This is a genomic window from Nonomuraea sp. NPDC059023, assembly GCF_042740095.1.
In the GTDB taxonomy this organism is placed as follows: domain Bacteria; phylum Actinomycetota; class Actinomycetes; order Streptosporangiales; family Streptosporangiaceae; genus Nonomuraea.
In genome coordinates, this window is record NZ_JBHYIO010000016.1 from 56673 (window position 1) to 110650 (window position 53978).

Genomic DNA, 53978 nt, shown 5'->3' on the forward strand with positions numbered 1-53978 from the left:
CGGAGCCATCGTCCGCGGCTACGACGCGACGCTGGTCAGCGACGCGCACACCACCGAAGACCAGTCCGCCTGGGGCGCGCCCGCGCCGGAGCAGGTCATCGCCCACACCAACCTCTACTGGCGCTTCCAGACCGCGCCGGGGCGCAAGGGCGGCATCGTGGAGACCAAGGACGTGGCCTTCGGCTGATCAGGACTGGGGAACCCGGGCCACGCAGAAGACCGTCTGGCCGAACGGGGGCCGGATGAACCGCTCGATGAAGCGGGTCGTCGGCACCACCGTGCGGTCGTAGATCTTGACCAGCCGGGGGTCCGGGTACCCCACGCCGCCCCGGCGGACCGCGGCCCACCAGGCGATGCCGCCCAGGAAGTTGATCGGCTTGCACACGTCGATGTCCAGCCCGGCGCGCATGACCGTCTGGGTCAGCGTCTTGGGCGTGTAGCGCTGGACGTGGCCGACCTTGCGGTCGAAGTCTCCGTAGAGCTGCATGTAGCCGGGCACCCAGATGATGATCCGGCCGCCGGGCGCCGTGACCTTGGCCAGCGAGCGCAGGGCCTCGGAGTCCTCCTCGATGTGCTCCAGGACGTTCATGAGGACGACCGTGTCGACCTGGCCCTCCATCGGGACCGCGTCGGGGAGCGCGAAGTGCAGGACCTCGATGTCGGAGTTGTCGGCGAAGCGCTTGTTGAGCTGGTCGCAGCAGTAGGGGTCGAAGTCGCTGACCACCAGCCGGTCCAGCCGCGGCAGGAACTGCTCGGCGAAGTGCCCCAGCCCGGAGCCGATCTCCAGCATCGAGCGGCCGACGTGCGGTGCGACCATGTCGAACTCGTACTGCCGGTAGTTCTTGGCCTCGTCGCCACCTAGGTGGTTCTCCAGGGCCTCGTCACCGGCCGCCGGTTGTACTACACGGTCATACCCAGAAGACATGAGTCCTTGTTTCCTTCAAGGGGCTACGGATCTGCCAGAGTCTAGTGCCCGCTTAACGATGAGGCTCACCTCTTCCGCTGCGGGGCCGCGATGCGGTGGAATCTGTCTCGTCCATGGACGACGACGAGGCGATCACCCGCGCGCTGTCCGGCGACCTGTCCGCCTACGAGGCGCTGGTCGCCCGCTACAGCGCGCTCGCGCACCGCACCGCGGCCATGCTGGGCGCCGGTGACGAGGCCGAGGACGTCGTGCAGGAGGCGTTCGTCAAGGCCTACCGCCACCTCGCCTCCTTCCGCCGCGACGCGCCCTTCCGGCCGTGGCTGCTGCGGATCGTCGCCAACGAGACGCACAACCTCACCCGCTCGCGCGGCCGCCGCACCGAGCTGACGTTGCGGGCGAGCATGAGCGCCGACGCGGCCGCCCCCGACGACCCAGAGGGTACGGCTGTCGCCGCCGACCGCAGGGCCCGGCTCCTGGAAGCGGTACGGCGGCTGCCTGATCGGGAACGTCAGGCCGTGGTCTGCCGGTACTTCTTACAGCTGTCGGAAGCGGAGACCGCCCAGGTGCTCGACTGGCCGCTGGGCACCGTCAAGTCCAGCACCCATCGCGGGCTGGCCAGGCTGAGGGAGGAGGTGGGCCGTGACCTCGCATGAGCCGTTCGACGACCTGGAAGCCGAACTTCTCGCGCTCGGCGACGCCGTCGACGTGCCCGCGCCGCCTCCCTCCGACGTGGCGGCAGCCGTACGCGCCCGGCTGGAGACCGAGGACGGCGCCAGCCTCGCGGACGGCGAGGACACCACCGCCCCCGAGCAGGCCCCGCCACCCGACGAACCCATCACGCCCATCACGCCCGAGGGTGACGCCGGGTCGGCTCCGCCCGGTGATGCCGTATCGGGTTCGCCCGCGACGGACGGGCGGGGTGCTCGGCGGGCCGGTGGGCTCTTCCGGCGGCCGCGTGGGCGGGAGGATGTGTCGCGGCGGCCCGCCAGGCGGCGGCGGTGGGTGGTCACGGCGGTCGTGGTCGCGGTCGTGGTGGCGATCACGGCGGGTACTCCGCAGGGCAGGGCGGCGGTCGCGCACATCCTGCGGCTGGCCGGCATCGAGCTGCGCATCAGCGACGCCCCGCCGGTGGCCGTGACGCCGACGCCGCTGCCGGGCGAGCGCACGGTCACCCCGGACCAACTCTCCGATCTGGTGAAATTTCCGGTCAACCGCCCCAGCGTCCTGGGCGAGCCCGGCGAGGTGAGGATCAGCGACAAGGGCCGCGTGGTGTCGATGTTCTGGGACGGCATCAGGCTGGACCAGTTCGACGGCGGCTTCAGCCCGGTCTTCCTCAAGGAGATGGGCGAGCCCTGGCCCGACAACGTCCCGCTCCGCTACGGCGAGGCGTGGTGGATCACCGGCACCCATCGGCTCAGCTACCTCAAGCGCGGCGACAACACCCCGCTCCCGCTGCGGCTGGCCGAGGAGACCCTGCTGTGGGAGCGCCACGGCGTCGGCTTCCGCCTCGAAGGCGTCAAGGACAAGGACCGGGCAGCGGAGATCGCGAACTCACTCCGCTGACGGCGCCGCCAGCCAGTCGTCCACGCCCTTGAGCATCTCCTTGCTCACCGACTCGGGGGCGGCCGACGACCTGATCGACTGCCTGGCCACCTCGGCGATCTCGGCGTCGCGGAAGCCGTACACCTCGCGAAGAAGCTCGTACTGGCGCAGCAGGCGCGCGCCGAACAGCAGCGGGTCGTCGGCGCCCAGCGCGATCGGCACCCCCGCCTCGAACAACCGCCGCACCGGCACGTCGGCCGCCCGCTCCGCCACCCCGAGGCCGACGTTGGAGGTCGGGCAGACCTCGCAGCAGATCTGCCGGTCGGCCAGCCGTTCCATGAGCCGCTCCGACTCCGCCGCGCGCACGCCGTGGCCGACGCGGTCGGCGTGGAGGTCGTTGACGCACTGCTCGATGCTGCGGGGGCCGAGCAGTTCGCCGCCGTGGGGCAGGGACAGCAGGCCCGCGCGCTTGGCGATGCGGAAGGCGCGCTCGAACTCCCTGGCCTCGCCGCGCCGTTCGTCGTTGGACAGGCCGAAGCCGACGACCCCGCGGCCGGCGTACTGCACGGCGAGCCTGGCCAGCGTGTTCGCGTCGAGCGGGTGGCGGGTCCTGTTGGCCGCGACGATCACCGCGACACCGATCCCGGCATGCGCGGCGGCGCGCGCGGCCGCGTCGAGCATCAGCTCCAGCGTCGCGGTCAGCCCGCCGAAGCGCTGCTGAAAGCCCGACGGGTCGACCTGGATCTCCAGCCAGCGCGAACCCTCGGCGGCCTCGTCCTCGGCGGCCTCGCGCAGCAGCCGGTAGACGTGCTCGGGCGTGGACAGCACGGACCTGGCGATGTCGTAGAGCCGCTGGAAGCGGAACCAGCCCCGCTCGTCGGTCGCGCGCAGCCGCGGCGGCCAGTCCTCCTCCAGCGCGTCCGGCAGGTGCAGGCCCTGCGACCTGGCCAGCTCGATCAGTGTCGAGTGGCGCATCGAGCCGGTGAAGTGCAGGTGCAGGTGGGCCTTGGGGAGCATGTGGAGCGGGCGGTGCATCTCCTTATTCTTCCACTCAACTTCCCGGCGGGTTCGCGTGTTGTGGAAGGCGAAAGGGGACCCCGCTGATGACGGATGAAGACGAGGCGGCCTTCGACGAGTTCGTGGCCGCCAGAAGCACCTCGCTGCTGCGGACCGCGGTACTGGTCTGCGGCGCGTCGGCGCACGACGCCGAAGACCTGGTCCAGGGCGCACTGGAGAAGGTCTACCGGCACTGGTCGAGGATCCGCCGCGACAACCCCGAGGCGTACGCGCGCAAGGTCGTCGTGAACGCGGCCATCAACAAGGCCAGGCGCCGCCGGGTGCTGCAGGAGATCACCTTCGCCCGGCCGCCCGAGACCGTGGCCGGCTCGCCCGACGTGGACCTGCGCGACAGCCTCATCGGGGAACTGCGCAGGCTGCCGCCCAGGATGCGGGCCGTCCTGGTCCTCCGCTACTGGGAGGACCAGTCGGAGAGCGCCACCGCGGCGCTGCTGGGCTGCTCGCTCGGCACCGTGAAGAGCCAGGCGGCCAGAGGACTGGCCAAGATGCGCGAGAGCGTCAAGGAAGGAGTGTTTCGATGAACGTCGAGGAAGAGCTCAGGGAGGCGATGGCCAGGCACGTCGCCGACGTCCACGCGCCGCCGACGCTGGGGCGCTCCGTGCGCCGCGCCCGCCGCCGCCACACCATCAGATTTCGTACGGCGGGCGCCGCCCTGGTCACCGCGGCGGTGGCGGTGACGGTGCCCGCGGTCCTCACCTCCAACGAACCCCAGCAGGTCAGGGGCAACGAGACCGCCTCGGCCGTGGTCACGACCAAGGTGACGGTGCCCGACGTGAACGGCCTCAAGCTGGATCAGGCGGTGAAGACGCTGAGAGCCGCCGGGCTCCAGGTCGACGACATTGGCGAAATCCCCCAGTTCGTCAACGGGCAGAAGCCCGCCGCGGGCGAGGAGGTCGAGCCCGGCACCAAGGTGACGCTGACCTCCGACCTGCAGGACCTCGGCGACCTGGGCGACGGCCGGGAGTTCGGCGGGATCCGGGTGGGATACGTCCCCGAGGGACTGTCCTGGGGCAAGTGGTCGGGCAAGAACGGCTTCGGGAAGACCTCCTACACCACCACCTTCGACGAGCCCAACAAGGACGGCGCCTACTCCATCCAGATCGTCGTCTACGAGGGTGAGGCGGCGTCGTTCGTCGAGAACCGGCTGGCGGAGTTCCCCGGCCAGGGCGCCGAAACGGTCGAGATCAAGGGGAAGAAGGCCTACCTGGCCAACGTGTCGGAGGGCGGCGAGGTGGCCAAGGTGGGCGCGTACACCGAGCCGGAGGGCGGCACCCACACCATCGGCTGGAAGCTGCGTGACGGCCTCGCGGTCGAGGTCATGATGAGCCAGTTCCGCGTCAAGAACATCGGCAAGGACAAGATCAAGGACGAGCTCGTCAAAATCGCGGAAGGAATTCATCCGATCTCCGAGTAAAGTCCGCCCGAAACTGGGGATCTACCGGGTATGCATTCAGGGCAATGGTGGCGTGCCGCGTTCTCGGTCCTGGCCCTGGTGTCGTCGGTGGTGGCGCTCTCCCTGGTGTTCTCCGCAGATTTCGGACAACAACCCCGGCCCGCGCCGCCGCCTCCCGCCCCCGCGATGATCAAGCCCACCACGATCGCCGTCGTCTCCGACAACTTCTGGCTCACCTATCTCCCCGCGGGCCTGGAACGGACCGGCGGCGGGGTGATCGCCCAGGACAAGGGCGCCGACGGCGGCTGGGCCCGCTTCGGAACCGGCGAACGCACGGTCGAGGCGCAGGTCGAACACGGTACTGTCGCTGCTGACTGGGAGACCTACCGCAAGCGGGCCGACCTTGAGCGCGCCCGCGAGACCACCGTGCGCGGCAAGCCCGCCGTGGTCGGCGCCCATCCGGAAGGCGGCAAGATGATCGTCTGGCTGGAACGCGTCGGCACCGGCGCGTGGATCCGCGTCAGCGAGCCGCTGGCCAAGGAGCTGCTCGCCATCGCGGCCTCGGTGAAGGCCCCGGTGGGAGACTAGGGACCTTTTCCGGAAGGCGGACGATGCGGCGGTTGGCAACGTTGGCGCTCGTGTTCGCTCTGGGCGGGTGCGGCACCGCCGTACCGGAGAGCCGGGTCGTCCCCAGCCCCAGTCCGGAGCCCGCGCGGGCGACGGTGCTGGGGTGCGGCGAGCAGCGGATCACCTACACCGTTCCCGCCGGGCTCAAGCGCGGCGACACGACCAGCCGCATCCCCGGGCTGCCCAGCCGGTACGAGGCGCAGAGCGTCGCCTTCGGCAGCGCGGACGACACCCTGTGGATCGGGGTGGTGTGCGGCGTGCACTCGGCCCAGCGGTTCGTCACGCTGATCGGCGACTCGCGGCTGAGCACGCACGAAGGGCGGCCGGCGCTGCGCTGGAACACCCGGGGCAGCGTCCGGCACTTCATGTGGCTCGACCGGCCGGGCCTCGCCGTGTACATCGCGGCGACGCCCGACCTGGCCGACCAGATCGCCACGGTCGCGTCCTCGATCGGCGCCGGGTAGCCCGACCACTGGTACGGACCGCCCTGGTGACCCGCTCTGGTGGCCCGCCTTGGCGGTTAGCGGGCCTCTGACAGCAGCTTGGCGATGCGGCCCACGCCCTCGGCGAGGTCCTGGTCGCCCAGCGCGTAGGACAGGCGGAAGTACCCGGGGGTGCCGAAGGCCTCGCCCGGGACCACCGCGACCTCGGCCTCCTCCAGGATCAGCTCCGCCAGCTCCGCCGAGGTCTGGGGGCGGCGGCCGCGGATCTCCTTGCCGAGCACCTCCTTGACCGACGGGTAGGCGTAGAAGGCGCCCTTCGGCTCCGGGCAGAACACGCCCGGGATGTCGTTGAGCATGCGCACCATCGTCTGGCGGCGGCGGTCGAACGCCTCGCGCATCTCGGACACGGCCGACAGATCACCCTTGACCGCGGCCAGCGCGGCGACCTGGGCCACGTTGGAGACATTCGAGGTGGCGTGCGACTGGAGGTTGGTGGCCGCCTTGACGACGTCCTTCGGGCCGATCATCCAGCCCACCCGCCAGCCGGTCATCGCGTAGGTCTTGGCGACGCCGTTGAGGATGACGACGTGGTCGGCCGGGACGTAGTGGGCGATGCTGGTGAACTCGGCGCCGCCGTACACCAGATGCTCGTAGATCTCGTCGGTGACGACCCACAGGCCGTGCTCGCTCGCCCAGCGGCCGATGGCCTCGACCTCGGCGCGGCTGTAGACCGCGCCGGTCGGGTTGGACGGCGAGACGAACAGCAGCACCTTCGTACGCTCGGTGCGCGCGGCCTCCAGTTGCTCCACCGAGGCCAGGTAGCCTGTGGACTCGTCGGTGACCACGTCGACCTGGACGCCCCCGGCCAGCTTGATCGCCTCGGGGTAGGTGGTCCAGTAGGGGGCGACGGCCAGGACCTCGTCACCCGGGTCCAGCAGGGTCGCGAACGCCTCGTAGACGGCCTGCTTGCCGCCGTTGGTGACCAGGACCTGGGCGGCCTCGACCTGGAAGCCCGAGTCGCGCGCCGTCTTCTCGGCGATGGCCTGCTTCAGCTCGGGCAGGCCGCCCGCCGGGGTGTACTTGTGGTTCTTGGGGTCGCGCGCGGCCTCGACGGCCGCCTCGACGATGTAGCCGGGCGTGGAGAAATCCGGCTCGCCGGCGCCGAAGCCGATGACCGGGCGGCCAGCGGCCTTCATCGCCTTGGCCTTGGCGTCTACGGCGAGGGTGGCGGACTCGGAGATCGCGGAGATTCGTGTGGAGATGCGGGGTCGGGTGGACATGGCTCCATGCTCCCACGATGCTGTTTCCCGGGTGCTGTGACCTGGGCGATCAGATTCGGTTCGACGTGGCGGGGTATTCACCCGTAGACTCTCGCCTGGTCCTGCCGCCGCATGTCGAGCCGCGGTTCGGTCCGGGCAGTGAGCCGGCCGGGGTAGTCTGGTTGGCGACATAGGGCACTAGCGCAATTGGTAGCGCACCGGTCTCCAAAACCGGCGGTTGGGGGTTCGAGTCCCTCGTGCCCTGCGAGTGCGGTCCGCGCAGCTTGGCGTGAAAGCGCGCCGCAATCTGCGTTGGACACGACGGATCAGGTGAGGACTGTGGCGATCGACACGCGCGGCGAGACCGCAGGCAAGCCTAGTGGCGAGAAGAAGACCCGCACATCTCCTGCCCTTTTCTACCGGCAGGTGGTCAACGAGCTGCGTAAGGTCATCTGGCCGACACGCAAGGATCTCATCACCTACACCACGGTCGTTCTGATATTCGTTCTGATCATGGTTGGGATCGTTTACGGCCTCGACGCCGCCCTGGGCTGGGGTGTCATCCGCGTCTTCGGCGGGGAATAACCCTTCGCCACGCGATTCGACGAAAGAGGAAATGTCACCGTGTCCGAGTCTTCATTCCCGGCCGACGAGCCCCGCGAAGAGTGGGACGCCGAGCCGGAAGAGGCCGCTGACGAGGCTGCCGAGCCCGCCGACGACGACGTCGTCGCCGAGGCTCCTGCCGCCGATGAGGTCGATGAGGCCGAGGACGACGACGCTGAGGTTCCCGCCGCCGTCGATGAGGTAGAGGGCGATGACGACGCCGAGGACGAGGACGTCCCGGAGGTCGACCCGGTCGAGGAGTTCAAGCAGTCGCTGCGTGGCCAGCTCGGCGAGTGGTACGTCATCCACTCCTACGCCGGCTACGAGAACCGGGTGAAGTCCAACATCGAGAGCCGCAACGTATCGCTCAACATGGAGGACTACATCTTCCAGGTCGAGGTGCCCACGCACACCGTCCAGGAGTTCAAGAGCGGCAAGAAGGTCCCGGTCAAGGAGCGCGTGCTGCCCGGCTACGTCCTGGTACGCATGGAGCTGACCGACGAGTCCTGGGCCGCCGTGCGTAACACGCCCGGTGTGACCGGCTTCGTCGGCCTGTCCAACAAGCCTTCCCCGCTCAGCCTCGACGAGGTCGCCAAGCTACTGGCCCCGGAGCCGAGCGAAGAGGCCAAGCAGACCAAGACCAAGGCGTCCGCCGGCCCCACGGTCGAGTTCGAGATCGGCGAGTCGGTCACCGTCATGGACGGTCCGTTCGCCACTCTGCCCGCCTCGGTGAGCGAGATCAGCCCCGAGTCGCAGAAGCTCAAGGTGCTGGTCTCCATCTTCGGCCGCGAGACCCCGGTCGAGCTGTCGTTTAACCAGGTCTCCAAGATCTGACATACACTGAGTCGTTCGGCTGGCCGTCTCTCGCGAAGGGCGGCCTTCCGACATGTTCGGCCAGGTACCCGGCCGAACACATCACCTATCAGGACCCGGAGTAGGAAAAATGCCTCCGAAGAAGAAGATCGCGGCCTTGGTCAAGGTCCAGCTCCCCGCTGGTCAGGCCACCCCGGCCCCGCCCGTCGGTACCGCCCTCGGTCCCCACGGCGTCAACATCATGGACTTCGTCAAGCAGTACAACGCTGCGACGGAGGCTCAGCGGGGCAACATCATCCCCGTTGAGATCACCATCTTCGAAGACCGTAGCTTCACCTTCATCACGAAGACGCCCCCGGCGCCTGAGCTGATCAAGAAGGCCCTGGGCCTCGACAAGGGCAGCGCGGTCCCGCACAAGGAGAAGGTCGGCAAGCTCAGCCGCGAGCAGCTCCGCAGCATCGCCGAGACCAAGATGCCGGACCTCAACGCCAACGACGTCGAAGCAGCGGAGAAGATCATCGCCGGCACCGCCCGGTCGATGGGCATCACCGTCGCCGACTAACCTTCCGACCACCGTGGAAGGGCCGCGCTGGCCCGCACCACAGACTCCACCACAGGAGATTGCCATGCAGCGCAGCAAGGCGCACAAGGACGCGGCGGCCAAGGTCGACCGCGACAAGCTCTACTCTCCGGCCGAAGCCGCCAAGCTGGCCAAGGAGACCACCACCACCAAGTTCGACGCGACCGTCGAGGTCGCGCTCCGACTGGGCGTCGACCCTCGCAAGGCCGACCAGATCGTGCGCGGCACGGTCAACCTCCCGCACGGCACCGGTAAGACCGCCCGGGTCCTGGTCTTCGCGACCGGTGACCGTGCCGAGGCAGCCCGCGAGGCCGGAGCCGACATCGTCGGCGCCGACGAGCTCATCGACGAGATCTCCAAGGGCAACCGCCTCAACGAGTTCGACGCCGTCGTGGCCACCCCCGACCTGATGGGCAAGGTCGGCCGCCTGGGCCGCGTGCTCGGTCCCCGTGGCCTCATGCCCAACCCGAAGACCGGCACCGTGACGCCCGACGTCGCCAAGGCCGTGACGGAGATCAAGGGCGGCAAGATCGAGTTCCGCACCGACCGGCAGGCGAACCTGCACTTCATCATCGGCAAGACGTCGTTCCCCGAGCGCCAGCTCATCGAGAACTACGCCGCCGCGCTGGACGAGGTGCTCCGTCTCAAGCCGTCGGCCGCCAAGGGCCGTTACGTGAAGAAGGTCACCTTCTCCACCACGATGGGCCCCGGCGTCCCGGTCGACCCCAACGCCACCCGCGGGCTCACCGCGGAGCTGGACGGCTAGCCGTACTGGCTGCATCCGCTCAAGGCCCTGCCGTTGTACGGCGGGGCCTTCTGCTTTACCGGCTCGGGCCCTGAGGGCTCGGGCCTTCGCGCTTTCGTGCGGGCGCTTCGCGCATGGGCGGCTCCGGCAGCGTCTGACCGGGGGGCAGAGCCCCCCGCGCCCCCACTCCAAAGGCACGGCCCTCGCTTCGCTCGGGCAGCCCTTTCTTGGGTGGGGCAAGCCCAGGTGTGGCGGGCTCCCCTGTAGTCCTGGGGCGGTGTCCAGTCTGCTTCGCTCCGTGGTGAGCCCGCTGGCACAGTCGGGGAGGTGTCGACCGTGGGTTGGGAGGGCGAGCGCTGTGCAGGCGGCCGGCTTGATGGATGATCACCGTGCGCGGCTTGAGCGGCTCTTCTAGGCCCTCCGCAGCGGTCGTGAGTAGGCGTCACGGCCCGAGTCCTTCAGGCAAGATCACTATTGCTCTATGCTCCTGAGCGGCAACACTGAGTGACCATCTCGTCTGGGGGAGTCATGCGCGTCAGGAACATCGCCACCGGTCTCGTCGTCGCGGCCCTGCTGTCCGGGGCGCACCCGGCGACGGCCGCCGTCACGGCGCCCGCGTGCACAGGGGCAGGATGCTTCAACAAGGACCCGCTCACCACCGGATGCGACAAGGATTCCAGGCCGATCGCGGAGGTGTGGTTCCGCGACCGCCTGCTGCAGGGGTACTACAGCCCCTCCTGCAAGGCGAAGTGGGCCACCGTGATCGGCGCGCCGCTGGACCGCAGGATCTACGTCAGGAACAACAACGGCACACCGCTGTTCGAGAACATGGTCCACCATGTCGCGTGGACGAAGATGGTCGACGGCACGCGTCCGGCGGAAGCCTGCATCGAGAACACCTCCGTCTGCGCGAGGCCGACGGTGGGCCAGGCCCTCTTCTAACCGCCGGCCCGTGCCTGCCACAGCGCGCTCACCGGTACGGCCAGCATCCGGTCTCCGAAGGAGAAGGTGCCGGTGCCGGTATGCAGGACCAGGCCGGCGATGAAGTCGGGGCCGACGCGCTCGGCGAGGTGACGCAGCCCCTTGAAGTCGTCCGGGCGTACGGTGGACGCCGCCTTGACCTCGATGCCCACCACCTGGCCCTGACGGGTCTCAAGGATGGCGTCCACCTCCACCTGATCCTTGGTTCGGTAGTGGTAGAGCTCGACCAGAGTTTCCGACCAGGTTGTCTGCCTGGCCAGCTCCATGAGGACGAAACCCTCCAGCAGCGGGCCGAACGCGGAGCCCGGCCGCAGCAGGCCGCGAGCGTCGGTGCCGAGCAGGTTCGCGGCCACCCCCGAGTCCACAAAGGCGATCTTGGGGGTGCGGACGGCCCGGCTGCTGATGTTCCTCGACCAGGCGGGTACCCGCTTCACCAGGAAGACTTCTTCGAGGAGCGCGAGGAACCGTGCGGTGGTGCTGCCGGGCAGGCCGAGATCACGGCTCAGGCTCTGGGTGACGAGGAGTTGGCCGGACCTGGCCGCCAGCAGCCTGATCAACGCACGCAGTTCCGCGGTGCGCTCGATCTCCGACAGTTGCATCACATCGCGGTTGATCAGGTCGCCGATGTAGGAGTCGAAGAAGCGTTGCCGGCGACGGGTGACCGCCTCGGGGTAGCCGCCGCGGATCAGGCGTTCGGCGTAGTCCGCTCGGGTTACCTGGGAGTTGTGCCTCAGCGTGGGGCCATGGGTGAAGATCGCATCGATGAAGCCGTCGGGCTGTCCGTCGATCTCGCCCTGCGCGAACGGCCAGAGCTCGATCGTCTCCATACGGCCGGGCAGAGTGTCCGGTAGCCCGCGAAGCGCGAGGAGGCGCGACGAGGCGGTGAGCAGGTATCTGCCGGGCCTCGGGTCTGCGTCTACCTGGCACTTGATGGCCAGGAGTAGTTCGGGGGCTCGCTGAATCTCGTCGATGACCATTCGCTCGGGAAAGTCGACGAACCCGCTGGGGTCGCTCAGTGCGGCCTGCCGGGTCACGGCGTCGTCCAGGTCACGCCACTCGGTGCCGTCTGACTTCGCCGGCAGTCGGACCAGTGTGCTCTTGCCCGACTGCCGGGCGCCGTTGACCAGGACGACGCGGGTGTCGGCCAGTGCGTCCTTGATCGCTTGCTCGGCGTGGCGTCGTACCAGCTGCCCGTGAGGTGTCGTGACCATGTGTTCAAGATGACAGCCGTGGCGAGATGGTCGCTCGGGTGGTCAGTCTGTGGGGGTGGTGTGGGGGAGGCTGAAGACGAGGATGCGGGTGCCGGTTCGGGTGCCGGGCTGGTGGACGGAGCCGGGGTGGTAGTGGAGGAAGGATCCGGCGGGGAAGGTGTGGCCGTTGTCGAGGAGTTCGCCCTCGGCCACGTAGATGAGTTCGTCGGTGACGTGGTGGTCGGGTTCCGGCCAGGTGGTGCCGGGGGCGAAGTCGAAGGCGCGGGCGGCCAGGGCGCCGCCGGGCAGGCCGCGGCGGACGATGCCGGGGGCGATGTCGCTGGTCTCCACGGTGTCGATGGCCACGTGGGTGAGCTTCGGGATTTCTGGCATGGGGCCCATCGTGGCGGGCGGCGTACCAGGGGAAAAGTGGCTGGAATGTCATCTCTGGGTATATTGCTGCCATGATCAGAGTGGTCGCGCTGGTACATCCTCCGCAGGCGCCGTTCGAGCTGGCGTGTGTCACGGAGGTGTTCGGGCTGCGGCGGCCGGGGATGCCCGCGCGCTATGACTTCGGCATCTGCGCCCTCGAACCCGGGCAGGTGCCCACGCTCGGCGGCTACACGATCGGAGTCGGCGACGGGCTGGAGGCGCTGGAGAGCGCGGACACCGTGGTGATTCCGGGCTGGCAGGCGGACGACGTTCCCGGGGAGATCATTGACGCGGTACGGCGGGCGCATCGCCGTGGGGCGCGGATCGTGTCCATCTGTTCGGCGGCGTTTCTGGTGGCCGAGGCCGGGCTGCTGAGTGGGCGGCGGGCCACCACGCATTGGCGGCGGACGGAGGAACTGGCGCTGCGGTATCCGGATGTGACGGTGGATCCTGACGTTCTCTATGTCGATCACGGCGATGTGGCGACGTCGGCGGGGACCGCCGCTGGACTGGATCTTTGCCTGCACATCGTCAGGAACGACCACGGCGCCGCCTACGCCACGGAGATCGCCCAGCACATGGTGATGCCGCCGCGCAGGGAGGGCGGGCAGGCGCAGTTCGTGCGGCCGGCGCCGGCGCGCGAACGTGACGGGTCGCTGGGTGCGGTGCTCGACTGGGCGGCGGGGCGGCTCGACCAGCCCCTCACGGTCGGGGATCTGGCGCGGCGGGCCCGCCTGTCGCCGCGTACGTTCGCGCGTCGCTTCGCCGCCGATCTGGGGGTCAGCCCTGGTCAGTGGCTGCTCGCCCAGCGGGTGGACGCCGCACGTGAGCTGCTGGAGCGCACGCCGTTGCCCGTCGAGACGATCGCCGCCAGGGTCGGGCTGTCGTCGGCGGTGAACCTGCGGCGCCACTTCCACGCCCGCCTCGGCACCACCCCGGCCGCGTACCGGCGGACTTTCGGCGGGTAGAAGGCGGGTAGGAGACGACGGGAGCGTGGACACGCGTGCCAGAGTGGAGGGCATGGACTACGTCGCTCATTTTCATCGCGAGGTCCAGGCGTTCGAGGCCGCGTGCCGGCGGGTGGCGGGGCGGGAGGCGCCGCCGGTTCCGTCGTGTGCGGGGTGGACGATGTCCGACCTGGTGATGCACCTGTCGGGCGTGCACCGGGTGGTGACGGCGGTCATCGAGGAACGGCTCGCGCAGCCGCCGGATCCCAGCGGGCTGGCGCACCTGCTGCCCGCCGATACCGAGGGGTGGCCGCTGTCGGGGCGGGCGCCGAGCCTCGGGGTGTTGCCGGTCGGCTTGGTCGACTGGTTCGCGGAGGGCGCGGCCGTACTGGGAAACGTGTTCGCCAGGACCGGCCCGGACGAGCGGGTGTGGACGTGGTCGGCGGAGCAGACGGCCGGGTTCTGGTCGCGGATGCAGACGATCGAGGCGGCCATCCACCGGTGGGACGCGGAGAACGCCCTCGGCGAGCCGGGGGACATGGACGCCGAGATGGCCGCGGACGCCGTGGCGCAGACGTTCGAGGTCATGGTCCCGGCTCGGCGGGCGTTGAAGAAGGCCCCGCCGGGGGCGGGGGAGACCTTCCGGTTCGTGTGCGACGAAGGCGCTTGGACGGTGCGGTTCGAGGGGGATGAGCTGCTTGACGCGGGTTCCCCCGACCTTGAGGTCGCGGGTACGGCTTCGCAGCTGATGTTGTTCCTGTGGCAGCGGATCCCCGCCCGACGGCTGGCCGTCTCCGGAGATCCCAAGCTGCTTGATCGCTACTTCGAGCTGGCGCCGCCCGTCTGACCGCGGGGAGATGTGGAGGTGCTGTGCAGATCTAGGGGATTCCCCCGAGGTTTCCCTGGGTTTGTGCGGGGAAGCCGCCAGATCGGTGATTAGCCACATAGGGTCGGAGGCATGGTGAAGCGTAGGTTTTCTCTCGCTGCCGCCGCGGCTGCTGCCGCACTGGTGGTGGCCGGGGTAGCAGGTTGTGGATCGACGGCGCAGCCCATCCAGGTCAACCTGGCCGCCTCGGAGGTGCTCACGCAGGCTGCGCAGAAGACCGAGCAGGTATCCAGCTACACCGTTGACGCGGTGGTCAACGCGACGGACCCCAACGGGCAGAGCGGAAAGCTCCAGGGCCGGATGCTCTACCAGGGCAAGCCGACGCTGGCGATCGATCTCACCGTTGACACGGCGGGATTCGGCGACCGCGAGCTGCCGGGCGGGGCCAGGGCGGTCCTGCAGGGCGACGTCGTCTACGTCAAGGTCGACGCCCTCAACAAGCTCGTCGGAGCCACCAAGCCGTGGATCAAGGTTTCGCTCAGCGAGGCCGACAGCCGCGGTGAGGTGCAGCAGTATCTGGCGCAGGTCCAGCAGTTCGACCTGGCGGCGGTCACGAAGATGGTCACCGCCTCGAAGGATGTCAAGCAGGTCGGCACCGAGAGCGTGAACGGCGTCGACACGACCCACTTCAGCGGCACGTTCCCGGTCGAGGCGGCGGTGCAACTGCTGCCGGCCGACGAGCAGCAGCGCGCCAAGGAGAACATGGCCGAGCTGAAGGACGTCAAGTTCGACATCTGGGTCGACGGCCAGGGCCTTCCGGCGAAGCTCCAGCTCAACGGTGAGAAGCAGGGCGGCAAGCTCGACGCCACCCTGTTCTTCAAGGGCTTCAACGAGCCCGTCAACATCCAGACTCCGCCCGCGGACCAGGTCGGCGAAATGCCGTCGAACGTCCCGCAGCCGAGCCCGTCGAACTCGTAGCGGCAACCCACAAGAGAACATCGATTTGGAAACTCGGCGACCAGCCCGTAGTCTGGTCGTTGCCGAAGACCGCCGGTTGTCACCTTGGCCAGTCCTGGTGACCGAAGGATCCGCTTCTTGCGGACGGCCCGCGCAGGTGTGATACGAGTTTCCCCACACGATGAGTGTGTGTGAAGCCCCGTGCGCCCTGCGCCCGGGGCTGTTCTCATTTCTGGGCCTTCTCCGGCGGAACATCCTGGAAGGAGGCCCATGGCGAGGCCGGATAAGGCGAGCGCGGTCGCCGAGCTCAAGAACGAGTTCGTTGGAAGCAGCGCAGCCGTTCTGACCGAGTACCGCGGTCTCACCGTCGCTCAGCTCAAGGAGCTGCGCGTTGCACTCGGTGGGAATGCGAAGTTCGCCGTGGCGAAGAACACCCTCACCAAGATCGCTGCCAACGAGGCCGGTCTGACGGGCCTCGACGGCCTGCTCAGCGGCCCGACCGCGATCGCCTTCGTCAGCGGCGACGTCGTCGAGGCTGCCAAGGGTCTGCGTGACTTCGCCAAGGCCAATCCCCTCCTGGTGATCAAGGGCGGTGTCCTCGACGGCAAGACGCTGGACGCCACGGAGATCACCAAGCTCGCCGACCTGGAGTCGCGCGAGGTTCTCCTCGCGAAGCTGGCCGGTGCGATGAAGGCGAAGCAGTCCGCTGCTGCCGCCATGTTCGCCGCGCTGCCCACCAACATGGCTCAGCTGGCCGAAGCCCTGCGCGCCAAGCGCGCGGAGGCCGGCGAGTAGCTGGGGGTTGCCGCACTTAACCGCGGTCCCGATCCACCTTTAAAGCACATCCCATACGGAGGAAAACATGGCGAAGCTCAGCACCGACGAGCTGCTCGGCGCGTTCAAGGAGATGACCCTTCTCGAGCTCTCCGAGTTCGTGAAGGTCTTCGAGGAGACGTTCGACGTCAAGGCTGCCGCCCCGGTCGCCGTCGCCGCCGCTGCCGCCCCGGCCGCCGGTGGTGGCGAGGCCGCCGCTGAGGAGCAGGACGAGTTCGACGTCATCCTCGAGGCCGCCGGCGACAAGAAGATCCAGGTCATCAAGGAGATCCGCGCGCTGACCTCCCTCGGCCTCAAGGAGGCCAAGGACCTGGTCGACGGCGCTCCGAAGTCCGTCTTCGAGAGCAAGGTCAACAAGGAGCAGGCGGAGAAGGCCAAGGCTGCCCTCGAGGGCGCCGGCGCCAGCGTCACCGTGAAGTAACTTTCACGCTTCCGAAAGAGGCGGCCACACCCAGGTGCCGGGTGTGCCGCCTCTTTTGCTTTTCACGCTGTCTCAACCCGCTTTTCGGTGCGTTCCGGGTTGCGGCTGTTTCGACCCCGCCCTTCCGTGCGTTTCGGGTTGCGGCTGTTTCAACCCCGCCCTTCCGTTACGGCTCCCGCCACCCCACCCGCCCCGCCGCCCTCAGCGGGCCTCCGTCGAGCGATGGTCGTGAGGGCTCACGGGGTCCTCGCCGCGACAACTCCGCTCTTGGCCACGTTCAGGCGATTCTCATGGCCGTCTCAGGCGGGGTGCCCAGCGTCGCGTACTACACGGTGGCGCCCGCGATCGCGGCGCTGGGCGGGACCGGCGGCGTACGCGATAGACACCGCGGCCCGCTGCACCTGGGTGGCCGCCACCGTGGGCTCCAACAACGCGGCCGGATACCAGCCGGGTTCAACGGCACCGACCCGGCCGTCGGGATCGCCGCCTGGGTCGAGCGGACCTACGACTCCGCGACGGTGGCCGGTACGACGGTGTTCGACCTGACCAGACCCCGATAACCGGCCAGTAACAAGTTATTAGAATCTGTTCCAATTCCGCGGAACACGGCTAACGTGATGGGAACTTGAAAGTAAAGTGTGCGTCACGTTACCCCATGCTCGCGGAAGGTGACCGGTGGGCGTCGAAGTCGTGGTCGAGGGGCTGACCAAATCGTTCGGTCGGCAGGTCATCTGGCAGGACGTCTCGCTGACGCTGCCCGCGGGCGAGATCTCGGTGCTGCTCGGCCCTTCCGGCACCGGCAAGTCCGTCTTCCTCAAGACGCTCGTCGGCCTGCTGCGTCCCGACCGCGGCCACATCTGGATCGACGGCTACGACCTGGCCAACTGCAGCGAGGACAAGCTCTACGAGCTGCGCCGGCTGTTCGGCGTGCTCTTCCAGGACGGCGCGCTGTTCGGCTCGCTGAGCCTGTTCGACAACATCGCCTTCCCGCTGCGCGAGCACACCAAGAAGAGCGAGACCCAGATCCGCCAGATCGTCATGGAGAAGATGGAACTCGTCGGCCTGCTCGGCGCGGAGTCCAAGCTGCCCGGGGAGATCTCCGGCGGCATGCGCAAGCGCGCGGGCCTGGCCAGGGCGCTGGTGCTCGATCCGGAGATCATCCTCGTCGACGAGCCGGACTCGGGGCTCGACCCGGTGCGCACCGCGTACCTCAACCAGCTCTTCGTCGATCTCAACACCGACTTCGAGGCCACGTTCCTCATCGTCACCCACGACATCAACACCGCCCGTACCGTGCCTGACGACATCGGGCTGCTGTTCCGCCGGGAGCTGGTGATGTTCGGGCCGCGCGAGATGCTGCTGTCGAGCGACGAGCCGGTCGTGCGCCAGTTCCTCAACGCGCGCCGCCACGGCCCGATCGGCATGTCGGAGGAGAAGGACGTCTCCGAACTGGAGGCCGAGGCCCAGATGGGCCACGACCCCGGCTCGTTGCCGCCGATCCCGCCGCAGCTCATGCCCACGGGCAACCGGGTGCGCCGCAGCCAGCAGCCGCCCGGCGCCTGGCTGGCCGCCCACGGGGTGATCCCGCCGCAGGGCTCGTTCGTCGACGACCGCGGGCGTAACTGGCTGGAGGAGTACCCTCGGCTGGTCAGCGCCCATCTCAACGGCGTCAGGTAACCCCCGCGCATGGACGGACCGGCCTTTTTCGCGGCCCAGAACGACTACTCTCCGCACTCGAAAGGACGCGACACGTGATCAGGGCGAGCGGCGCGTTCGTGGCGCTCACGCTCGACACCCTGCGTGCCGTGCCCAAGCGGCCCTTCCACTGGCGGGAGTTCCTGCAGCAGGCCTGGTTCATCGTCAGCGTCAGCGCCCTGCCCACGGCGCTGGTGTCCATCCCGTTCGGCGCCGTGCTCGCCCTTCAGGCGGGCAACCTGATCCGCCAGTTCGGCGCCCAGTCGTTCACCGGCGCCACCGCCGTGCTCGGCATCGTGCGCGAGGCCGGCCCGGTCGTGACCGCGCTGATGATCTCGGGCGCGGCGGGCAGCGCCATCTGCGCCGACCTGGGCGCGCGCAGGATCCGCGAGGAGATCGACGCGCTTGAGGTGCTCGGCATCGACCCTCTCCACCGCCTCGTGGTGCCCAGAGTGGCGGCGTGCGCGGTCGTCGCGCCCCTGCTCAACGGCCTGGTGACCACGGTCGGCCTGATCGCCAGTTATCTGTTCAACGTGATCGCCCAGGGCGGCTCGCCCGGCTCGTACCTGCAGTCGTTCAACGCGCTGGCGGAGCTGTCGGACCTGTGGATCTCCGAGGTCAAGGCGCTCGTCTTCGGCGCCACGGCCGGGATGATCGCCTGCTTCAAGGGGCTGAGCGCGGCCGGCGGGCCCAAGGGCGTCGGCGACGCCGTCAACCAGACGGTGGTCTTCGCGGCCATGGTCCTGTTCGCCGAGAACTTCCTCATCAGCGCGGCGGTGTGGTGATGTCACTCAACAGGCAGGGCGAGTTCTACACCAAGGCCTTCCTCCAACTGCCCCGCGCGCTCCGCTACCGCGCCGAGATCCTGCGGCTGCTGTCGGAGGTGAGCCTCGGCACCGGTGGCCTGGCCGTCATCGGCGGCACGATGGCGATCGTCGCGTTCATGACCTTCTTCGCCGGCACCGAGGTCGGCCTGCAGGGCTACACCGCACTCGACCAGATCGGCACCTCGGCCTTCGCCGGGTTCCTCTCCAGCTACATCAACACCCGCGAGATCGCCCCCATCGTGGCCGCCATCGGCCTGTCGGCCACCGTCGGGGCCGGCTTCACGGCCCAGCTCGGCGCGATGCGGATCAGCGACGAGATCGACGCGCTCGAGGTCATGGCGATCCCCTCGGTGCCGTTCCTGGTGGGCACCCGGCTGATCGCCGGGTTCGCCGCCATGCTGCCCCTGTACGTCCTCGGCCTGCTCGCCTCCTACGTCGCCACCCGCCTGATCACCACCGTCCTCTACAGCCAGTCGACCGGCACCTACGACCACTACTTCGACCTCTTCCTCGTGCCCTACGACGTGCTCTGGTCGCTGGGCAAGGTGGTGCTGTTCGCCGTGCTGGTGATCCTCGTGCACTGCTACTACGGCTTCCACGCCTCCGGCGGCCCCGCGGGCGTCGGCGTCGCGGTCGGGCGGGCGGTGCGCGCGGTGCTGGTCGCGGTGAACGTGGCCAACGTCCTGCTCGGCCTGGCCATCTGGGGCACCACGACCACGGTACGGCTGGCCGGATGAGACACGGCGCCGCCCTGCTGGCCCTGATCGCCGCCTTCACGGCGGTGACCGCCGCGGCGTACTTCAAGGTGTTCTCCGGCGCGACGATCGTGACCCTGTCGGCCCCCAGAGCCGGTCTCCAGCTAGGCCCACGCGCCGACGTCAAGGTACGCGGCGTCATCGTCGGCGAGGTCACCGCCCTGAAGGCGACCACCGGAGGCGCGGAGCTCACCCTCGCCCTCGACCACCCCGTCGACCGCGCCGCCACGGCCAGGTTCCTGCCGAAGACCGTCTTCGGCGAGAAGTACGTGGACCTCGTCCCGCCCGCGACCCCGACCTCCGAGCTGCGCGACGGCGACCGCCTGATCGCCCCGGCCGCCGCCGTCGAGGTGGCGCAGGTGCTCGACCGGCTGCTGCCGCTGCTGCGGAGCATCCACCCGGAACGGCTGGCCACCACCCTGACCGCCCTCGCCACCGCCCTGGAAGGCAGAGGCGCCGGAACCGGTGCCACCCTGGACAGGGCCGAGGACTACCTCACCCGGCTCACCCCCCACCTTCCGGCGATCCGCCGCGACCTCTCCGCCCTCGCCGACGTCACCGGCCTGTACGGCCAGGCCGCCCCCGACCTCCTGCGCACGCTGGCCAACTCCGCCGCGCTGAGCAGGACGCTCACCGGCAGAGAGGCCGAGATCGACCGGCTCGCCCGCGTGGTCACCAGGAGCGCGGGCAAGGCCGACGCTCTGCTGACGGTCAACGAGACCGGTCTGGTGGGGCTCCAGCACGTGTCCAGGCCCGCCCTCGACCTCGCCGCCCGCTACGCGCCGACGGTGCCGTGCGTGTTCCAGGGCCTTGACCGCCTGCGGCCGCTGCTGGACGAGGCGTTCGGTGACGGGCGGGTGAAGGCGGTGCTGGAGCTGGTCAGGCCGGCGCCGCCGTACAGGGAAGGGACCGACGCGCCCGCTTACCGCGACACCAGGGGCCCGCGCTGCTACGGCCTGCCCCGCCCGAAGGTGCCCTTCCCCGGGGTGCGGTTCGCCGACGGCGCCGAGGATCTGGCGGGGCTGATGCTGCGATGACCACGCTGAAGGCGGCGATCAAGCTCGGGCTGTTCGGACTGGCGACGACCCTGTGCGTGGCCATGCTGGCGATCACGATCTCCGGGACGCAGTTCGCCGCGGCGAGCGTCTACCGCGCGGTGTTCACCGACGCCACCGGGCTGCGGCCGGGCGACGACGTGCGGGCCGCCGGCGTACGCGTGGGCCGCGTGGAGGAGATCGCGCTGGCCGGGACGCGCGCCGAGGTCTCCTTCACCGTCCTCGAACGCACCCGGCTGCCCCGCGGCGTCATCGCCGCGATCCGCTGGCGCAACCTGGTGGGCGACCGCTACCTCGCGCTGTCCACCGGCCGCGGCGGACCCGGCGCGCTGCGGCCGGGCGAGCTGATCACCGACACCCGCCCGGCGCTCGACGTCACCGCGCTGTTCAACGGCTTCCGCCCGCTGCTCAAGGCCATCCGCCCGGAAGACGTCAACAAGCTGAGCTGGCAGATCGTCCAGGTGCTCCAGGGGGAGGGCGGCACCGTCGACAGCCTCCTCGGCCACGTCGCCTCGCTCACCGGCACGCTCGCCGACCGCGACGCCGTCATCGGCCGGGTGATCGACAACCTCACCGCGGTGCTCGCCGAGATCGCCGGCCGCGAGAACGCCTACAGCGAACTCGTCGCAGACCTGCGGTCGCTGGTCAGCGGCCTGGCCGAGGACCGCAAGGCCATCGGCGACTCCCTCGCCGCCCTCGACCGGCTCGCCGGCGTCACCGCGGGCTTCACCGAGCGCGCCAGGCCCGACCTCAAGGCCGGAATCCGGCACGCCGACGGTTTCCTCGCCGCGCTCAACGAGGAGCGGGCGCTGATCGACAAGACCATCAAGGACGTGCCGATCCGCCTCAACCAGCTCACCCGCGCCGTCTCCTACGGCTCGTGGTTCAACTTCTACCTCTGCTCCCTGGAGGTCCGGGCGGGCGCGACCACCACGCCGAAGATCGTCAACGAGAGCCGCCGATGCCGCTGACCCCCTTCCGCCACCGCGACCCGCTCCCGCTCGGCATCGCCGGCCTGGCCGCCGTCGCGGCGCTGGTGGCCGGTGTGCTGGCCGTACCCGAGCTGAAGACCGGCACCGTGTACACGGCCGCCTTCGCCGAGTCGGCGGGGCTGCGGCCGGGCGAGGACGTCATCGTGGCCGGGGTGAAGGTCGGCGAGGTGAGCGAGGTCGAACTGGAGGGCGCGCACGTCCGCGTCGGCCTGCGCCTGGAGCGCGAGGTGCAACTGGGCTCGCGGACCCGCGCGCACATCCGGCTGGCGACGCTGCTCGGCTCCCACCACATCCAGCTCGAACCCCACGGCCCCGGCCGCCTCGACCGCGCCATCCCGGTCGAGCGGACCAGCGTGCCGTACGAGATCATGCCCGCACTCGGCGACCTCGCCGGCAGCGCAGCCCGCATCGACGCGGGCGCGCTCAAGAGCGCGCTCGACACGCTCGCCCAGACCCTGGACGGCTCCTCGGCGGAGATCCGCGCCTCCGTGCGCGGCCTCGGCCGCCTCTCGCGGACCGTCGCCTCCCGCGACGACAAACTCCACGATCTGGTACGGCACGCCGAAACCGTCACCGGCCTGGTGGCCGGCCGCAACCAGGATCTCCGCGCCCTGATCAAGGACGGCGACCTCCTGCTGCGCGAGATCTCCGCCCGCCGCGCCGTCATCCACAGCCTGTTGATGAACACGCTGGAGCTGACCGCGGAGATCGACGGACTGATCGCCGACAACCGGACCACGCTCAAGCCCGCTCTGCGCCAGTTGCGGGAGTTCGTCGGGCTGCTGCGGCGCAACGAGGAGAGCCTCGACCATTCCCTGCGGCTGCTGGCGCCCTTCACCCGGCAGTTCACCGACGCGGTCGGCAACGGACGCTGGTTCGACGCGATCGTTCAGAACCTCGTGCCGCTGCCCGCCTCCGTCAAGATGCCCGACCGCACGCTCGGAGGGCTGGCTCCGTGAAGACACCCGTCGCGATCACGGCCCTGCTGCTGGCCGCCGGCTGCGGTTTCGAGGGCGTCCAGTCGCTCCCGCTGCCCGGCGGAGCCGACCTCGGGCAGAACCCGCGCGAGGTGACGATCGAGTTCGCCGACGCCCTCGACCTCGTCCCGCACTCGCTGTGCAAGCTCAACGACGTCACCGTCGGCAAGGTCACCGCGATCGAACTGGCCGCCGGCTGGCGGGCCGAGGTCACCTGCACGGTCAGGGCCGACGCCGCGCTGCCCGCGGGGACCGGCGCCGCCATCTCCCAGACGAGCCTGCTCGGCGAGAAGTTCGTCAAGCTGGTCCCCGCCGGCACCGGCAGCCTGGGCGGCCGCATCCCGCTGAGCCGCACCACCCGGACCGCCGAGGTCGAGCAGGTGCTCGCCGCCGCCTCGCTGCTGGTCAACGGCGGCGGCCTGGAACAACTGGCCACCATCAACACCGAACTCGGCGCCATGCTCGACGGCCGCACCGGCACCGTCAGGAACCTGCTGCGCCGCCTCGACGCGTTCACCGCCGCGCTCGACGGCTCCAAGGGCGACATCGTCCGCCTCATCGGCAACCTCGACCGGCTCACCGCCACCCTGGCCGCCCAGCGCCAGACCCTGCGCGCCGTCGCCACCGACATCGGCCCCGCGGTCAAGCAACTGCGCCGCCAGCGCGCCGACCTCACCCGCATGCTCACCGCCCTGGCCCGCCTCGGCCGCACCGCCACCCGCGTCGTCACGCGTTCCCAGGACGACACCCTCGCCAACCTCGCCCACCTGCGCGCCCTGCTGGCCGACCTCGACCGCGCCCGCCACGAGATCGCCACGAACCTGGGCACCGCGCTCACCTTCCCCTTCCCCGGCTCGGCCACCGGCCTGCTGCGCGGCGACTACGGCAACGTCGACGTCACCGTGGACCTCACCCCGTCCACCACCCTGGACAACCTCCTCGGCAGGAGCCCGCGATGAGCCTGCGGATCAAGCTGGCCGCCTTCCTCGCCATCAGCCTCGCGGCCACCGCGTACACGCTGGTCCGCTACGCGCGGGTCGGCGCCGACCTGTTCGAGCCCGCCTACCGGGTCGGTGTCGAACTGGCCGAGGCCGGCGGCCTGTTCGAACACGCCGAGGTCACCTACCGCGGCGTCCAGGTCGGCCGCGTCGAGTCGCTGTCCCTCACCGCCGACGGAGTGCGCGCCGTGCTCCGCCTGCGGCCCGAGCCGCCGGTGCCCGCCACGGGGCTGCTCGCCGTCGTCGCCAACCGCTCGGGCGTGGGCGAGCAGTACCTCGACCTCCAGCCTTCGGGTACGGCGCGGCCGTACCTGAAGGAAGGCGACACGATCGCCAGGGAACGGACCGCGCTGCCGATCACCACCGCCCAGTTGCTCGGCGACGCCGAGCGGCTGCTGACGTCGGTGGACCCGCGCGACACCGAGACCGTCGTGACCGAGCTGGAACAGGCCTTCGGCGGCAACGCCGCGCACCTGCGGCGGCTGCTGGCGGCGGGCGAGGAGCTGACGGCGGCGGCCGTGGAGGTCCTGCCCGAGACGGTCACGCTGATCGAGCGAGGGGAGACGGTGCTGCGCACGCAGCGGGCCGAGGGCGGGCATCTGAAGCGGTTCGCGCGCGACCTCGCCTCGCTGACCGGTTCGCTGCGCGAGGGTTCGGCGGACCTGGAGCGCACGATCGACGCCGCAGGCCCGGCGGCGCGCTCGGCGGAGAAGCTCGTGGACGGGCTCGAACCGCACCTGCGGCCGCTGCTGGGCAACCTGATCGTCGGCGGCCGCACCGTCTCGGCCCGGGTGGCGGCGCTGCGCCAGCTGCTCATCGGCTACCCGGCGGGCGTGGCCGGGGCCTTCACCGTGGTCGGGCGCGACGGGCTGCACTTCGGGCTCAACCTCAACCTCAACGTGCCGCCGCCGTGCACGCGCGGCTACGAGGACGTACGCCGCCGCTATCCCCAGGACACCCGGGTGAAGGCGGTCGACCCGCGCGCGACCTGCACGGAGCCGGAAGGCTCGCCGACCGGTGTGCGCGGGGGCGCGGATGTGCCGCCGCCGGGCGTACCGCCGTCGATCCCGGGTCTGGAAGAGTGGCTCGCGGGTAATGATCCGGCGATCAGGAAGGAGCGGACATGACAGGCACCGCCTCTCGGTCCGCCGCTTGGCTGACGATCATCGTGCTCGGGGTGCTCGCGCTGCTGCTCGGCGGGTTCGCGCTGTGGGTCAGCGGCGAGCTCCGCGGCGAACAGGCCACCGACGACGACCGGGCCGCCGCGCTCGACGCCGCGGGCACCCACGCGGTCAACCTGCTCTCGCTCAACTACAAGACCGTCGACGCCGACCTCGGGCGCATCCTGGCGACCTCGACCGGGGCCGCGCGGGCCGAGTACACCGCCAACGCCGCCCGGCTCAAGGAGACCACGATCACCAACAAGGTCGTCCAGCACGGCGTGCTGCGCGCCCGCGGGCTGGAGTCCATGACGGGCGGCATCGCCAAGGTCCTGGTGGTGGCCGACGTCGAGATCCGCTGGGAGGGTTCCAAGAACGCCCCTCAGGAGCGCTTCTACCGCTGGTCGATGGATGTGACCAAGGTCGGCGGGGTCTGGCTGGTGTCGAAGGCGGTGCAGGTGCTGTGAAGGCCGTGGCGATCGGGGTGCTGGCGGCGCTCGTACTGGGGCTGTCGGTGGCCCTCTGGGTGATGTGGACGGATCTGCGGCACCTGCGCGACGGGCAGTCCGCGGGCGTCGAGGCCATGGCCGCCGCCAAGGCCGTGGCGCCGGACCTGCTGTCGTACAACCACCGCACGATCGAGCAGGACCTGGCGCGGGCCGGCGAGCACACCACGGGCCAGCTGACCACCCATTACAAGGAGCTGGCCACCACCCTCGTGCCCACCGCCAAGGCCCAGAAGACCGTCCAGACGACCGCGGTCGCCGGGGCGGCAGTCGAGCGCGCGGAACCCGACCGGGTAGAGGTTCTCCTGTTCGTCAACACGGGTACGGTCAAGGAGCTGCCCGGCGAGGCCGAGCCTCAGCAACAGATCACCCAGAACCGCGCCAGGTTCGTCATGATCAGGACAGCCGGCCGCTGGCTCGTCGCCGACCTGTCGACGCTGCTGGGCACCGCCTGAGGCCCCGGGCGCGGCGCGTCCTTCAATTGTTATCAAAATTCAGGTTTAGCGAGTCCTTGCCCAGGGGTATCCCAGTCACTGCTACACCGGTTGTCGGCATGGGTTCGACCCTCGGTGTGACGGAGCGTTAGCCGTCCCCGTTCGCGGGTATCGTCTTGGGCCTGACGGTAGGCGCCCGATCACGCAGGGGAGAAATCCCAGCGTCGCGGCCCCGACCCGGCGGAAAGTCGCGGTTGTGGGCTTGACGTTTGCGTCCGAACGGGCGATGCTGCGACCAACGTGGAGCATGCAGCGAGAGCGAAGTGGACAGGCGTGTGCCGTTCGGCTACACTGCCCCTTTGCGCTGCCCTTTGACGACCCGCGATGCTTGCTCACGTTGCGAGGTTGTCTGGCGTGCGTGTAGTCAGTCCGCCGCGAGCCCTCGGAAGGACATCTGTTGGCAGCCTCGCGCAACGCCTCCGCCGTACCCGCTGGTCCCAATCGCGTTTCGTTTTCGCGTATCCAGGAGCCCCTCGAAGTTCCTGATCTTCTCGCCCTGCAAACCGAGTCCTTTGACTGGCTGCTGGGCAACGAGAAGTGGAAGGCCCGGGTTGAGGCGGCTCGTCAGGCCGGGCGCAAGGACGTCCCGACCCAGTCGGGCCTCGAAGAGATCTTCGAAGAGATCAGTCCCATTGAGGACTTCTCGGGGACCATGTCCTTGTCGTTCCGCGACCACCGGTTCGAGCCGCCCAAGTACTCAGTAGACGAGTGCAAAGACAAGGACATGACCTTCTCCGCCCCGATGTTCGTCACGGCGGAGTTCATCAATAACACCACTGGTGAGATCAAGAGCCAGACGGTGTTCATGGGCGATTTCCCGCTCATGACGCCGAAGGGCACCTTCATCATCAACGGCACCGAGCGTGTCGTCGTCTCCCAGCTGGTCCGGTCCCCGGGTGTCTACTTCGGCCGCAGTGTCGACAAGACCTCGGACAAGGACCTGTTCGACTGCCGTGTCATCCCCTCGCGGGGTGCCTGGCTGGAGTTCGAGATCGACAAGCGCGACAGCGTCGGTGTGCGCATCGACCGCAAGCGCAAGCAGGCCGTCACCGTGCTTCTCAAGGCACTGGGATGGACCAACGAACAGATCCTCGAGCGCTTCGGCCAGTACGAGTCGATGCGGGCCACCCTGGAGAAGGACCACACGGCCGGCCAGGATGACGCCCTGCTCGACATCTACCGCAAGCTCCGTCCGGGCGAGCCGCCGACCAAGGAGTCGGCGCAGACCCTGCTGGAGAACCTGTACTTCAACCCCAAGCGCTACGACCTCGCCAAGGTCGGCCGCTACAAGATCAACAAGAAGCTCGGGGTCGACAGCGACATCACGCAGGGCACCCTCACCGAGGACGACATCGTCTCCACGATCGAGTACATCGTCCGCCTGCACGCGGGCGAGGAGTCGATGCCGAGCGCCCAGGGCGACCGGATCGTCGAGACCGACGACATCGACCACTTCGGCAACCGTCGTCTGCGCAGTGTCGGGGAGCTCATCCAGAACCAGGTCCGCCTGGGCCTGGCCCGGATGGAGCGCGTCGTCCGTGAGCGGATGACCACGCAGGACGTCGAGGCGATCACGCCGCAGACCCTGATCAACATCCGCCCGGTCGTGGCCTCGATCCGGGAGTTCTTCGGCACCTCGCAGCTGTCGCAGTTCATGGACCAGACCAACCCGCTGGCCGGCCTGACGCACAAGCGGCGTCTGTCCGCGCTGGGCCCCGGTGGTCTGTCCCGTGAGCGGGCCGGCTTCGAGGTCCGAGACGTGCACCCGTCCCACTACGGCCGGATGTGCCCGATCGAGACGCCCGAAGGCCCGAACATCGGTCTGATCGGCTCGCTGGCCTCCTACGGCCGGATCAACGCCTTCGGCTTCGTCGAGACGCCCTACCGCAAGGTCGTCGACGGCAAGGTGATCGAGCAGGTCGACTACCTGACCGCCGACGAGGAGGACCGCTTCGTCAAGGCGCAGGCCAACACGGTGCTCAACCCCGACGGCACCTTCGCCGAGTCGCGCGTCCTGGTCCGCACCAAGGGCGGCGAGACCGAACTCGCCCGTGCCGAGGAAGTCGACTACATCGACGTGTCGCCGCGCCAGATGGTGTCGGTCGCCACGGCGATGATCCCCTTCCTGGAGCACGACGACGCCAACCGCGCGCTCATGGGCTCCAACATGCAGAGGCAGTCCGTGCCGCTGCTGAAGAGCGAGGCGCCGCTGGTCGGAACCGGTATGGAGTACCGTGCCGCGACCGACGCCGGCGATGTCATCAGCGCCGAGAAGGCCGGTGTGGTGGAGGAGGTCTCCGCCGACTACGTCACCGTGATGAACGACGACGGCACCCGCACGACTTACCGTGTCGCCAAGTTCAAGCGTTCCAACCAGGGCACCTCGTTCAACCAGAAGCCCATCGTCGTCGAAGGCGACCGGGTCGAGGTCAACCAGGTGATCGCCGACGGTCCCTGCACCGACCAGGGCGAGATGGCCCTGGGCAAGAACCTGCTCGTGGCGTTCATGCCGTGGGAGGGCCACAACTACGAAGACGCGATCATCCTGTCGCAGCGGCTGGTGCAGGACGACGTCCTGTCCTCGATCCACATCGAGGAGCACGAGGTCGACGCCCGTGACACCAAGCTGGGCCCCGAGGAGATCACCCGGGACATCCCGAACGTCTCCGAAGAGGTCCTGGCCGACCTCGACGAGCGCGGCATCATCCGCATCGGCGCCGAGGTCGTACCCGGCGACATCCTCGTCGGCAAGGTCACGCCCAAGGGTGAGACCGAGCTGACCCCCGAGGAGCGGCTGCTGCGCGCGATCTTCGGCGAGAAGGCCCGCGAGGTGCGTGACACCTCGCTGAAGGTGCCGCACGGCGAGCAGGGCAAGGTCATCGGCGTCCGCGTGTTCTCCCGTGACGAGGGCGACGAGCTTCCTCCCGGTGTCAACGAGCTGGTCCGCGTGTACGTGGCCCAGAAGCGTAAGATCACCGACGGTGACAAGCTCGCCGGCCGCCATGGCAACAAGGGCGTCATCTCCAAGATCCTGCCCGTCGAGGACATGCCGTTCCTTGAGGACGGCACGCCGGTCGACATCATCCTCAACCCGCTGGGCGTGCCCGGCCGAATGAACATCGGGCAGGTGCTCGAGGCTCACCTCGGCTGGATCGCGGCCCGTGGCTGGGACATCTCGGGCCTGACCGAGCAGTGGGCGGAACGCCTGCGCGAGAAGGGCTTCGAGCAGGTCGCGCCGCGTACCAACGTGGCGACGCCGGTCTTCGACGGCGCCCACGAGGAGGAGATCGTCGGTCTGCTCAGCAACACCCTGCCCAACCGCGACGGCGATCGCATGGTGCAGGAGAGCGGGAAGGCGCAGCTGTTCGACGGCCGCTCCGGCGAGCCGTTCCCCTACCCGATCGCGGTGGGCTACAGCTACATCCTGAAGCTGCTGCACCTGGTGGACGACAAGATCCACGCCCGGTCCACCGGCCCGTACTCCATGATCACCCAGCAGCCGCTCGGCGGTAAGGCCCAGTTCGGCGGCCAGCGCTTCGGTGAGATGGAGGTGTGGGCGCTGGAGGCCTACGGCGCGGCGTACGCCCTGCAGGAGCTCCTGACCATCAAGTCCGACGACGTCCTCGGCCGGGTCAAGGTCTACGAGGCCATCGTCAAGGGCGAGAACATCCCCGAGCCCGGCATCCCCGAATCCTTCAAGGTCCTCATCAAGGAAATGCAGTCGCTGTGCCTGAACGTCGAGGTGCTCTCCAGCGACGGCATGTCCATCGAGATGCGCGACACCGACGAGGACGTCTTCAGGGCCGCCGAAGAGCTCGGTATCGATCTGTCCCGGCGTGAGCCGAGCAGCGTGGAAGAAGTCTGAGGGGGAGATCGCACATGCTAGACGTCAACTTCTTCGACGAGCTCCGGATCGGGCTGGCGACGGCCGACGACATCCGCCAGTGGTCACACGGCGAGGTCAAGAAGCCGGAGACGATCAACTACCGGACGCTCAAGCCGGAAAAGGACGGACTCTTCTGCGAGAAGATCTTCGGCCCGACCCGCGACTGGGAGTGCTACTGCGGTAAGTACAAGCGCGTCCGCTTCAAGGGCATCATCTGTGAGCGCTGCGGCGTCGAGGTCACTCGCGCCAAGGTGCGTCGTGAGCGGATGGGCCACATCGAGCTGGCCGCGCCCGTCACGCACATCTGGTACTTCAAGGGCGTTCCCTCGCGTCTCGGCTACCTGCTCGACCTGGCCCCGAAGGACCTCGAGAAGGTCATCTACTTCGCGGCCTACATGATCACGCAGGTCGACGCCGAGATGCGCGACCGTGACCTGCCCTCGCTCGAGGCGAAGATCTCGGTCGAGCGGCAGCACATCGAGCAGCGTCGTGACGCCGACATCGAGACCAGGCAGAAGAAGCTCGAAGGCGACCTGGCCGAGCTTGAGGCCGCGGGCGCCAAGGGCGACCAGCGCCGCAAGGTCCGCGAGGGCGCCGAGCGCGAGATGCGCCAGCTGCGCGACCGCGCGCAGCGCGAGCTCGACCGCCTGGACGAGGTGTGGAGCCGGTTCAAGAACCTCAAGGTCCAGGACCTTGAGGGCGACGAGCTGCTCTACCGCGAGATGCGCGACCGTTTCGGCCGCTACTTCAAGGGCGGCATGGGCGCGCAGGCGATCCAGGACCGTCTGACCAGCTTCGACCTCGACGCCGAGGCCGAGAACCTGCGCGAGACGATCCGCAGCGGCAAGGGCCAGAAGAAGGCCCGCGCCCTCAAGCGGCTCAAGGTCGTCTCGGCGTTCCTCAACACCACCAACTCGCCGCGCGGGATGGTGCTCGACTGCATCCCGGTCATCCCGCCGGACCTGCGCCCGATGGTGCAGCTCGACGGTGGCCGGTTCGCGACCTCCGACCTCAACGACCTCTACCGTCGTGTGATCAACCGGAACAACCGCCTCAAGCGTCTCCTTGACCTCGGCGCCCCCGAGATCATCGTGAACAACGAGAAGCGGATGCTCCAGGAGGCCGTCGACTCGCTGTTCGACAACGGCCGCCGCGGCCGCCCGGTCACGGGCCCCGGCAACCGTCCGCTCAAGTCCCTCAGCGACATGCTGAAGGGCAAGCAGGGCCGCTTCCGCCAGAACCTGCTGGGCAAGCGTGTCGACTACTCCGGCCGTTCGGTCATCGTCGTCGGCCCGCAGCTGAAGCTGCACCAGTGCGGTCTGCCCAAGCAGATGGCGCTGGAGCTGTTCAAGCCGTTCGTGATGAAGCGCCTGGTCGACCTCAACCACGCGCAGAACATCAAGTCGGCCAAGCGGATGGTCGAGCGCGCCCGCCCGGTCGTGTGGGACGTGCTCGAAGAGGTCATCACCGAGCACCCCGTGCTGCTCAACCGCGCTCCGACGCTCCACCGCCTGGGCATCCAGGCGTTCGAGCCGCAGCTGGTCGAGGGCAAGGCCATCCAGATCCACCCGCTCGTCTGCACCGCGTTCAACGCGGACTTCGACGGCGACCAGATGGCCGTGCACCTGCCGCTGTCGGCTGAGGCCCAGGCCGAGGCACGCATCCTGATGCTCTCGACCAACAACATCCTCAAGCCGGCCGACGGCAAGCCCGTGACGATGCCCACCCAGGACATGGTCATCGGCCTCTACTGGCTGACCACGCAGAAGGAGGGCGCCCTCGGCGAGGGCCGCGTCTTCGGCTCCGTGGCCGAGGCCCAGATGGCGTTCGACCGCCGCGAGCTGGACATTCAGGCGAAGATCCAGATCCGGCTCAAGGACGTCTTCCCCGCGCGCGACTGGGTCGCGCCGGAGGGCTGGGAGCAGGGCGACCCGATCCGCCTGGAGACGACGTTCGGCCGGTGCCTGTTCAACCAGACGCTGCCGCCGAACTACCCGTTCGTCAACTTCCAGGTCGGCAAGAAGCAGCTGTCCACGATCGTGAACGAGCTGGCCGAGACCTATCCCAAGGTCGAGGTCGCGGCTTCGCTCGACGCGCTCAAGGACGCCGGCTTCCGCTGGGCGACCCGCTCCGGTGTCACGATCTCGATCGACGACGTCGTCGCGCCGCCCAACAAGGCCGAGATCATGGAGAACTACGAGCGCCGGGCCGACAAGGTCCAGCGTGAGTACGAGCGCGGCCTGATCACCGACGAGGAGCGCCGCCAGGAGCTCATCGAGATCTGGACCCACGCCACCGCGGACGTCGAGACCGACATGGTCAACGCGTTCCCGGCGACGAACCCGGTCTGGATGATGCTCAACTCCGGCGCCCGCGGTAACAAGATGCAGGTGCGTCAGATCGCCGGTATCCGCGGCCTGGTGTCCAACACCAAGGGTGAGACGATCCCGCGTCCGATCAAGGCCTCGTTCCGCGAGGGCCTGTCGGTGCTGGAGTACTTCATCTCCACCCACGGTCAGCGGAAGGGTCTGGCCGACACCGCCCTGCGTACCGCCGACTCGGGTTACCTGACCCGTCGTCTGGTGGACGTGGCGCAGGACGTCATCGTGCGCGAGATCGACTGCGGCACCGACCGCGCGGTCCCGCTGCACGTCGGCGACCGTGACGCGGCGGGCAACCTGGTCAAGGCCGACAACGCCGAGTCCAACGTGCACGGCCGCATCCTGGCCGAGGACGTCGAGGTCGACGGCAAGATCATCGCCCCGGCGGGTGTCGACATCAACGACATCCACGTGACCGACCTGGTCAACGCCGGGATCGAGACCGTGCGCACCCGCTCCGCGCTGGTGTGCGAGGCCAAGATCGGTGTCTGCGCGACCTGCTACGGCCGCTCGCTGGCCACCGGCAAGCTCGTGGACGTCGGCGAGGCGGTCGGCATCATCGCCGCCCAGTCGATCGGTGAGCCCGGTACCCAGCTGACGATGCGTACCTTCCACACCGGTGGTGTGGCCGGTGCGGACATCACCCACGGTCTGCCCCGTGTCCAGGAGCTCTTCGAGGCGCGCATCCCCAAGGGTGTCGCCCCGATCTCCGAGGCCGAGGGCCGCGCGCGGATCGACGAGACCGACAAGACCCGCAAGGTGGTCATCACCCCGGACGACGGTTCCGAGGAGATCGCCTACCCGGTGTCGATGCGGTCGCGTCTGCTCGTCTCGGAAGGCCAGCACGTCAAGGTCGGCCAGCAGCTGATCGCGGGTGCGGTCAACCCGAACGAGGTCCTGCGCATCATGGGCCCGCGCGAGGTGCAGCTGCACCTGGTCGCCGAGGTCCAGCAGGTATACCGCTCGCAGGGTGTGTCGATCCACGACAAGCACATCGAGATCATCGTCCGCCAGATGCTCAAGCGCGTGAACGTGCTGGAGTCGGGCGACACCGACCTGCTCCCCGGCGAGCTGGTCGAGCGTCCCCGCTTCGAGAACATGAACCGCGAGACCGTGGCCGAGGGCGGCCAGCCCGCCGCCGGCCGTCCGGTCCTCATGGGCATCACGAAGGCGTCGCTGGCCACCGAGTCGTGGCTGTCGGCGGCCTCCTTCCAGGAGACGACCAGGGTCCTGACGGACGCGGCGATCCACGCCAAGTCCGACTCGCTCCTGGGCCTGAAGGAGAACGTCATCATCGGTAAGCTCATCCCGGCCGGTACGGGCATGCCCCAGTACCGCAACATCCGGGTGGAGCCGACCGAGGAGGCCAAGGCCGCGATGTACACGGTCGGCGGCTACGACGGCTCCGCGGCGGACTACACGTTCGGCACCGGGTCGGGCGAGGCTGTGCCGCTGGAGGAGTACGACTTCGGCCAGTACAACCGATGAGCCGGTCGCGCTAGACGGTTAGTGGAGGCGCCCGAGATCTGCGGATCTCGGGCGCTTCCGCGTCTGTGCGAGGATCGGGCCATGCGGCCCCTGGGGCTCGCAGGGGCCCCGCTGGGAGGGCACTCACGTGCAAGGGTTGCCGGGGGCTTGCCGTACCCGCGCAGAAGGTTGGGGTAACGAGGGCAGAACAGTGGCCCGGACCGGGTAAACTTGGCGCGGAGTCTGCTACTGACCACGGCGCGAAACATATCGACGCGCAGCCGTTTTGACGTGCTGCGCGGGGCTAGGTAGTCTTGCCCTTCGTGCCCGTGTATTCATGGGCTCTCACGCGTGCGCTCGCAATGGCGCGGCGTGGCCTCCCCCTGGCGTTCTTCTACGCGGGAGTGTGGCTCTGTAAGAGCGCGACACGCCCGACCGCGTGGGTCGAAGCAGGGGAGAAAACCGCAGGTCATGACACCGGCAGTACCTGCGAAATGCACAACCTGACGTATCACCGGCTTAGGCATGAACGGAGTGGCAGTGCCCACTATTCAGCAGTTGGTCCGCAAGGGCCGGCAGGACAAGGTCTCCAAGACCAAGACTCCTGCCCTAAAGGGGAGTCCGCAGCGACGCGGCGTCTGCCAGCGCGTCTACACCACGACCCCCAAGAAGCCGAACTCGGCACTGCGCAAGGTGGCCCGTGTCCGCCTCACCAACGGCATCGAGGTCACGGCCTACATCCCGGGTGTGGGTCACAACCTGCAGGAGCACTCCATCGTGCTCGTGCGTGGCGGTCGTGTGAAGGACCTGCCGGGTGTTCGTTACAAGATCATCCGTGGCTCGCTCGACACCCAGGGTGTCCGTAACCGCAAGCAGGCCCGCAGCCGCTACGGCGCGAAGAAGGAGAAGAGCTAACTATGCCTCGCAAGGGTTCTCCTGGCCGCCGTCAGCTCATGTCTGACCCGGTTTACAGCTCGCCGCTGGTTACGGCCCTGATCAACAAGGTGCTGCTGGACGGCAAGCGCTCCATCGCGCAGTCGATCGTCTACGGCGCCCTCGAGGGCTGCAAGGACAAGACCGGCAACGACCCGGTCATCACGCTCAAGCGTGCCCTCGACAACGTCAAGCCCACTCTCGAGGTCCGCAGCCGCCGTGTCGGTGGCGCGACCTACCAGGTCCCGGTCGAGGTGCGCGCCTCGCGCAGCACCACCCTGGCCCTGCGTTGGCTGGTGCAGTACTCCCGCGCCCGCCGTGAGAAGACCATGACCGAGCGCCTCATGAACGAGCTCCTCGACGCCAGCAACGGCCTGGGGGCGAGTGTCAAGAAGCGCGAGGACACCCACAAGATGGCCGAGTCCAACAAGGCCTTCGCCCACTACCGCTGGTAACAGCGGGTTCGACGAGACGACGAGGACGCGAGAGAAGTGGCCGCAACGACCGCTCTTGACCTGGCCAAGGTCCGCAACATTGGGATCATCGCCCATATCGATGCGGGCAAGACCACGACGACCGAGCGCATCCTGTTCTACACCGGTATCAACTACAAGATCGGTGAGGTCCACGATGGCGCTGCCACCATGGACTGGATGGAGCAGGAGCAGGAGCGCGGCATCACGATCACGTCCGCCGCGACGACTGCCGAGTGGGACGGTCACACGATCAACCTGATCGACACCCCGGGCCACGTCGACTTCACCATCGAGGTTGAGCGCAACCTGCGCGTCCTCGACGGCGCGGTCACCGTGTTCGACGGTGTCGCGGGTGTCGAACCGCAGTCCGAGACGGTGTGGCGGCAGGCTGACCGCTACGGCGTTCCGCGCATCTGCTTCGTTAACAAGATGGACCGCGTCGGCGCGGAGTTCCACCGCTGCGTCGACATGATGGTCAGCCGTCTGGCGGCGACGCCGGCGGTTGTCCAGCTTCCGTGGGGCGTCGAGGCCGGCTTCAAGGGCGTCATCGACCTCATCCGGATGAAGGGCCTGCTCTGGAGCGAAGAGGCGGCCAAGGGCGAGATGTACGACGTCGTCGACATCCCGGCCGACCACGCCGAGATCGCTCGCGAGTGGCGCGACCGTCTGGTCGAGACCGTCGCCGAGAACGACGACGAGCTGATGGAGCTCTACCTCGACGCCGTCGAGCCCACCGAGGAGCAGCTGGTCGCCGCCATCCGGCGCGCGACCCTGGCCAGCGCCATCAACCCGGTCCTCACCGGCACCGCGTTCAAGAACAAGGGCGTGCAGCCCCTGCTCGACGCCATCGTCGCCTACCTCCCCGCGCCGACCGACATCCCGGCCTTCAAGGGCCACGCGGTCGGCAACGAAGAGGAGATCATCGAGCGGCACGCGGACCCCGAGGAGCCCTTCTCGGCTCTGGCCTTCAAGATCATGAGCGACCCGCACCTGGGCAAGCTCACCTACCTCCGCATCTACTCGGGTTCGCTCGAGACCGGCTCGCAGGTGCTCAACCCTGTGAAGGGCCGTAAGGAGCGGATCGGCAAGATCTACCAGATGCACGCCAACAAGCGCGAAGAGCGCCCGTCGGCGTACGCCGGTCAGATCGTCGCCGTCATGGGTCTGAAGGACACCACGACCGGTCACACGCTCTGCGACGTGAACAAGCCCGTGGTTCTGGAGTCGATGACGTTCCCGGCCCCGGTCATCCAGGTCGCGATCGAGCCCAAGACCAAGGGCGACCAGGAGAAGCTGTCCACCGCCATTCAGCGTCTGGCCGAGGAGGACCCGTCCTTCCGCGTCCAGCGTGACGAGGAGACCGGTCAGACGATCATCTCCGGCATGGGCGAGCTCCACCTGGAGATCATCGTCGACCGTATGCGCCGCGAGTTCAAGGTCGAGGCCAACGTCGGTCGTCCGCAGGTCGCCTACCGCGAGACCATCCGCCGCAAGGTGGAGAAGGTCGACTACACCCACAAGAAGCAGACCGGTGGTTCCGGTCAGTTCGCGCGGGTCATCATCAACCTCGAGCCGCTCGGCGAAGGCAACGACGGGTACGAGTTCGAGAACAAGGTCTCGGGTGGCCGCGTCCCGAGGGAGTACATCCCCTCGGTCGACGCCGGCGCCCAGGAAGCCGCCGAGTTCGGCGTGCTGGCCGGTTACCCGATGGTCGGCGTGAAGGTGACGCTGACCGACGGTGCCGCGCACGACGTCGACTCCTCGGAAATGGCCTTCAAGATCGCTGGCTCGATGGCCTTCAAGGAGGCCGCGCGCAAGGCGGACGCTGTGCTTCTCGAGCCGATGATGGCCGTCGAGGTCACCACGCCCGAGGACTACATGGGTGACGTCATCGGTGACCTCAACGGCCGCCGCGGGCAGATCCAGTCGATGGACGAGCGCTCCGGCGCCCGCGTCATCACCGCCCTGGTTCCGCTGTCCGAGATGTTCGGCTACGTGGGTGACCTTCGTAGCAAGACGCAGGGCCGCGCGAGCTACAGCATGCAGTTCGACTCCTACGCGGAGGTGCCGCCCGGCATCGCCAAGGAGATCGTCGCGAAGGCCCGGGGCGAGTAGTACAAACCCCGGAGTCCCTGGTGAGGCGGTGCGAGCCGCCTCACCGCCCAGGGGCCGGGTAACTTCCCGGGCCCGAGTGTGAAGTAAGTCAGTCAGATTCTCTAAGGAGAGAACCAGTGGCTAAGGCCAAGTTCGAGCGGACTAAGCCGCACGTGAACATCGGCACCATTGGGCACATCGACCACGGCAAGACCACTCTGACCGCGGCGATCACCCAGGTGCTGCACAAGCGCTTCCCCGAGATCAATGAGGCGACCCCGTTCGACAAGATCGACAAGGCGCCCGAGGAGAAGGCTCGCGGCATCACGATCTCGATCGCGCACGTCGAGTACCAGACCGAGAAGCGCCACTACGCTCACGTGGACTGCCCCGGTCACGCCGACTACGTGAAGAACATGATCACCGGTGCTGCCCAGATGGACGGCGCGATTCTGGTGGTCGCGGCGACCGACGGTCCGATGCCCCAGACGAAGGAGCACGTCCTCCTGGCTCGCCAGGTCGGCGTTCCCTACATCGTCGTGGCGCTCAACAAGTCCGACATGGTGGACGACGAGGAGATCCTGGAGCTCGTCGAGCTCGAGGTTCGTGAGCTCCTGTCCGCTCAGGAGTTCCCCGGCGACGACCTCCCCGTGGTCCGCGTCTCCGCGCTCAAGGCGCTGGAGGGCGACACCAAGTGGGAGGACAGCATCATCGAGCTGATGACCGCTGTCGACGAGAACGTCCCCGAGCCGGTCCGTGAGACCGACAAGCCGTTCCTGATGCCGGTCGAGGACGTTTTCTCGATCACGGGTCGCGGCACCGTCGTCACCGGTCGTATCGAGCGCGGTGTGGTCAAGGTCAACGAGACCGTCGACATCATCGGCATCAAGGAAGACAAGACCACCACCACGGTCACCGGTGTCGAGATGTTCCGCAAGCTGCTCGACGAGGGCCAGGCCGGTGACAACGTCGGTCTGCTCCTGCGTGGCATCAAGCGCGAGGACGTCGAGCGCGGTCAGTGTGTCATCAAGCCGGGCACCACGACCCCGCACACCGAGTTCGAGGCTCAGGTCTACATCCTGGGCAAGGACGAGGGCGGCCGCCACACGCCGTTCTTCAACAACTACCGCCCGCAGTTCTACTTCCGTACGACGGACGTGACCGGTGTGGTGAACCTCCCCGAGGGCACCGAGATGGTCATGCCGGGCGACAACACCGAAATGCGCGTTGAGCTGATCCAGCCCATCGCCATGGAGGACGGTCTGAAGTTCGCGATCCGTGAGGGTGGCCGCACCGTCGGCGCCGGTCGCGTGACGAAGATCCTCAAGTAGCACGATTCGCCGGGGCGGCGGTCGGCCTCATCACAGGGCCGGCCGCCGATCCGCGAAAGCTCCAGCACGGCTCCACGCAAAGCCGTGATCTCGCAGTGGCTTCGGACGACCGCAGGTTGTGACCGAAGTAACTGCCGGATCACGGAAGAAAACGGCAGATCGTATACGTCTGCTACGTGGGGTTATCGGGCGGTTTCGCCCGTATGAACAGCGGCAACAGGCCGCACGATACTTTTTCAGACGACAGCGAAGGACACCGAGGCCACTATGGCGGGACAGAAGATCCGCATCCGGCTTAAGGCCTATGACCACGAGGTCATCGATAGCTCGGCCAAGAAGATCGTCGAGACGGTGACGCGGACTGGCGCGAAGGTCGCGGGCCCGGTGCCGCTGCCGACCGAGAAGAACGTGTACTGCGTCATCCGCTCGCCGCACAAGTACAAGGACAGCCGCGAGCACTTTGAGATGCGCACGCACAAGCGGCTGATTGACATCATCGACCCCACGCCCAAGACCGTCGACTCGCTCATGCGGCTCGACCTCCCCGCGGGCGTTGACATCTCGATCAAGCTCTGAGGGAACGCACTGACATGGCTAAGACGATCAAGGGCGTCCTGGGCAAGAAGCTCGGCATGACCCAGGTCTTCGACGCGGACAACCGGATGGTTCCGGTGACCGTGGTCGAGGCCGGTCCGTGCGTGGTGACCCGCGTCCGCAGCGCTGAGAAGGACGGCTACTCCGCCATCCAGCTCGGCTTCGGGCAGGTCGACCCCCGGAAGGTCAACAAGCCGCTCGGCGACTACCTGCGTAAGCACGACATCACCCCGCGCCGTTACTTTGCGGAGATCCGCACCGACGACGCGAGCGACTACACCCTGGGCCAGGAACTGCTGGCCGACACCTTCGAGGCCGGCCAGTACGTCGACGTGACTGGCAAGTCCAAGGGCAAGGGCTTCGCCGGTGTCATGAAGCGCCACGGCTTCAAGGGCCTGGGCGCCTCGCACGGTACGCAGCGCAAGCACCGCTCGCCGGGTTCCATCGGTGGCTGCGCCACCCCGGGCCGCGTATTCAAGGGTCTTCGCATGGCTGGCCGGATGGGTAACGTCCGCACCACCGTGCAGAGCCTCAAGGTTCACGCCGTGGACGCCGAGAAGGGCCTCATCCTGATCAAGGGTGCGATCCCCGGCGCCAACGGCAGCCTGGTCCTCGTCCGTACCGCTGCCAAGAAGGGGGCTGCCAAGTGAGTACCACTATTGACGTCCTCGACGCCAGCGGCGCGAAGACCGGCACGGTTGACCTCCCCGAGAACATCTTCGGGGTCAAGGTCAACGTTCCGCTGATCCACCAGGTGGTCGTGGCCCAGCTCGCCGCTCGCCGGCAGGGCACCCACAAGGCCAAGACCCGTGGTGAGGTCCGTGGTGGCGGCAAGAAGCCTTACCGCCAGAAGGGCACCGGCCGCGCCCGTCAGGGTTCGACCCGCGCGCCCCAGTTCGCCGGCGGTGGCGTCGTCCACGGTCCGGTCCCGCGCGACTACTCGCAGCGGACCCCGAAGAAGATGAAGGCCGCCGCCCTGCGTGGCGCCCTGTCCGACCGGGCGTCCGGCAACCGCGTTCACGTGGTCAGCACGCTGGTCACGGGGGAGACCCCGAAGACCAAGGCCGCCCTGGAGGCGCTGCGTAAGATCACCCAGGCTCCGCGCGTTCTCGTCGTCGTCGACGAGGCCGACGAGCTGACCTGGATGAGCCTGCGCAACGCTCCGGAGGTCCACCTGCTGGACGCCGGGCAGCTGAACACCTACGACGTGCTCGTCCACGACGACGTGGTCTTCACGCAGGAGGCCTACGACCAGGTCGTCGCGCGGCTTTCGGTCGAGTCGAGCAAGAAGGAAGACGCCTGATGGAGAAGATCGCCGACCCGCGCGACGTCATCATCAAGCCGGTCGTCTCCGAGAAGAGCTACGGCCTGATCGATGAGCACAACAAGTACACGTTCCTGGTCCGTAAGACCGCGAACAAGACTCAGGTGAAGATTGCCGTCGAGCAGATCTTCGGGGTCAAGGTCAGCAGCGTGAACACCATCAACCGGCAGGGCAAGCGCAAGCGCACCCGCACCGGTTTCGGCAAGCGTCCCGACACCAAGCGCGCGATTGTGAGCCTGGTCGAGGGCGATCGGATCGACATCTTCGGTCAGATCGGCTAGTGCTCGCCGTACATAGCTAGAAAAGGGCGAACCGCCGCACGTTCGTGCGGCGGGCTCTCCCATGTAACCGACAAAGGATGAACGAAAAAGATGGGCATCCGTAAGTACAAGCCGACGACCCCGGGTCGCCGCGGCTCGAGTGTCTCGGACTTCTCCGAGATCACCCGCAGCACGCCCGAGAAGTCGCTGCTTGCGCCCCTTCACAGCAAGGGCGGCCGCAACGTACACGGCCGGGTCACCGCTCGCCACCAAGGCGGCGGTCACAAGCGCGCCTACAGGATTATCGACTTCCGCAGGCATGACAAGGACGGCATTCCGGCCAAGGTCGCTCACATCGAGTACGACCCCAACCGGACCGCCAACATCGCTCTGCTGCACTACGCCGATGGTGAGAAGCGCTACATCATCGCTCCCACCGGCCTCAAGCAGGGCGACCGGATCGAGAACGGCCCTTCGGCCGACATCAAGCCGGGCAACTGCCTGCCGCTGCGCAACATCCCGACCGGTACCTTCATCCACGCGGTGGAGCTCCGTCCGGGCGGTGGCGCCAAGCTGGGTCGTTCCGCCGGTGCGCAGATCCAGCTGCTCGCCAAGGAGGGCCAGTACGCCACGCTGCGTATGCCTTCCGGCGAAATGCGCATGGTCGACGTGCGTTGCCGCGCGACTGTCGGTCAGGTGGGCAACGCCGAGCAGGCCAACATCAACTGGGGCAAGGCCGGACGTATGCGGTGGAAGGGCAAGCGCCCGACCGTCCGCGGTGTCGCGATGAACCCCGTCGACCACCCCCACGGTGGTGGTGAGGGTAAGACCTCCGGTGGTCGCCACCCGGTCAACCCCAAGGGCAAGCCCGAGGGCCGTACCCGTCAGGCGAACAAGGCCAGTGACAGGCTGATCATCCGCCGTCGGTCCAAGAGGAAGAAGCGGTAGGAGCAGCCACAATGCCACGTAGCCTTAAGAAGGGCCCCTTCGTGGACGACCACCTTCAGAAGAAGGTCGAAGTCCAGAACGAAAAGGGTTCCAAGAACGTCATCAAGACGTGGTCGCGCCGGTCGATGATCGTGCCCGACATGCTCGGTCACACGATCGCCGTGCACGACGGCCGCAAGCACGTCCCGGTGTTCGTCACCGAGTCGATGATCGGCCACAAGCTCGGCGAGTTCGCGCCTACGCGGACGTTCCGCAGCCACGTCAAGGAAGACCGCCGCAGCCGGCGATAAACAGCCTTCAGAAGTAAGAGGAGTAAGCGATGGAAGCCAGGGCTCAGGCGCGGTTCGTCCGTGTCACGCCCCTCAAGGCCCGCCGCGTGGTGGACCTTATTCGCGGGCTGCCCGCTTCGGAGGCGCAGGCCGTGCTGCAGTTCGCTCCCCAGGCGGCGAGCGAGCCGATCTACAAGGTGCTCTCGAGCGCGATGGCGAACGCGGAGCACAACTTCAAGCTCGACCCCGAGTCGCTCGTCGTGAGCCGTGCGTGGGTCGACGAGGGCCCGACGCTGAAGCGGTTCCGTCCGCGTGCCCAGGGTCGCGCCTATCGGATCAACAAGCGGACGAGCCACATCACCGTGATCGTGGAGTCCCGCGAGCCGAAGGGAAGGACCCGATAGTGGGCCAGAAGGTTAACCCGCACGGGTTCCGCCTCGGCATCACGACCGACTTCAAGAGCCGGTGGTACGCCGACAAGCTGTACAAGTCATACGTCGCCGAGGACGTGTCGATCCGCCGCATGCTGCAGAAGGGCATGGAGCGGGCCGGCATCTCCAAGGTCGAGATCGAGCGCACGACGGACCGCGTACAGGTGGACATCCACACCGCGCGTCCCGGCATCGTCATCGGCCGCCGCGGCGCCGAGGCGGACCGCATCCGTGGTGACCTGGAGAAGCTGACCAAGAAGCAGGTTCAGCTCAACATTCTCGAGGTCAAGAACCCGGAGATCGACGCTCAGCTGGTGGCTCAGGCCGTCGCCGAGCAGCTGTCCAGCCGTGTCTCGTTCCGCCGCGCCATGCGCAAGGCGATGCAGTCGGCCATGAAGTCCGGCGCCAAGGGCATCCGTGTCCAGTGCTCCGGTCGTCTGGGCGGCGCCGAGATGTCCCGGTCGGAGTTCTACCGCGAGGGTCGCGTGCCGCTGCACACCCTGCGCGCGGACATCGACTACGGCTTCTACGAGGCCCGCACGACCTTCGGCCGTATCGGCGTGAAGGTCTGGATCTACAAGGGCGAGGCTCCGACCAGCCGCGCCGAGCGTGAGGCGGCTGCCGCCGGTGCTCGCGCCGGCCAGCGTCGTGAGCGCGACGACCGTCGTGGTGGCGGCGGCGACCGTCCGCGTCGTGGTGGTGGCGCCGGTGGCGCTCGCCGCGGTGGCGGTGGCGGTGGCCGTGGCGACCGCGCCCCCCGCACCGAGGCGGCCGCACAGGCTGCCCCCGAGACCGGCCCGGCTGCGCAGCCGGGTGCTGAAGGGAGCTGACCATGCTGATCCCGCGCAGGGTCAAGCACCGCAAGCAGCACCGGCCCGACCGCAGTGGCGCCGCCAAGGGTGGCACCAGGGTCACGTTCGGCGAGTTCGGCATTCAGGCGATTGAGCACTCCTACGTGACCAACCGCCAGATCGAGTCCGCGCGTATCGCGATGACCCGCCACATCAAGCGTGGTGGCAAGGTGTGGATCAACATCTACCCCGACCGTCCCCTCACCAAGAAGCCCGCCGAGACCCGCATGGGTTCCGGTAAGGGTTCGCCGGAGTGGTGGATCGCCAACGTCAAGCCCGGACGCGTGATGTTCGAGCTGTCGGGTGTCGCGGAGCCGGTGGCTCGCGAAGCGCTCAAGCGCGCGATCCACAAGCTCCCGATGAAGTGCAAGATCGTCAAGCGTGAAGTGGGTGAGGCGTGATGGCCAAGAGCCTGACCGCCGGCGAGCTGCGGGTGGAGGACCAGGACACCCTGGTCCAGAAGCTCAAGGAAGCCAAGGAGGAGCTGTTCAACCTTCGCTTCCAGTCAGCGACCGGTCAGTTGGAGAGCCACGGGCGGCTGCGTGCCGTTCGCCGCGAGATCGCCCGCATCTACACCGTGATGCGCGAGCGCGAGCTCGGCATTGTCACGGTGGTTGAGAAGGAGTCGAGCGATGGCTGAGACCGAGACCACTGAGACGACGCAGCGGACCTTCCGCAAGGTCCGCGAGGGCCTGGTCGTCAGCGACAAGATGGACAAGACCGTCGTCGTCGCTGTCGAGGACCGCGTCAAGCACCGTCTGTACGGCAAGGTCATCCGCCGTACGACCAAGTACAAGGCACACGACGAGGCCAACGCCTGTGGCGTCGGCGACCGCGTGCTGCTCATGGAGACCCGCCCGCTCTCCGCTACCAAGCGGTGGCGCGTGGTGGAGATCCTCGAGAAGGCCAAGTAAGGCCCGCTCGGATATATGCGCGCCTCGTGGGGGCTGTCTCGACAGCCCCCATGACGGCGTCCAAGGACGTGGCCGTCGTACGGCTGCCGCGTCGCCTGCGGTGCGGCCTCTCTCCTGGAGAGGGGCTGTGGCCGGGGGAACAAGACAACGACAGGTTCCGCCAGGCTCGGCTCGCTGAGAACCGGCGCGACTAACAGGAGTAACAGTGATCCAGCAGGAGTCGCGACTCAAGGTCGCCGACAACACGGGTGCCAAGGAGATTCTCTGCATCCGTGTTCTCGGTGGCTCGGGTCGACGCTACGCGGGTATCGGCGACGTGATCGTCGCCACGGTTAAGGACGCCCTCCCCGGCAGCACGGGCGTCAAGAAGGGTGACGTGGTCAAGGCCGTCGTCGTCCGCACGGTCAAGGAGCGCCGCCGGCCTGACGGCTCCTACATCCGCTTCGACGAGAACGCCGCCGTCATCATCAAGGACAGCGGTGACCCTCGTGGCACTCGTATCTTCGGCCCGGTCGGCCGCGAGCTGCGCGACAAGAAGTTCATGCGCATCATCTCGCTCGCTCCGGAGGTGTTGTAATGCCGAAGTTCCTGCACGTGAAGAAGGGTGACCTGGTTCAGGTCATCGCCGGCAAGGACAAGGGTGCCAAGGGCCGGGTCATCGCCTCCCTCCCGCACGAGGACCGTGTGGTGGTCGAGGGCGTCAACCTGATCAAGAAGCACTCGAAGGAGACCAACCAGGGTCCGCGTGGCGCCAAGCAGGGCGGCGTGCAGACCATGGAGGCCCCCATCCACGTGAGCAACGTGAAGAAGCTCAAGGACGACAAGCCCGCGGAGAAGAAGGCCGACGAGAAGAAGGCCGACGCTTCGGAGGGTGAGGACAGCTGATGACTGCCACGACCACCGAGACCGAGCGTCCGACGCCGCGCCTCAAGACGAAGTACCGCGAGGAGATCATCGCGAAGCTTCGTGAGGAGTTCGGCTTCGAGAACGTCATGCTGGTGCCCGGCCTGACCAAGATCAAGGTCAACATGGGTGTCGGCGAGGCCGCTCGCGACTCCAAGCTGATCGAGGGCGCTGTCCGCGACCTCACGGTGATCACCGGCCAGAAGCCGGCCGTCGTCCGCGCCCGCAAGTCCATCGCGCAGTTCAAGCTGCGTGAGGGCATGCCGATCGGCGCGCACGTGACCCTTCGCGGCGACCGGATGTGGGAGTTCCTCGACAGGCTGCTGTCGCTGGCGCTGCCCCGTATCCGTGACTTCCGCGGTCTGTCGCCGAAGCAGTTCGACGGCAACGGCAACTACACCTTCGGTCTGACCGAGCAGGTTATGTTCCACGAGGTCGACCAGGACAAGGTCGACCGCCCGCGGGGCATGGACATCACGGTCGTGACCACCGCGAAGAACGACGACGAGGGCCGGGCGCTGCTGAAGCTCCTCGGCTTCCCTTTCAAGGAGGCCTAAACGATGGCGAAGAAGTCGCTGATCGCCAAGGCGGGGCGTAAGCAGAAGTTCGAGGTCCGGGCCTACACCCGTTGCTCTCGCTGTGGCCGTCCCCGCGCCGTCTACAGGAAGTTCGGCCTGTGCCGTGTCTGCTTCCGTGAGATGGCGCACCGGGGCGAGCTGCCCGGCATCACCAAGTCCAGCTGGTAGGTACTCTAAGGGGCGGCCGTTCTCCGGCCGTCCCTGGAGTGCGCCAGCCGTACTTTCCAGATATATCCAAACTGGGTGCTCCGTCGGAGCGCCCGTGACCACGCCGAAGGTCCACCGGTAGAGCTCTGCTTCACCGACTGGAAACCGCGGCGAGGAAGGCCGTTGGCCATGACGATGACCGACCCGATCGCAGACATGTTGACGCGTCTGCGCAATGCGAATTCGGCATATCACGACAGCGTGACCATGCCGTATTCCAAGATCAAGGCGCACATCGCCGAGATCCTCCAGCAGGAGGGTTACATCCAGGCCTGGACCGTTGAGGACGCCAAGGTCGGGAAGAACCTCGTGGTGGAGCTCAAGTTCGGGCCGAGCCGTGAGCGTTCGCTCGCGGGGCTGCGCCGGGTTTCCAAGCCCGGGCTGCGTGTATATGCGAAGAAGGACAACCTGCCTCGAGTTCTGGGCGGGCTGGGCGTCGCGATCATTTCGACGTCTGGCGGGCTCATGACCGACAAGCAGGCCGGCAAGCGTGGCGTGGGCGGCGAAGTCCTCGCCTACGTCTGGTAGAGGGGAGGAACACAGCATGTCGCGAATCGGACGGCTGCCCATCCCTGTGCCCAGTGGCGTAGACATCACGATCACCGGCCAGGACGTCCAGGTCAAGGGCCCGAAGGGCACGCTTTCTCACACGGTGGCCGAGCCCATTTCGGTGGCTCGCGCCGAAGACGGGACCATCGCGGTCTCCCGTCCCAATGACGAGAACAAGGTCCGTGCGCTGCACGGCCTGTCTCGCACGCTCATCGCCAACATGGTGCAGGGTGTCACTCAGGGCTACTCCAAGAGCCTTGAGATCGTCGGTGTCGGTTACCGCGTTCAGGCCAAGGGCCCGTCGCAGCTCGAGTTCGCGCTCGGCTTCAGCCACCCGGTGATCGTTGACGCTCCCGAGGGTGTCACCTTCCGCGTCGAGAAGCCGACGCTGTTCCACGTGGACGGCATCGACAAGCAGAAGGTCGGCGAGGTCGCCGCGAACATCCGCAAGCTGCGCAAGCCTGACCCCTACAAGGGCAAGGGTGTGCGGTACCAAGGCGAGCAGATCCGCCGCAAGGTCGGAAAGGCTGGTAAGTAGGCATGGCTGGCAAGACTGCGTACAGCAAGCACACGGCTGCCCGCACCGTCTCGCGGGCCCGCCGTCACGGCCGCGTCCGCAAGAAGGTCGTCGGTACGGCGGAGCGTCCGCGCCTCGTCGTCAACCGCTCGACCCGGCACCTGTTCGTCCAGATCGTGGACGACTCCAAGGGTCACACGCTGGTCAGCGCCTCGACCATGGACGCCACGCTGCGTTCGGCCGAGGGCGACAAGACCGCGAAGGCCAAGAAGGTCGGCGAGCTCCTCGCTCAGCGGGCCAAGGATGCCGGTATCACCGCTGTCGTGTTCGACCGTGGTGGTAACCGCTACGCGGGCCGTATCGCCGCTCTGGCGGACAGCGCCCGTGAAGGCGGGCTCGAGTTCTGATGAGGAACCGAGGATCGCAACTGATGGCAACAGCTGAGAAGAGGAACCACTGATGGCTGCAGCTCCGCGTCGCGGTGGCGGCACCGGTGGCGAGCGGCGGGACCGTCGCGACGACCGCCGCGGTGGCGCCGCCGACAAGGGCGTTTCGTACATCGAGCGCGTAGTGAAGATCAACCGAGTGGCCAAGGTCGTGAAGGGTGGTCGTCGCTTCAGCTTCACCGCCCTGGTAGTCGTCGGTGACGGCAACGGCCTGGTCGGCGTCGGCTACGGCAAGGCCAAGGAAGTCCCCGCGGCCATCGCCAAGGGTGTCGAAGAGGCGAAGAAGCACTTCTTCCGCGTTCCTCGCATCCAGGGCACCATTCCGCACACCGTGCAGGGCGAGGAGGCGGCCGGCGTCGTCTTCCTGCGTCCGGCCTCGGCCGGTACCGGCGTCATCGCCGGTGGCCCGGTGCGCGCGGTCCTGGAGTGCGCGGGCATCCACGACGTGCTGTCCAAGTCGCTCGGCTCGGACAACCCGATCAACATCGTGCACGCCACGGTCGCGGCGCTGCGGGGTCTGTCGACTCCCGAGGCGATCGCGGCCCGTCGTGGCCTGCCGATCGAGGACGTCGCTCCCAAGGCGATGCTCAAGGCGCGCGCCGAGGGTATTGCCGAGGCTGCCGCGGCGGCTAAGGCGGTGAGCTAGTCATGGCACGCCTGAAGATCACTCAGGTTCGCTCGAAGATCGGTGGCAAGCAGAACCAGCGTGACTCGCTGCGTTCGCTTGGCCTGAAGCGAATCGGCGACGTCGTCGTCAAGGAGGACCGTCCCGAGATCCGTGGGATGGTCTCCGTGGTGACGCACCTCGTCGTGGTGGAAGAGGTCGACTAGTCATGACTGACAAGGCTCCGCTCAAGATTCATGACCTGCGTCCTGCTCCTGGATCCAACAAGTCGAAGGTCCGCAAGGGCCGCGGCGAGGCGTCCAAGGGCAAGACCGCGGGTCGCGGCACCAAGGGCTCGCGGGCCCGCACGACGGTTCCCCTCGGTTTCGAGGGTGGCCAGGTGCCGCTGCAGCGCCGTCTGCCGAAGCTGAAGGGCTTCTCCAACGCGCTGTTCAAGACGACGTACCAGGTTGTCAACCTGGACAAGCTCGGCGAGCTGTTCCCCGACGGTGGCGAGGTCACCGTCGAGACGCTGGTCGCCAAGGGCGCCGTCCGCAAGAACCAGCCGGTGAAGGTCCTCGGCACCGGTGAGATCTCCGTCGCGGTGAACGTGCAGGCTCACGCCTTCTCGGGTTCCGCGAAGGAGAAGATCACCGCTGCTGGTGGGTCCGTTACCGAGCTGTAAGACCGCTATGACGAGGCGTGGGGGCCCTGACCATGGGCCCTCACGCCCGTAGTGCGTTAGAGTTCGCGAGACGGCAGGCATCTGTCCGGCTCGAATTGACTTGACACTTCAAATGGCAGATCCCCGCACCATCGCATACTCACACCGCCACCATGGCGCGCAGGAGGGACCGTGCTGACCGCGTTTACCCGGGCGTTCCGGACGCCGGACCTGCGCAAGAAGTTGCTCTTCACTCTGGGCATCATCGCGCTGTTCCGACTCGGCTCGGTTCTTCCGACTCCGGGCGTTCACGTCCAGAATCTCGCGACCTGTCTCGAACAAGCACGAGACAGTTCCGCCGGCAACATCTATGGAATGGTGCAGCTGTTCAGCGGCGGCGCCCTTCTGAAGTTGTCGGTTTTCGCGCTGGGCATCATGCCGTACATCACCGCGAGCATCATTCTGCAGCTGCTCGTCGTCGTGATCCCCCGACTAGAAGCCCTGAAGAAGGAGGGGCAGGCCGGGCAGACGAAGATCACGCAGTACACGCGTTATCTGACCATCGGCCTCGGCATTCTCCAGTCGACCGCCTTCATCGCGCTGGCCCGTACCGGTCAGCTGTTCCCGCAGTGCCAGCAGGAGATCCTGCTCGACCCGGACAACATCTTCGGGATCGTCACGATGGTCATCATCATGACGGCGGGCACCTCGGTGATCATGTGGCTCGGTGAGCTCATCACCGACCGCGGTGTCGGCAATGGTATGTCGATCCTCATCTTCACGCAGGTCGTCGCGGTCTTCCCGTCCGAGCTGGCCAACATCTTCCAGGCGAACAGGTTCACCTTCGCCGCCGTTCTGGTGGTCGGTATCTTCATGATCGCCGCGGTCGTCTTCGTCGAGCAGGCTCAGCGCCGCATCCCCGTGCAGTACGCCAAGCGGATGGTCGGGCGCCGGATGTATGGCGGCACTTCCACCTACATCCCGCTGAAGGTGAACCAGGCGGGCATCATCCCGGTCATCTTCGCGTCGTCCCTGCTTTATCTGCCGCAGTTGCTCACCTCGCTGTTCGCCAACGCGGAGAGCCCGAACGCGGTCGTGCAGTGGATCTCGCAGAACTTCGTGACGGGCGACACCCCGATCTACATGATCACGTTCTTCCTGCTGATCGTGTTCTTCACCTACTTCTACGTGTCGATCACCTTCAACCCCACTGAGATCGCCGACAACATGAAGAAGTACGGTGGGTTCATTCCGGGTATCCGCCCGGGACGGCCTACGGCCGAATACCTGAACTTCGTGCTCACCCGGCTGACCGCGCCCGGCGCGCTGTATCTGGGTCTGATCGCCATGGTCCCGATCGTCGCTCTGGCCATCGCCGGGGCGAGCCAGAACTTCCCGTTCGGAGGGACGAGCATTCTCATCATGGTTGGTGTCGGCCTGGACACGGTGAAGCAGATCGAAAGCCAGCTCCAGCAGCGTAACTACGAAGGTTTCCTGCGCTAGTGAGGCTGGTTCTGGTCGGGCCCCCCGGAGCGGGTAAGGGGACACAGGCCCAGTACATCGCATCAAACCTGTCCATCCCGAAGATCTCGACAGGTGACATTTTCCGTGCCAATGTCTCGGGCGGCACGGAGCTCGGCACGCTCGCCAAGACGTACATGGACCGCGGTGACCTCGTGCCCGACGAGGTCACGATCGCCATGGTCCGTGACCGGCTCCGTGAGGACGACGCGCAGGACGGTTTCCTGCTCGACGGCTTCCCCCGCAACGTGTCGCAGGCCGAGGTGCTGCGCGACATGCTGAAGGACTGGGAGCAGGGTCTCGACCTCGTGCTGGAGCTCGTGGTCGACGACGAGGAGGTGGTACGCCGGCTGGCCGGCCGGCGTACCTGCAGTCAGTGCGGGCGCATCTGGCACGTCGAGTTCGACGACAAGAAGGACGACGTCTGCGACGCGTGCGGAGGCAAGCTCTTCCAGCGCGACGACGACAAGGAGGAGACCGTCAGGCATCGCCTGGAGGTCTACCAGGAGCAGACGGCGCCGTTGGTCTCCTTCTATGCGAAGGACGACCTTCTCGTGGGCGTCGACGCCACCGGGCCGGTGGAAGAGGTCACGCAGCGGGCCATGGAGGCGATTCGCCCTTTCATGGGATAGCGAGCTAAGTATGCGAGGTGGCGCGGGATTCCGTGCCACCTCGCGGCTATTGTGGGGGAATTGACCTCCCGCGTCCGCCCGTTGAAACACCCTGGGGGGTGCCACACGTGTTCAAGAAGAACCGGCATGGAATTCAGATCAAGTCGCCTGAGCAGCTCGAGAAGATGCGGGCGGCCGGTCTGGTCGTCGGGCGTACGCTCGATCTGCTGAAGCGCTCGGTGCGGCCCGGCATGACGCCGCTGGACCTCGATGTGATCGCGGAGAAGGCGATCCGCGAGGAGGGCGCCGTTCCGTCGTTCAAGGGCTATCAGGGCTTTCCCGCGACGATCTGCGCCTCGGTCAACGACGAGGTCGTCCACGGGATCCCGACCAATGCCCGCCAGTTGCGCGAGGGCGACATCATCTCGATCGACTGCGGCGCGATCCTGGACGGCTGGCACGGCGACTCGGCGGTGACCGTCGCGGTGGGTGAGGTGGCGCCCGAGCTGATCGAGCTCATGCGGGTGACGGAGGAGTCGATGTGGCGGGGAATCGCGGCACTCAAGGTGGGCGCGAACCTGTCCAACATCGGCTTCCAGGTGGAGAAGTACGTCAAGTCCCAGGGCCGCTACGGCATCCCCCAGGAGTACGGCGGGCACGGCATCGGCACCGAGATGCACATGGACCCGTGGATCGCCAACCACGGCAAGCCGGGCCGCGGGCCGGTTCTGGAAGAGGGCATGTGCCTGGCGATCGAGCCCATGGTGAACCTGGGCGGAGCGCGTACGCGGGTGCTGGCCGACGAGTGGACCGTCGTGACGATGGACGGCAAGCCCTCCGCGCACTTCGAGCACAGCGTCGCGGTGACACATAATGGTCCTTGGGTGCTAACCGCCCTCGATGGGGGCAAAGAGCGTCTAGCACAGCTGAACTAGCGGCCGGGAGTTGAGGGTGATGGCGCAAAGCCCCGAGATGAGGGCGTCCGACGTCGATCGCGACCGGGTGGCCGCAGTCCTGCGTGAACACACGGCACAGGGCCGCATCACCATGGACGAGTTCAACGATCGGCTTGAGCAGCTGTACCAGAGCAAGACCTATGGCGAGCTGGCCAGGCTCACCGCAGACCTGCCCGACGTGGACCTGCGGGCACGGCCCGCGAAGGCGGTCGGAGCGGGAGCGCCGGCGCCGAAGCAGGGCATGCATCCCGGGATGCGCGGCGCGTGGGGCGCATGGGCGGCGGCCAGCGGCATCAACTGGGTGATCTGGCTGATCGTCAGCGTGACCTCGGGCGACTTCATCTATCCGTGGCCGCTGTGGGTGATGGGGCCGTGGGGTGTGATCCTTCTGCTGAGCACGGTCTTCGGTAGCGGGCCGCGCCGTACGTAAAAGTGGTATGTGTGCATTCCTGCGCAGATCGGGCGGGTTCTGCTTCCTAACGTGAGCGGTGTCGGCAACAGCCGGCCCAACTCCCGGAGGAAGACAGATGCGTAAGTTCCTCGTAGCAGCAGCGATCGCCGGATCCGTCGCCAGCGGCCTCGCCCTCGCCCCCGCCGCCCAGGCGAGCGCCGACACGTCGAGCTCGGCCGGCTTCTGGGGGCCGTACTTCTCCAGCAACGGTGGCAAGGCCTACGCGAAGGGCCGCACCTACAAGTCCGGCGGATACGTGCACACGATCTGGTCCGGCAAGGAGAAGTTCGGCGGCGACAAGAAGTACGGCTACGTCTGGTTCGAGTACTACAAGGGCGGCAGCTGGCACAAGTTCTACCGCCACTGGAACGGCTCGGGCGGCAGCAGCTGGAAGTCCAAGGGCATCAAGAAGATGTACACCTACACCTGCTGGGGCAAGAAGCCGAACCACTACTGCGGTTCGAAGCACCGCATCTACTAGGCGATTCCCGCACAGAGCCCGTCCGTGACCTGGTCACGGGCGGGCTTTGCCCTATATCCGGAGTGAAAGACGCACTCTTTACCGCTGGTGCCAGTTGGCGGCGATCACGAGGGGTAGATGATCTTTGACCAGCGAACCGGCGCTTTAGGGGGACAGATTGAGACGTGTCCTGCTCGGGGTGCTGGTGACCGCGTTCTCCACTACGGGGGCTTCGTCTGCGGAGCCAGGGGTGAGTGTTTCGCCGGCCAGTGCCGGGCCTGGTGAGCGGGTGACCGTCTATGTCCATTCGTGCACGGCTGTGGATCAGGTTGTCGCCTCTTCGATGGCGTTCGTCGGACAGCATGTGCGGCTGGGGCGGGGTGGGAGTCCCGGCGGGTGGGCGGGGAGCGTGGAGGTGCAGGACAACGCGGTCAGCTCGGTGCACGAGGTGACCGCCCGGTGCTCCGATCGGCTGGTCAGGACCTACCTCACCGTGCGCGGCCATCCCCGGCGCGGGCCGGAGACCGGAGGGGGCGGGCTGGCCCTTGGCGGTGGTTCCGGGCTCGCCGACTCCGGGCTCGCCGACTCCGGGCTCGCCGACTCTGGGCTCGCCGACTCCGAGGTCGCGGGTTCCGAGGCTGCGCGGGCGCCTTGGCTGGCGGGGGCGCTGGGTGTGCTCCTTCTGGTGTCCGGGGGCGGTGCGCTGGCCGCCTGGAGGCGGTGGCGCGGCTCGCGTGACGCCGCGCCCTAGAGACTCGTGCCCGCCTGGCGCCGCGTGTCGGCGGTCGTCGGCGCCGGGCGGGCACGTGATCGTCGCTGTGGGGCTCCTTCTGGGCCTTTCCTCCTGTACGGCGCCGCCCGCCGTGCCCTGGGAGGTGGCCGGTGGGCCGCCTGCCGTACCGGGGAAGGGGTGGCCGCGGCCGCTCGCGGGAGAGCTGAGCAGGGCCGAGCCCACGCGGGTGCTGATCCCGCGCCTTCAGGTGAGCGCGCCGCTCGTGGTGCTCGGGGTGGGTGGCGACGGGGCGCTGGCGGTGCCACCTCTGGACCACGGGAATGTGGCCGGATGGTACGGCGGCGGCGTGACGCCGGGGGAGCGTGGCTCGGCGGTGATCGCGGGGCATCTCGACACCAGTCGGGGACCGGCGGTCTTCGCCCGGCTGGGAGAGCTGCGGGCGGGAGACGTGGTGGGCGTGGTGCGCGCCGACGCGAATGTGGCGGTGTTCGTCGTGGAACGGTTGTCGCGCGCGCCCAAGGACCGCTTCCCCGCCGAGGAGGTCTACGGGCCGACGGACACGCGC

At 67.8% G+C, this 53978-nt stretch carries 67 protein-coding genes and 1 tRNA gene (2 of these 68 cut by a window edge); 63 read left to right on the forward strand and 5 right to left on the reverse strand.

Features of this window, described 5'->3' with window-relative positions; genetic code table 11:
• Positions 1-187, forward strand: the final stretch of a protein-coding gene (locus ACFWYW_RS26335) for an isochorismatase family protein (RefSeq protein ID WP_379614609.1). It extends 365 nt beyond the left edge of the window; 187 of the gene's 552 nt are visible here — the last part of the coding sequence; the start codon falls outside the window, past its left edge; the stop codon is at positions 185-187.
• On the opposite strand, the gene ACFWYW_RS26340 is transcribed toward ACFWYW_RS26335, so the two are convergent.
• Complete coding sequence (locus ACFWYW_RS26340; RefSeq protein WP_379614607.1) at positions 188-925, reverse strand: class I SAM-dependent methyltransferase; 738 nt, start codon at positions 923-925, stop codon at positions 188-190.
• A gap of 113 nt (positions 926-1038) precedes the next feature.
• Here ACFWYW_RS26340 and ACFWYW_RS26345 point away from each other — a divergent pair, with 113 nt between their 5' ends.
• The gene (locus ACFWYW_RS26345) at positions 1039-1578 is read left to right on the forward strand and encodes an RNA polymerase sigma factor (protein WP_379614605.1); all 540 of its coding nucleotides are present in this window, start codon (positions 1039-1041) and stop codon (positions 1576-1578) included.
• Complete coding sequence (locus ACFWYW_RS26350; RefSeq protein WP_379614603.1) at positions 1565-2488, forward strand: hypothetical protein; 924 nt, start codon at positions 1565-1567, stop codon at positions 2486-2488. The genes ACFWYW_RS26345 and ACFWYW_RS26350 overlap by 14 nt, the downstream gene beginning before the upstream one ends.
• Here ACFWYW_RS26350 and ACFWYW_RS26355 read toward each other — a convergent pair.
• Positions 2477-3502, reverse strand: a complete 1026-nt coding sequence (locus ACFWYW_RS26355) for an adenosine deaminase (protein ID WP_379614601.1) — start codon at positions 3500-3502, stop codon at positions 2477-2479. The two genes, ACFWYW_RS26350 and ACFWYW_RS26355, sit on opposite strands and share 12 nt — an antisense overlap.
• A gap of 68 nt (positions 3503-3570) precedes the next feature.
• Between ACFWYW_RS26355 and ACFWYW_RS26360 the strand changes: the two genes are divergently transcribed.
• The 4 genes from ACFWYW_RS26360 to ACFWYW_RS26375 are packed head-to-tail and all read left to right on the forward strand — an operon-like array spanning position 3571 to position 6028.
• Positions 3571-4065 carry a SigE family RNA polymerase sigma factor gene (locus ACFWYW_RS26360; RefSeq protein ID WP_379614599.1) on the forward strand — a complete coding sequence of 165 codons (495 nt, stop codon included), beginning with the start codon at positions 3571-3573 and terminating at the stop codon, positions 4063-4065.
• On the forward strand, positions 4062-4958 hold the full coding sequence (locus ACFWYW_RS26365) for a PASTA domain-containing protein (protein WP_379614597.1): 897 nt from the start codon (positions 4062-4064) through the stop codon (positions 4956-4958). Before ACFWYW_RS26360 ends, ACFWYW_RS26365 begins: the two co-directional genes overlap by 4 nt.
• A 30-nt stretch (positions 4959-4988) precedes the next feature.
• Positions 4989-5525, forward strand: coding sequence for a hypothetical protein (locus ACFWYW_RS26370; protein WP_379614595.1), 537 nt, complete (start codon positions 4989-4991; stop codon positions 5523-5525).
• 32 nt (positions 5526-5557) lie between these two features.
• Positions 5558-6028 (forward strand): hypothetical protein, encoded by a 471-nt coding sequence (locus tag ACFWYW_RS26375; protein ID WP_379614593.1) that lies wholly within the window; start codon positions 5558-5560, stop codon positions 6026-6028.
• 56 nt (positions 6029-6084) lie between these two features.
• Here the strand turns inward: ACFWYW_RS26375 and ACFWYW_RS26380 are convergent, their stop codons facing one another.
• Positions 6085-7287: a pyridoxal phosphate-dependent aminotransferase gene (locus ACFWYW_RS26380; RefSeq protein ID WP_379614591.1), complete on the reverse strand. Its 1203-nt coding sequence runs from the start codon at positions 7285-7287 to the stop codon at positions 6085-6087.
• Between the two features lie 171 nt (positions 7288-7458).
• Between ACFWYW_RS26380 and ACFWYW_RS26385 the strand changes: the two genes are divergently transcribed.
• The 6 genes from ACFWYW_RS26385 (at position 7459) to ACFWYW_RS26410 (ending at position 10949) form a co-directional block, all read left to right on the forward strand.
• Positions 7459-7531, forward strand: a tRNA-Trp gene (locus ACFWYW_RS26385).
• 74 nt (positions 7532-7605) lie between these two features.
• On the forward strand, positions 7606-7851 hold the full coding sequence (secE, locus tag ACFWYW_RS26390) for a preprotein translocase subunit SecE (RefSeq protein ID WP_184958106.1): 246 nt from the start codon (positions 7606-7608) through the stop codon (positions 7849-7851).
• 39 nt (positions 7852-7890) lie between these two features.
• Positions 7891-8703, forward strand: coding sequence for a transcription termination/antitermination protein NusG (gene nusG, locus ACFWYW_RS26395; protein WP_379614589.1), 813 nt, complete (start codon positions 7891-7893; stop codon positions 8701-8703).
• 109 nt (positions 8704-8812) lie between these two features.
• Complete coding sequence (gene rplK, locus ACFWYW_RS26400; protein WP_184958104.1) at positions 8813-9244, forward strand: 50S ribosomal protein L11; 432 nt, start codon at positions 8813-8815, stop codon at positions 9242-9244.
• Between the two features lie 64 nt (positions 9245-9308).
• Positions 9309-10028 (forward strand): 50S ribosomal protein L1, encoded by a 720-nt coding sequence (gene rplA / locus ACFWYW_RS26405; protein WP_184958103.1) that lies wholly within the window; start codon positions 9309-9311, stop codon positions 10026-10028.
• A gap of 507 nt (positions 10029-10535) precedes the next feature.
• Positions 10536-10949, forward strand: coding sequence for a DUF2690 domain-containing protein (locus tag ACFWYW_RS26410; RefSeq protein ID WP_379614586.1), 414 nt, complete (start codon positions 10536-10538; stop codon positions 10947-10949).
• Here ACFWYW_RS26410 and ACFWYW_RS26415 read toward each other — a convergent pair.
• Positions 10946-12199: an ATP-binding protein gene (locus ACFWYW_RS26415; protein ID WP_379614584.1), complete on the reverse strand. Its 1254-nt coding sequence runs from the start codon at positions 12197-12199 to the stop codon at positions 10946-10948. The two genes, ACFWYW_RS26410 and ACFWYW_RS26415, sit on opposite strands and share 4 nt — an antisense overlap.
• A 42-nt stretch (positions 12200-12241) precedes the next feature.
• Complete coding sequence (locus tag ACFWYW_RS26420; protein WP_379614582.1) at positions 12242-12571, reverse strand: cupin domain-containing protein; 330 nt, start codon at positions 12569-12571, stop codon at positions 12242-12244.
• 71 nt (positions 12572-12642) lie between these two features.
• Here ACFWYW_RS26420 and ACFWYW_RS26425 point away from each other — a divergent pair, with 71 nt between their 5' ends.
• From ACFWYW_RS26425 to ACFWYW_RS26670, 50 genes are all read left to right on the forward strand, one after another.
• Positions 12643-13578, forward strand: coding sequence for a helix-turn-helix domain-containing protein (locus tag ACFWYW_RS26425; RefSeq protein ID WP_379614580.1), 936 nt, complete (start codon positions 12643-12645; stop codon positions 13576-13578).
• A 52-nt stretch (positions 13579-13630) separates the two neighbouring features.
• A complete protein-coding gene (locus ACFWYW_RS26430) occupies positions 13631-14404 on the forward strand; it encodes a maleylpyruvate isomerase family mycothiol-dependent enzyme (protein ID WP_379614578.1) in 774 nt (257 codons plus the stop codon).
• A 111-nt stretch (positions 14405-14515) separates the two neighbouring features.
• A complete protein-coding gene (locus ACFWYW_RS26435; RefSeq protein ID WP_379614576.1) occupies positions 14516-15361 on the forward strand; it encodes a DUF1396 domain-containing protein in 846 nt (281 codons plus the stop codon).
• A gap of 249 nt (positions 15362-15610) precedes the next feature.
• On the forward strand, positions 15611-16135 hold the full coding sequence (gene rplJ / locus ACFWYW_RS26440; RefSeq protein WP_379614574.1) for a 50S ribosomal protein L10: 525 nt from the start codon (positions 15611-15613) through the stop codon (positions 16133-16135).
• A gap of 67 nt (positions 16136-16202) precedes the next feature.
• On the forward strand, positions 16203-16595 hold the full coding sequence (rplL, locus tag ACFWYW_RS26445) for a 50S ribosomal protein L7/L12 (RefSeq protein ID WP_379614572.1): 393 nt from the start codon (positions 16203-16205) through the stop codon (positions 16593-16595).
• A 290-nt stretch (positions 16596-16885) separates the two neighbouring features.
• Positions 16886-17155 (forward strand): hypothetical protein, encoded by a 270-nt coding sequence (locus ACFWYW_RS26450; protein ID WP_379614570.1) that lies wholly within the window; start codon positions 16886-16888, stop codon positions 17153-17155.
• Positions 17156-17270: 115 nt separating this feature from the next.
• The gene (locus tag ACFWYW_RS26455) at positions 17271-18272 is read left to right on the forward strand and encodes an ABC transporter ATP-binding protein (protein ID WP_379614568.1); all 1002 of its coding nucleotides are present in this window, start codon (positions 17271-17273) and stop codon (positions 18270-18272) included.
• A 74-nt stretch (positions 18273-18346) separates the two neighbouring features.
• The gene (locus tag ACFWYW_RS26460) at positions 18347-19075 is read left to right on the forward strand and encodes an MlaE family ABC transporter permease (RefSeq protein ID WP_379614566.1); all 729 of its coding nucleotides are present in this window, start codon (positions 18347-18349) and stop codon (positions 19073-19075) included.
• Positions 19075-19854 (forward strand): ABC transporter permease, encoded by a 780-nt coding sequence (locus ACFWYW_RS26465; RefSeq protein ID WP_379614563.1) that lies wholly within the window; start codon positions 19075-19077, stop codon positions 19852-19854. The genes ACFWYW_RS26460 and ACFWYW_RS26465 overlap by 1 nt, the downstream gene beginning before the upstream one ends.
• The gene (locus tag ACFWYW_RS26470) at positions 19851-20909 is read left to right on the forward strand and encodes an MCE family protein (protein WP_379614561.1); all 1059 of its coding nucleotides are present in this window, start codon (positions 19851-19853) and stop codon (positions 20907-20909) included. Before ACFWYW_RS26465 ends, ACFWYW_RS26470 begins: the two co-directional genes overlap by 4 nt.
• Positions 20906-21898 (forward strand): MlaD family protein, encoded by a 993-nt coding sequence (locus tag ACFWYW_RS26475; protein WP_379614559.1) that lies wholly within the window; start codon positions 20906-20908, stop codon positions 21896-21898. The genes ACFWYW_RS26470 and ACFWYW_RS26475 overlap by 4 nt, the downstream gene beginning before the upstream one ends.
• Positions 21889-22878 carry an MCE family protein gene (locus tag ACFWYW_RS26480; protein ID WP_379614557.1) on the forward strand — a complete coding sequence of 330 codons (990 nt, stop codon included), beginning with the start codon at positions 21889-21891 and terminating at the stop codon, positions 22876-22878. The genes ACFWYW_RS26475 and ACFWYW_RS26480 overlap by 10 nt, the downstream gene beginning before the upstream one ends.
• Positions 22875-23855 carry an MCE family protein gene (locus tag ACFWYW_RS26485; protein ID WP_379614555.1) on the forward strand — a complete coding sequence of 327 codons (981 nt, stop codon included), beginning with the start codon at positions 22875-22877 and terminating at the stop codon, positions 23853-23855. Before ACFWYW_RS26480 ends, ACFWYW_RS26485 begins: the two co-directional genes overlap by 4 nt.
• On the forward strand, positions 23852-25021 hold the full coding sequence (locus ACFWYW_RS26490) for an MCE family protein (RefSeq protein ID WP_379614553.1): 1170 nt from the start codon (positions 23852-23854) through the stop codon (positions 25019-25021). The genes ACFWYW_RS26485 and ACFWYW_RS26490 overlap by 4 nt, the downstream gene beginning before the upstream one ends.
• Complete coding sequence (locus ACFWYW_RS26495; RefSeq protein ID WP_379614551.1) at positions 25018-25521, forward strand: hypothetical protein; 504 nt, start codon at positions 25018-25020, stop codon at positions 25519-25521. Before ACFWYW_RS26490 ends, ACFWYW_RS26495 begins: the two co-directional genes overlap by 4 nt.
• Positions 25518-26015, forward strand: coding sequence for a hypothetical protein (locus tag ACFWYW_RS26500; RefSeq protein ID WP_379614549.1), 498 nt, complete (start codon positions 25518-25520; stop codon positions 26013-26015). Before ACFWYW_RS26495 ends, ACFWYW_RS26500 begins: the two co-directional genes overlap by 4 nt.
• Positions 26016-26451: 436 nt before the next feature.
• The gene (gene rpoB / locus ACFWYW_RS26505; protein ID WP_379614547.1) at positions 26452-29919 is read left to right on the forward strand and encodes a DNA-directed RNA polymerase subunit beta; all 3468 of its coding nucleotides are present in this window, start codon (positions 26452-26454) and stop codon (positions 29917-29919) included.
• Between the two features lie 14 nt (positions 29920-29933).
• Positions 29934-33809 (forward strand): DNA-directed RNA polymerase subunit beta', encoded by a 3876-nt coding sequence (locus ACFWYW_RS26510; RefSeq protein WP_379614545.1) that lies wholly within the window; start codon positions 29934-29936, stop codon positions 33807-33809.
• Between the two features lie 519 nt (positions 33810-34328).
• The gene (gene rpsL, locus ACFWYW_RS26515; protein ID WP_020542315.1) at positions 34329-34703 is read left to right on the forward strand and encodes a 30S ribosomal protein S12; all 375 of its coding nucleotides are present in this window, start codon (positions 34329-34331) and stop codon (positions 34701-34703) included.
• 2 nt (positions 34704-34705) lie between these two features.
• Positions 34706-35176, forward strand: coding sequence for a 30S ribosomal protein S7 (gene rpsG, locus ACFWYW_RS26520; protein ID WP_184958080.1), 471 nt, complete (start codon positions 34706-34708; stop codon positions 35174-35176).
• Between the two features lie 36 nt (positions 35177-35212).
• Entirely contained in the window at positions 35213-37312 is a 2100-nt protein-coding gene (gene fusA / locus ACFWYW_RS26525) for an elongation factor G (protein WP_379614542.1), read from the forward strand.
• Between the two features lie 116 nt (positions 37313-37428).
• The gene (gene tuf / locus ACFWYW_RS26530; RefSeq protein ID WP_379614540.1) at positions 37429-38622 is read left to right on the forward strand and encodes an elongation factor Tu; all 1194 of its coding nucleotides are present in this window, start codon (positions 37429-37431) and stop codon (positions 38620-38622) included.
• 267 nt (positions 38623-38889) lie between these two features.
• Positions 38890-39198 carry a 30S ribosomal protein S10 gene (gene rpsJ, locus ACFWYW_RS26535; RefSeq protein ID WP_012887830.1) on the forward strand — a complete coding sequence of 103 codons (309 nt, stop codon included), beginning with the start codon at positions 38890-38892 and terminating at the stop codon, positions 39196-39198.
• Positions 39199-39212: 14 nt separating this feature from the next.
• Positions 39213-39866, forward strand: a complete 654-nt coding sequence (rplC, locus tag ACFWYW_RS26540) for a 50S ribosomal protein L3 (protein ID WP_184958077.1) — start codon at positions 39213-39215, stop codon at positions 39864-39866.
• The gene (rplD, locus tag ACFWYW_RS26545) at positions 39863-40519 is read left to right on the forward strand and encodes a 50S ribosomal protein L4 (protein ID WP_379614538.1); all 657 of its coding nucleotides are present in this window, start codon (positions 39863-39865) and stop codon (positions 40517-40519) included. The genes rplC and rplD overlap by 4 nt, the downstream gene beginning before the upstream one ends.
• Positions 40519-40821 carry a 50S ribosomal protein L23 gene (gene rplW / locus ACFWYW_RS26550; protein ID WP_379614536.1) on the forward strand — a complete coding sequence of 101 codons (303 nt, stop codon included), beginning with the start codon at positions 40519-40521 and terminating at the stop codon, positions 40819-40821. The genes rplD and rplW overlap by 1 nt, the downstream gene beginning before the upstream one ends.
• A gap of 90 nt (positions 40822-40911) precedes the next feature.
• Complete coding sequence (rplB, locus tag ACFWYW_RS26555; RefSeq protein ID WP_379570559.1) at positions 40912-41748, forward strand: 50S ribosomal protein L2; 837 nt, start codon at positions 40912-40914, stop codon at positions 41746-41748.
• A gap of 11 nt (positions 41749-41759) precedes the next feature.
• Positions 41760-42038 carry a 30S ribosomal protein S19 gene (rpsS, locus tag ACFWYW_RS26560; RefSeq protein ID WP_184958073.1) on the forward strand — a complete coding sequence of 93 codons (279 nt, stop codon included), beginning with the start codon at positions 41760-41762 and terminating at the stop codon, positions 42036-42038.
• Positions 42039-42067: 29 nt separating this feature from the next.
• Positions 42068-42421 (forward strand): 50S ribosomal protein L22, encoded by a 354-nt coding sequence (gene rplV, locus ACFWYW_RS26565; protein ID WP_379614534.1) that lies wholly within the window; start codon positions 42068-42070, stop codon positions 42419-42421.
• On the forward strand, positions 42421-43278 hold the full coding sequence (gene rpsC, locus ACFWYW_RS26570) for a 30S ribosomal protein S3 (RefSeq protein ID WP_379614532.1): 858 nt from the start codon (positions 42421-42423) through the stop codon (positions 43276-43278). Before rplV ends, rpsC begins: the two co-directional genes overlap by 1 nt.
• Positions 43279-43280: 2 nt before the next feature.
• Entirely contained in the window at positions 43281-43700 is a 420-nt protein-coding gene (gene rplP / locus ACFWYW_RS26575) for a 50S ribosomal protein L16 (RefSeq protein ID WP_184958070.1), read from the forward strand.
• Positions 43700-43939: a 50S ribosomal protein L29 gene (gene rpmC, locus ACFWYW_RS26580; protein WP_184958069.1), complete on the forward strand. Its 240-nt coding sequence runs from the start codon at positions 43700-43702 to the stop codon at positions 43937-43939. Before rplP ends, rpmC begins: the two co-directional genes overlap by 1 nt.
• A complete protein-coding gene (gene rpsQ, locus ACFWYW_RS26585) occupies positions 43932-44213 on the forward strand; it encodes a 30S ribosomal protein S17 (protein WP_184958068.1) in 282 nt (93 codons plus the stop codon). Before rpmC ends, rpsQ begins: the two co-directional genes overlap by 8 nt.
• A gap of 205 nt (positions 44214-44418) precedes the next feature.
• Positions 44419-44790, forward strand: a complete 372-nt coding sequence (gene rplN, locus ACFWYW_RS26590) for a 50S ribosomal protein L14 (protein ID WP_043623452.1) — start codon at positions 44419-44421, stop codon at positions 44788-44790.
• An 11-nt stretch (positions 44791-44801) separates the two neighbouring features.
• The gene (gene rplX, locus ACFWYW_RS26595) at positions 44802-45098 is read left to right on the forward strand and encodes a 50S ribosomal protein L24 (protein WP_379614716.1); all 297 of its coding nucleotides are present in this window, start codon (positions 44802-44804) and stop codon (positions 45096-45098) included.
• Positions 45098-45673: a 50S ribosomal protein L5 gene (gene rplE / locus ACFWYW_RS26600; protein ID WP_184958066.1), complete on the forward strand. Its 576-nt coding sequence runs from the start codon at positions 45098-45100 to the stop codon at positions 45671-45673. Before rplX ends, rplE begins: the two co-directional genes overlap by 1 nt.
• 3 nt (positions 45674-45676) lie before the next feature.
• The gene (locus ACFWYW_RS26605) at positions 45677-45862 is read left to right on the forward strand and encodes a type Z 30S ribosomal protein S14 (protein ID WP_020542298.1); all 186 of its coding nucleotides are present in this window, start codon (positions 45677-45679) and stop codon (positions 45860-45862) included.
• Between the two features lie 168 nt (positions 45863-46030).
• Entirely contained in the window at positions 46031-46429 is a 399-nt protein-coding gene (gene rpsH, locus ACFWYW_RS26610; RefSeq protein WP_184958065.1) for a 30S ribosomal protein S8, read from the forward strand.
• A 16-nt stretch (positions 46430-46445) separates the two neighbouring features.
• Entirely contained in the window at positions 46446-46988 is a 543-nt protein-coding gene (rplF, locus tag ACFWYW_RS26615; RefSeq protein ID WP_379614528.1) for a 50S ribosomal protein L6, read from the forward strand.
• Positions 46989-46990: 2 nt separating this feature from the next.
• Complete coding sequence (gene rplR / locus ACFWYW_RS26620; RefSeq protein ID WP_184958063.1) at positions 46991-47374, forward strand: 50S ribosomal protein L18; 384 nt, start codon at positions 46991-46993, stop codon at positions 47372-47374.
• A 52-nt stretch (positions 47375-47426) separates the two neighbouring features.
• Positions 47427-48059 (forward strand): 30S ribosomal protein S5, encoded by a 633-nt coding sequence (gene rpsE / locus ACFWYW_RS26625; protein ID WP_379614526.1) that lies wholly within the window; start codon positions 47427-47429, stop codon positions 48057-48059.
• A gap of 2 nt (positions 48060-48061) precedes the next feature.
• On the forward strand, positions 48062-48244 hold the full coding sequence (gene rpmD, locus ACFWYW_RS26630) for a 50S ribosomal protein L30 (protein WP_049572666.1): 183 nt from the start codon (positions 48062-48064) through the stop codon (positions 48242-48244).
• A gap of 2 nt (positions 48245-48246) precedes the next feature.
• Positions 48247-48702, forward strand: a complete 456-nt coding sequence (gene rplO, locus ACFWYW_RS26635; RefSeq protein WP_184958061.1) for a 50S ribosomal protein L15 — start codon at positions 48247-48249, stop codon at positions 48700-48702.
• Positions 48703-48873: 171 nt separating this feature from the next.
• Positions 48874-50184 (forward strand): preprotein translocase subunit SecY, encoded by a 1311-nt coding sequence (gene secY, locus ACFWYW_RS26640; RefSeq protein ID WP_379614523.1) that lies wholly within the window; start codon positions 48874-48876, stop codon positions 50182-50184.
• Positions 50184-50834: an adenylate kinase gene (locus ACFWYW_RS26645; RefSeq protein ID WP_379614521.1), complete on the forward strand. Its 651-nt coding sequence runs from the start codon at positions 50184-50186 to the stop codon at positions 50832-50834. Before secY ends, ACFWYW_RS26645 begins: the two co-directional genes overlap by 1 nt.
• Before the next feature lie 107 nt (positions 50835-50941).
• The gene (gene map / locus ACFWYW_RS26650; RefSeq protein WP_379614519.1) at positions 50942-51748 is read left to right on the forward strand and encodes a type I methionyl aminopeptidase; all 807 of its coding nucleotides are present in this window, start codon (positions 50942-50944) and stop codon (positions 51746-51748) included.
• Positions 51749-51785: 37 nt separating this feature from the next.
• Positions 51786-52199: a DUF1707 domain-containing protein gene (locus tag ACFWYW_RS26655; RefSeq protein ID WP_379614517.1), complete on the forward strand. Its 414-nt coding sequence runs from the start codon at positions 51786-51788 to the stop codon at positions 52197-52199.
• Positions 52200-52296: 97 nt separating this feature from the next.
• Positions 52297-52701 (forward strand): hypothetical protein, encoded by a 405-nt coding sequence (locus tag ACFWYW_RS26660; RefSeq protein ID WP_379614515.1) that lies wholly within the window; start codon positions 52297-52299, stop codon positions 52699-52701.
• A gap of 394 nt (positions 52702-53095) precedes the next feature.
• A complete protein-coding gene (locus ACFWYW_RS26665; protein WP_379614513.1) occupies positions 53096-53431 on the forward strand; it encodes a hypothetical protein in 336 nt (111 codons plus the stop codon).
• A 55-nt stretch (positions 53432-53486) separates the two neighbouring features.
• Positions 53487-53978: the 5' portion of a class F sortase gene (locus tag ACFWYW_RS26670; RefSeq protein ID WP_379614511.1), read on the forward strand. 117 nt of this gene lie beyond the right edge of the window; 492 of the gene's 609 nt are visible here — the first part of the coding sequence; its start codon is at positions 53487-53489; its stop codon lies off the right edge, out of view.

What these genes read in the sequence shown, in the direction of transcription:
- ACFWYW_RS26340 (WP_379614607.1), bottom strand. Translation starts at nt 925, where the DNA reads ATGTCTTCTGGGTATGACCGTGTAGTACAACCGGCGGCCGGTGACGAG.
- ACFWYW_RS26345 (WP_379614605.1), top strand. Translation starts at nt 1,039, where the DNA reads ATGGACGACGACGAGGCGATCACCCGCGCGCTGTCCGGCGACCTGTCC.
- ACFWYW_RS26355 (WP_379614601.1), bottom strand. Translation starts at nt 3,502, where the DNA reads ATGCACCGCCCGCTCCACATGCTCCCCAAGGCCCACCTGCACCTGCAC.
- ACFWYW_RS26360 (WP_379614599.1), top strand. Translation starts at nt 3,571, where the DNA reads ATGACGGATGAAGACGAGGCGGCCTTCGACGAGTTCGTGGCCGCCAGA.
- ACFWYW_RS26365 (WP_379614597.1), top strand. Translation starts at nt 4,062, where the DNA reads ATGAACGTCGAGGAAGAGCTCAGGGAGGCGATGGCCAGGCACGTCGCC.
- ACFWYW_RS26370 (WP_379614595.1), top strand. Translation starts at nt 4,989, where the DNA reads ATGCATTCAGGGCAATGGTGGCGTGCCGCGTTCTCGGTCCTGGCCCTG.
- ACFWYW_RS26380 (WP_379614591.1), bottom strand. Translation starts at nt 7,287, where the DNA reads ATGTCCACCCGACCCCGCATCTCCACACGAATCTCCGCGATCTCCGAG.
- rplK (WP_184958104.1), top strand. Translation starts at nt 8,813, where the DNA reads ATGCCTCCGAAGAAGAAGATCGCGGCCTTGGTCAAGGTCCAGCTCCCC.
- rplA (WP_184958103.1), top strand. Translation starts at nt 9,309, where the DNA reads ATGCAGCGCAGCAAGGCGCACAAGGACGCGGCGGCCAAGGTCGACCGC.
- ACFWYW_RS26410 (WP_379614586.1), top strand. Translation starts at nt 10,536, where the DNA reads ATGCGCGTCAGGAACATCGCCACCGGTCTCGTCGTCGCGGCCCTGCTG.
- ACFWYW_RS26415 (WP_379614584.1), bottom strand. Translation starts at nt 12,199, where the DNA reads ATGGTCACGACACCTCACGGGCAGCTGGTACGACGCCACGCCGAGCAA.
- ACFWYW_RS26420 (WP_379614582.1), bottom strand. Translation starts at nt 12,571, where the DNA reads ATGCCAGAAATCCCGAAGCTCACCCACGTGGCCATCGACACCGTGGAG.
- ACFWYW_RS26425 (WP_379614580.1), top strand. Translation starts at nt 12,643, where the DNA reads ATGATCAGAGTGGTCGCGCTGGTACATCCTCCGCAGGCGCCGTTCGAG.
- ACFWYW_RS26430 (WP_379614578.1), top strand. Translation starts at nt 13,631, where the DNA reads ATGGACTACGTCGCTCATTTTCATCGCGAGGTCCAGGCGTTCGAGGCC.
- ACFWYW_RS26435 (WP_379614576.1), top strand. Translation starts at nt 14,516, where the DNA reads ATGGTGAAGCGTAGGTTTTCTCTCGCTGCCGCCGCGGCTGCTGCCGCA.
- rplJ (WP_379614574.1), top strand. Translation starts at nt 15,611, where the DNA reads ATGGCGAGGCCGGATAAGGCGAGCGCGGTCGCCGAGCTCAAGAACGAG.
- rplL (WP_379614572.1), top strand. Translation starts at nt 16,203, where the DNA reads ATGGCGAAGCTCAGCACCGACGAGCTGCTCGGCGCGTTCAAGGAGATG.
- ACFWYW_RS26450 (WP_379614570.1), top strand. Translation starts at nt 16,886, where the DNA reads ATGGCCGTCTCAGGCGGGGTGCCCAGCGTCGCGTACTACACGGTGGCG.
- ACFWYW_RS26465 (WP_379614563.1), top strand. Translation starts at nt 19,075, where the DNA reads ATGTCACTCAACAGGCAGGGCGAGTTCTACACCAAGGCCTTCCTCCAA.
- ACFWYW_RS26470 (WP_379614561.1), top strand. Translation starts at nt 19,851, where the DNA reads ATGAGACACGGCGCCGCCCTGCTGGCCCTGATCGCCGCCTTCACGGCG.
- ACFWYW_RS26475 (WP_379614559.1), top strand. Translation starts at nt 20,906, where the DNA reads ATGACCACGCTGAAGGCGGCGATCAAGCTCGGGCTGTTCGGACTGGCG.
- ACFWYW_RS26480 (WP_379614557.1), top strand. Translation starts at nt 21,889, where the DNA reads ATGCCGCTGACCCCCTTCCGCCACCGCGACCCGCTCCCGCTCGGCATC.
- ACFWYW_RS26490 (WP_379614553.1), top strand. Translation starts at nt 23,852, where the DNA reads ATGAGCCTGCGGATCAAGCTGGCCGCCTTCCTCGCCATCAGCCTCGCG.
- ACFWYW_RS26495 (WP_379614551.1), top strand. Translation starts at nt 25,018, where the DNA reads ATGACAGGCACCGCCTCTCGGTCCGCCGCTTGGCTGACGATCATCGTG.
- ACFWYW_RS26510 (WP_379614545.1), top strand. Translation starts at nt 29,934, where the DNA reads ATGCTAGACGTCAACTTCTTCGACGAGCTCCGGATCGGGCTGGCGACG.
- rpsG (WP_184958080.1), top strand. Translation starts at nt 34,706, where the DNA reads ATGCCTCGCAAGGGTTCTCCTGGCCGCCGTCAGCTCATGTCTGACCCG.
- rpsJ (WP_012887830.1), top strand. Translation starts at nt 38,890, where the DNA reads ATGGCGGGACAGAAGATCCGCATCCGGCTTAAGGCCTATGACCACGAG.
- rplC (WP_184958077.1), top strand. Translation starts at nt 39,213, where the DNA reads ATGGCTAAGACGATCAAGGGCGTCCTGGGCAAGAAGCTCGGCATGACC.
- rplW (WP_379614536.1), top strand. Translation starts at nt 40,519, where the DNA reads ATGGAGAAGATCGCCGACCCGCGCGACGTCATCATCAAGCCGGTCGTC.
- rplB (WP_379570559.1), top strand. Translation starts at nt 40,912, where the DNA reads ATGGGCATCCGTAAGTACAAGCCGACGACCCCGGGTCGCCGCGGCTCG.
- rpsS (WP_184958073.1), top strand. Translation starts at nt 41,760, where the DNA reads ATGCCACGTAGCCTTAAGAAGGGCCCCTTCGTGGACGACCACCTTCAG.
- rplV (WP_379614534.1), top strand. Translation starts at nt 42,068, where the DNA reads ATGGAAGCCAGGGCTCAGGCGCGGTTCGTCCGTGTCACGCCCCTCAAG.
- rplP (WP_184958070.1), top strand. Translation starts at nt 43,281, where the DNA reads ATGCTGATCCCGCGCAGGGTCAAGCACCGCAAGCAGCACCGGCCCGAC.
- rpmC (WP_184958069.1), top strand. Translation starts at nt 43,700, where the DNA reads ATGGCCAAGAGCCTGACCGCCGGCGAGCTGCGGGTGGAGGACCAGGAC.
- rpsQ (WP_184958068.1), top strand. Translation starts at nt 43,932, where the DNA reads ATGGCTGAGACCGAGACCACTGAGACGACGCAGCGGACCTTCCGCAAG.
- rplE (WP_184958066.1), top strand. Translation starts at nt 45,098, where the DNA reads ATGACTGCCACGACCACCGAGACCGAGCGTCCGACGCCGCGCCTCAAG.
- ACFWYW_RS26605 (WP_020542298.1), top strand. Translation starts at nt 45,677, where the DNA reads ATGGCGAAGAAGTCGCTGATCGCCAAGGCGGGGCGTAAGCAGAAGTTC.
- rpsH (WP_184958065.1), top strand. Translation starts at nt 46,031, where the DNA reads ATGACGATGACCGACCCGATCGCAGACATGTTGACGCGTCTGCGCAAT.
- rplF (WP_379614528.1), top strand. Translation starts at nt 46,446, where the DNA reads ATGTCGCGAATCGGACGGCTGCCCATCCCTGTGCCCAGTGGCGTAGAC.
- rplR (WP_184958063.1), top strand. Translation starts at nt 46,991, where the DNA reads ATGGCTGGCAAGACTGCGTACAGCAAGCACACGGCTGCCCGCACCGTC.
- rpsE (WP_379614526.1), top strand. Translation starts at nt 47,427, where the DNA reads ATGGCTGCAGCTCCGCGTCGCGGTGGCGGCACCGGTGGCGAGCGGCGG.
- rpmD (WP_049572666.1), top strand. Translation starts at nt 48,062, where the DNA reads ATGGCACGCCTGAAGATCACTCAGGTTCGCTCGAAGATCGGTGGCAAG.
- rplO (WP_184958061.1), top strand. Translation starts at nt 48,247, where the DNA reads ATGACTGACAAGGCTCCGCTCAAGATTCATGACCTGCGTCCTGCTCCT.
- ACFWYW_RS26655 (WP_379614517.1), top strand. Translation starts at nt 51,786, where the DNA reads ATGAGGGCGTCCGACGTCGATCGCGACCGGGTGGCCGCAGTCCTGCGT.
- ACFWYW_RS26660 (WP_379614515.1), top strand. Translation starts at nt 52,297, where the DNA reads ATGCGTAAGTTCCTCGTAGCAGCAGCGATCGCCGGATCCGTCGCCAGC.